Origin of the sequence: Komagataeibacter sp. SM21, assembly GCF_041402665.1 — a bacterium.
Lineage (GTDB): Bacteria > Pseudomonadota > Alphaproteobacteria > Acetobacterales > Acetobacteraceae > Komagataeibacter > Komagataeibacter saccharivorans.
Genome location: NZ_JBGLOV010000016.1, coordinates 1 through 56568, shown reverse-complemented (window position 1 = coordinate 56568; position 56568 = coordinate 1). Strand labels below are relative to the sequence as shown.

General features: G+C 61.8%; 54 protein-coding genes and 1 pseudogene (1 of these 55 only partly in view). 25 read left to right on the top strand and 30 right to left on the bottom strand.

Annotated features, from left to right (window positions below; all coding sequences use genetic code 11):
* The 3 genes from ACBR42_RS13955 to ACBR42_RS13945 all read right to left on the bottom strand — a co-directional run.
* On the bottom strand, positions 1 to 2174 hold the 5' portion of the coding sequence (locus ACBR42_RS13955; protein ID WP_371208396.1) for a diguanylate cyclase domain-containing protein. The gene continues 1633 nt to the left of window position 1, outside the view; 2174 of the gene's 3807 nt are visible here — the first part of the coding sequence; the start codon lies at positions 2172 to 2174; its stop codon lies beyond the left edge, outside the window.
* Positions 2175 to 2728: 554 nt separating this feature from the next.
* On the bottom strand, positions 2729 to 2980 hold the full coding sequence (locus ACBR42_RS13950) for a hypothetical protein (RefSeq protein WP_162900464.1): 252 nt from the start codon (positions 2978 to 2980) through the stop codon (positions 2729 to 2731).
* Positions 2981 to 3116: 136 nt separating this feature from the next.
* Positions 3117 to 3818: a pirin family protein gene (locus ACBR42_RS13945; RefSeq protein ID WP_371208395.1), complete on the bottom strand. Its 702-nt coding sequence runs from the start codon at positions 3816 to 3818 to the stop codon at positions 3117 to 3119.
* Positions 3819 to 4057: 239 nt separating this feature from the next.
* Between ACBR42_RS13945 and ACBR42_RS13940 the strand changes: the two genes are divergently transcribed.
* The gene (locus ACBR42_RS13940; RefSeq protein ID WP_371208394.1) at positions 4058 to 5002 is read left to right on the top strand and encodes a LysR family transcriptional regulator; all 945 of its coding nucleotides are present in this window, start codon (positions 4058 to 4060) and stop codon (positions 5000 to 5002) included.
* Between the two features lie 45 nt (positions 5003 to 5047).
* Here the strand turns inward: ACBR42_RS13940 and wrbA are convergent, their stop codons facing one another.
* The 3 genes from wrbA to ACBR42_RS13925 all read right to left on the bottom strand — a co-directional run bounded on the left by wrbA (position 5048) and on the right by ACBR42_RS13925 (position 8049).
* Complete coding sequence (wrbA, locus tag ACBR42_RS13935) at positions 5048 to 5644, bottom strand: NAD(P)H:quinone oxidoreductase (RefSeq protein ID WP_102323509.1); 597 nt, start codon at positions 5642 to 5644, stop codon at positions 5048 to 5050.
* Positions 5645 to 6273: 629 nt separating this feature from the next.
* A complete protein-coding gene (locus ACBR42_RS13930; RefSeq protein WP_371208393.1) occupies positions 6274 to 7176 on the bottom strand; it encodes a sulfurtransferase in 903 nt (300 codons plus the stop codon).
* Positions 7177 to 7320: 144 nt separating this feature from the next.
* Positions 7321 to 8049, bottom strand: a complete 729-nt coding sequence (locus ACBR42_RS13925; protein ID WP_282759257.1) for an SDR family NAD(P)-dependent oxidoreductase — start codon at positions 8047 to 8049, stop codon at positions 7321 to 7323.
* A gap of 220 nt (positions 8050 to 8269) precedes the next feature.
* On the opposite strand from ACBR42_RS13925, the gene rpmI reads away from it, so the two are divergent.
* The 6 genes from rpmI (at position 8270) to lpxB (ending at position 15023) form a co-directional block, all read left to right on the top strand.
* Complete coding sequence (gene rpmI, locus ACBR42_RS13920; protein WP_007400447.1) at positions 8270 to 8473, top strand: 50S ribosomal protein L35; 204 nt, start codon at positions 8270 to 8272, stop codon at positions 8471 to 8473.
* Positions 8474 to 8487: 14 nt separating this feature from the next.
* Positions 8488 to 8844: a 50S ribosomal protein L20 gene (rplT, locus tag ACBR42_RS13915; protein ID WP_010513542.1), complete on the top strand. Its 357-nt coding sequence runs from the start codon at positions 8488 to 8490 to the stop codon at positions 8842 to 8844.
* A gap of 202 nt (positions 8845 to 9046) precedes the next feature.
* Entirely contained in the window at positions 9047 to 10117 is a 1071-nt protein-coding gene (gene pheS, locus ACBR42_RS13910) for a phenylalanine--tRNA ligase subunit alpha (protein ID WP_102323512.1), read from the top strand.
* Between the two features lie 3 nt (positions 10118 to 10120).
* A complete protein-coding gene (gene pheT, locus ACBR42_RS13905; protein ID WP_371208392.1) occupies positions 10121 to 12583 on the top strand; it encodes a phenylalanine--tRNA ligase subunit beta in 2463 nt (820 codons plus the stop codon).
* Positions 12564 to 13616, top strand: coding sequence for a phosphate ABC transporter substrate-binding protein PstS (pstS, locus tag ACBR42_RS13900; protein ID WP_371208391.1), 1053 nt, complete (start codon positions 12564 to 12566; stop codon positions 13614 to 13616). The genes pheT and pstS overlap by 20 nt, the downstream gene beginning before the upstream one ends.
* Before the next feature lie 177 nt (positions 13617 to 13793).
* Positions 13794 to 15023 (top strand): lipid-A-disaccharide synthase, encoded by a 1230-nt coding sequence (lpxB, locus tag ACBR42_RS13895; protein ID WP_371208390.1) that lies wholly within the window; start codon positions 13794 to 13796, stop codon positions 15021 to 15023.
* Here the strand turns inward: lpxB and ACBR42_RS13890 are convergent.
* From ACBR42_RS13890 to ACBR42_RS13880, 3 genes are read right to left on the bottom strand one after another with little or no spacing between them, the layout of a single operon-like run.
* Positions 14965 to 15171: a hypothetical protein gene (locus tag ACBR42_RS13890; protein WP_110547945.1), complete on the bottom strand. Its 207-nt coding sequence runs from the start codon at positions 15169 to 15171 to the stop codon at positions 14965 to 14967. The genes lpxB and ACBR42_RS13890 overlap by 59 nt on opposite strands.
* Positions 15172 to 15177: 6 nt before the next feature.
* A complete protein-coding gene (hisI, locus tag ACBR42_RS13885; RefSeq protein WP_102323516.1) occupies positions 15178 to 15597 on the bottom strand; it encodes a phosphoribosyl-AMP cyclohydrolase in 420 nt (139 codons plus the stop codon).
* Between the two features lie 58 nt (positions 15598 to 15655).
* Positions 15656 to 16486 (bottom strand): folate-binding protein YgfZ, encoded by an 831-nt coding sequence (locus ACBR42_RS13880; RefSeq protein WP_371208389.1) that lies wholly within the window; start codon positions 16484 to 16486, stop codon positions 15656 to 15658.
* A gap of 83 nt (positions 16487 to 16569) precedes the next feature.
* Between ACBR42_RS13880 and ACBR42_RS13875 the strand changes: the two genes are divergently transcribed.
* The 5 genes from ACBR42_RS13875 (at position 16570) to ACBR42_RS13855 (ending at position 21985) form a co-directional block, all read left to right on the top strand.
* A complete protein-coding gene (locus ACBR42_RS13875; RefSeq protein ID WP_371208388.1) occupies positions 16570 to 17484 on the top strand; it encodes a glycosyltransferase family 9 protein in 915 nt (304 codons plus the stop codon).
* Positions 17485 to 17695: 211 nt separating this feature from the next.
* Positions 17696 to 18394: a hypothetical protein gene (locus ACBR42_RS13870; RefSeq protein ID WP_371208387.1), complete on the top strand. Its 699-nt coding sequence runs from the start codon at positions 17696 to 17698 to the stop codon at positions 18392 to 18394.
* Between the two features lie 43 nt (positions 18395 to 18437).
* The gene (locus ACBR42_RS13865) at positions 18438 to 19811 is read left to right on the top strand and encodes a PQQ-like beta-propeller repeat protein (protein WP_102323519.1); all 1374 of its coding nucleotides are present in this window, start codon (positions 18438 to 18440) and stop codon (positions 19809 to 19811) included.
* Positions 19812 to 19827: 16 nt separating this feature from the next.
* Positions 19828 to 21255: a ribosome biogenesis GTPase Der gene (gene der, locus ACBR42_RS13860; RefSeq protein WP_371208386.1), complete on the top strand. Its 1428-nt coding sequence runs from the start codon at positions 19828 to 19830 to the stop codon at positions 21253 to 21255.
* A 142-nt stretch (positions 21256 to 21397) separates the two neighbouring features.
* The gene (locus tag ACBR42_RS13855; protein ID WP_371208385.1) at positions 21398 to 21985 is read left to right on the top strand and encodes an isochorismatase family protein; all 588 of its coding nucleotides are present in this window, start codon (positions 21398 to 21400) and stop codon (positions 21983 to 21985) included.
* A gap of 11 nt (positions 21986 to 21996) precedes the next feature.
* Here the strand turns inward: ACBR42_RS13855 and ACBR42_RS13850 are convergent, their stop codons facing one another.
* Positions 21997 to 23340, bottom strand: a complete 1344-nt coding sequence (locus tag ACBR42_RS13850) for a gluconate:H+ symporter (protein ID WP_371208384.1) — start codon at positions 23338 to 23340, stop codon at positions 21997 to 21999.
* A 206-nt stretch (positions 23341 to 23546) separates the two neighbouring features.
* On the opposite strand from ACBR42_RS13850, the gene ACBR42_RS13845 reads away from it, so the two are divergent.
* Positions 23547 to 24296: a dienelactone hydrolase family protein gene (locus tag ACBR42_RS13845; protein WP_371208383.1), complete on the top strand. Its 750-nt coding sequence runs from the start codon at positions 23547 to 23549 to the stop codon at positions 24294 to 24296.
* On the opposite strand, the gene ubiA is transcribed toward ACBR42_RS13845, so the two are convergent.
* A complete protein-coding gene (ubiA, locus tag ACBR42_RS13840) occupies positions 24286 to 25203 on the bottom strand; it encodes a 4-hydroxybenzoate octaprenyltransferase (protein WP_110547951.1) in 918 nt (305 codons plus the stop codon). The two genes, ACBR42_RS13845 and ubiA, sit on opposite strands and share 11 nt — an antisense overlap.
* Before the next feature lie 156 nt (positions 25204 to 25359).
* Here ubiA and ACBR42_RS13835 point away from each other — a divergent pair, with 156 nt between their 5' ends.
* From ACBR42_RS13835 to ACBR42_RS13820, 4 genes are all read left to right on the top strand, one after another.
* Positions 25360 to 26100 carry a 16S rRNA (uracil(1498)-N(3))-methyltransferase gene (locus ACBR42_RS13835; RefSeq protein ID WP_371208382.1) on the top strand — a complete coding sequence of 247 codons (741 nt, stop codon included), beginning with the start codon at positions 25360 to 25362 and terminating at the stop codon, positions 26098 to 26100.
* A 79-nt stretch (positions 26101 to 26179) separates the two neighbouring features.
* Positions 26180 to 27592 carry a glutamate--cysteine ligase gene (locus ACBR42_RS13830; protein ID WP_371208381.1) on the top strand — a complete coding sequence of 471 codons (1413 nt, stop codon included), beginning with the start codon at positions 26180 to 26182 and terminating at the stop codon, positions 27590 to 27592.
* Between the two features lie 191 nt (positions 27593 to 27783).
* Positions 27784 to 28740, top strand: a complete 957-nt coding sequence (gene mbfA, locus ACBR42_RS13825; RefSeq protein WP_118963142.1) for an iron exporter MbfA — start codon at positions 27784 to 27786, stop codon at positions 28738 to 28740.
* Between the two features lie 74 nt (positions 28741 to 28814).
* On the top strand, positions 28815 to 29456 hold the full coding sequence (locus ACBR42_RS13820; RefSeq protein WP_371208380.1) for an outer membrane lipoprotein carrier protein LolA: 642 nt from the start codon (positions 28815 to 28817) through the stop codon (positions 29454 to 29456).
* A gap of 18 nt (positions 29457 to 29474) precedes the next feature.
* On the opposite strand, the gene rsmI is transcribed toward ACBR42_RS13820, so the two are convergent.
* The gene (gene rsmI, locus ACBR42_RS13815; protein WP_371208379.1) at positions 29475 to 30467 is read right to left on the bottom strand and encodes a 16S rRNA (cytidine(1402)-2'-O)-methyltransferase; all 993 of its coding nucleotides are present in this window, start codon (positions 30465 to 30467) and stop codon (positions 29475 to 29477) included.
* An 11-nt stretch (positions 30468 to 30478) separates the two neighbouring features.
* On the opposite strand from rsmI, the gene ACBR42_RS13810 reads away from it, so the two are divergent.
* Positions 30479 to 31825 (top strand): penicillin-binding protein activator, encoded by a 1347-nt coding sequence (locus ACBR42_RS13810; protein ID WP_371208378.1) that lies wholly within the window; start codon positions 30479 to 30481, stop codon positions 31823 to 31825.
* 38 nt (positions 31826 to 31863) lie between these two features.
* Here ACBR42_RS13810 and ACBR42_RS13805 read toward each other — a convergent pair whose 3' ends face one another.
* The 12 genes from ACBR42_RS13805 to pdxH form a co-directional block, all read right to left on the bottom strand.
* On the bottom strand, positions 31864 to 32208 hold the full coding sequence (locus tag ACBR42_RS13805) for a hypothetical protein (protein WP_102323529.1): 345 nt from the start codon (positions 32206 to 32208) through the stop codon (positions 31864 to 31866).
* Between the two features lie 182 nt (positions 32209 to 32390).
* Positions 32391 to 33308, bottom strand: coding sequence for a lauroyl acyltransferase (locus tag ACBR42_RS13800; RefSeq protein ID WP_371208377.1), 918 nt, complete (start codon positions 33306 to 33308; stop codon positions 32391 to 32393).
* Positions 33305 to 34291, bottom strand: coding sequence for a tetraacyldisaccharide 4'-kinase (gene lpxK, locus ACBR42_RS13795; RefSeq protein WP_371208376.1), 987 nt, complete (start codon positions 34289 to 34291; stop codon positions 33305 to 33307). The genes ACBR42_RS13800 and lpxK overlap by 4 nt, the downstream gene beginning before the upstream one ends.
* Positions 34291 to 35556: a 3-deoxy-D-manno-octulosonic acid transferase gene (locus ACBR42_RS13790; protein ID WP_371208375.1), complete on the bottom strand. Its 1266-nt coding sequence runs from the start codon at positions 35554 to 35556 to the stop codon at positions 34291 to 34293. Before ACBR42_RS13790 ends, lpxK begins: the two co-directional genes overlap by 1 nt.
* Positions 35557 to 36379: 823 nt before the next feature.
* Positions 36380 to 36868, bottom strand: coding sequence for a DUF934 domain-containing protein (locus tag ACBR42_RS13785; protein ID WP_371208374.1), 489 nt, complete (start codon positions 36866 to 36868; stop codon positions 36380 to 36382).
* Positions 36855 to 38543: a nitrite/sulfite reductase gene (locus ACBR42_RS13780; protein ID WP_118963148.1), complete on the bottom strand. Its 1689-nt coding sequence runs from the start codon at positions 38541 to 38543 to the stop codon at positions 36855 to 36857. The genes ACBR42_RS13785 and ACBR42_RS13780 overlap by 14 nt, the downstream gene beginning before the upstream one ends.
* Complete coding sequence (locus ACBR42_RS13775; protein ID WP_102323535.1) at positions 38533 to 38862, bottom strand: DUF2849 domain-containing protein; 330 nt, start codon at positions 38860 to 38862, stop codon at positions 38533 to 38535. The genes ACBR42_RS13780 and ACBR42_RS13775 overlap by 11 nt, the downstream gene beginning before the upstream one ends.
* A gap of 144 nt (positions 38863 to 39006) precedes the next feature.
* Positions 39007 to 40893 (bottom strand): adenylyl-sulfate kinase, encoded by a 1887-nt coding sequence (gene cysC / locus ACBR42_RS13770; protein WP_371208373.1) that lies wholly within the window; start codon positions 40891 to 40893, stop codon positions 39007 to 39009.
* Positions 40894 to 40918: 25 nt separating this feature from the next.
* Positions 40919 to 41713 (bottom strand): sulfate adenylyltransferase subunit CysD, encoded by a 795-nt coding sequence (gene cysD / locus ACBR42_RS13765; protein ID WP_102323537.1) that lies wholly within the window; start codon positions 41711 to 41713, stop codon positions 40919 to 40921.
* An 85-nt stretch (positions 41714 to 41798) separates the two neighbouring features.
* On the bottom strand, positions 41799 to 42491 hold the full coding sequence (locus tag ACBR42_RS13760; protein ID WP_371208372.1) for a phosphoadenylyl-sulfate reductase: 693 nt from the start codon (positions 42489 to 42491) through the stop codon (positions 41799 to 41801).
* 166 nt (positions 42492 to 42657) lie between these two features.
* On the bottom strand, positions 42658 to 43491 hold the full coding sequence (locus tag ACBR42_RS13755; protein WP_102324192.1) for a universal stress protein: 834 nt from the start codon (positions 43489 to 43491) through the stop codon (positions 42658 to 42660).
* A gap of 124 nt (positions 43492 to 43615) precedes the next feature.
* Entirely contained in the window at positions 43616 to 44221 is a 606-nt protein-coding gene (gene pdxH, locus ACBR42_RS13750; protein WP_371208371.1) for a pyridoxamine 5'-phosphate oxidase, read from the bottom strand.
* A 199-nt stretch (positions 44222 to 44420) separates the two neighbouring features.
* Here pdxH and fabI point away from each other — a divergent pair, with 199 nt between their 5' ends.
* Positions 44421 to 45260 carry an enoyl-ACP reductase FabI gene (gene fabI, locus ACBR42_RS13745; protein WP_102323539.1) on the top strand — a complete coding sequence of 280 codons (840 nt, stop codon included), beginning with the start codon at positions 44421 to 44423 and terminating at the stop codon, positions 45258 to 45260.
* 19 nt (positions 45261 to 45279) lie between these two features.
* Positions 45280 to 46371, top strand: a complete 1092-nt coding sequence (gene aroC / locus ACBR42_RS13740; protein ID WP_371208370.1) for a chorismate synthase — start codon at positions 45280 to 45282, stop codon at positions 46369 to 46371.
* Between the two features lie 56 nt (positions 46372 to 46427).
* Here the strand turns inward: aroC and ACBR42_RS13735 are convergent, their stop codons facing one another.
* The 3 genes from ACBR42_RS13735 to ACBR42_RS13725 form a co-directional block, all read right to left on the bottom strand.
* Positions 46428 to 46724, bottom strand: coding sequence for a hypothetical protein (locus tag ACBR42_RS13735; protein ID WP_371208369.1), 297 nt, complete (start codon positions 46722 to 46724; stop codon positions 46428 to 46430).
* Between the two features lie 68 nt (positions 46725 to 46792).
* Positions 46793 to 47017: a hypothetical protein gene (locus ACBR42_RS13730; RefSeq protein ID WP_371208368.1), complete on the bottom strand. Its 225-nt coding sequence runs from the start codon at positions 47015 to 47017 to the stop codon at positions 46793 to 46795.
* Positions 47018 to 47083: 66 nt separating this feature from the next.
* A complete protein-coding gene (locus ACBR42_RS13725) occupies positions 47084 to 47515 on the bottom strand; it encodes an OsmC family protein (RefSeq protein WP_102323541.1) in 432 nt (143 codons plus the stop codon).
* Between the two features lie 280 nt (positions 47516 to 47795).
* On the opposite strand from ACBR42_RS13725, the gene rpsB reads away from it, so the two are divergent.
* The 4 genes from rpsB (at position 47796) to parC (ending at position 52717) form a co-directional block, all read left to right on the top strand.
* Positions 47796 to 48581 carry a 30S ribosomal protein S2 gene (rpsB, locus tag ACBR42_RS13720; protein WP_102323542.1) on the top strand — a complete coding sequence of 262 codons (786 nt, stop codon included), beginning with the start codon at positions 47796 to 47798 and terminating at the stop codon, positions 48579 to 48581.
* A 104-nt stretch (positions 48582 to 48685) separates the two neighbouring features.
* Positions 48686 to 49591 carry a translation elongation factor Ts gene (tsf, locus tag ACBR42_RS13715; protein ID WP_102323543.1) on the top strand — a complete coding sequence of 302 codons (906 nt, stop codon included), beginning with the start codon at positions 48686 to 48688 and terminating at the stop codon, positions 49589 to 49591.
* A 50-nt stretch (positions 49592 to 49641) separates the two neighbouring features.
* Positions 49642 to 50457, top strand: coding sequence for a DNA repair protein RecO (gene recO / locus ACBR42_RS13710; RefSeq protein ID WP_371208367.1), 816 nt, complete (start codon positions 49642 to 49644; stop codon positions 50455 to 50457).
* A 37-nt stretch (positions 50458 to 50494) separates the two neighbouring features.
* A complete protein-coding gene (gene parC / locus ACBR42_RS13705) occupies positions 50495 to 52717 on the top strand; it encodes a DNA topoisomerase IV subunit A (RefSeq protein WP_371208366.1) in 2223 nt (740 codons plus the stop codon).
* Positions 52718 to 52729: 12 nt separating this feature from the next.
* Here parC and ACBR42_RS13700 read toward each other — a convergent pair whose 3' ends face one another.
* From ACBR42_RS13700 to ACBR42_RS13690, 3 genes are all read right to left on the bottom strand, one after another.
* A complete protein-coding gene (locus ACBR42_RS13700; RefSeq protein WP_132304255.1) occupies positions 52730 to 53524 on the bottom strand; it encodes an arginyltransferase in 795 nt (264 codons plus the stop codon).
* Between the two features lie 135 nt (positions 53525 to 53659).
* Positions 53660 to 54652, bottom strand: a complete 993-nt coding sequence (gene hemB / locus ACBR42_RS13695) for a porphobilinogen synthase (RefSeq protein WP_110548435.1) — start codon at positions 54650 to 54652, stop codon at positions 53660 to 53662.
* An 85-nt stretch (positions 54653 to 54737) separates the two neighbouring features.
* Positions 54738 to 56219 (bottom strand): amino acid permease, encoded by a 1482-nt coding sequence (locus ACBR42_RS13690; protein ID WP_132304253.1) that lies wholly within the window; start codon positions 56217 to 56219, stop codon positions 54738 to 54740.
* 177 nt (positions 56220 to 56396) lie between these two features.
* Here ACBR42_RS13690 and glyA point away from each other — a divergent pair.
* Positions 56397 to 56568 (top strand): annotated as a pseudogene (glyA, locus tag ACBR42_RS13685) (serine hydroxymethyltransferase); the annotation flags it as partial.

Genomic DNA, 56568 nt, shown 5'->3' with positions numbered 1-56568 from the left:
AGCAGATGGGCGACGCGCTGGCACAGGGCTATGCTCTGCGCATCAAAGATATGGGGCTGCGGGGAAACGAAGGTGATGACCATCCACGTTGATCCACCGCGCCAGATCGGCGTGGACAGCACAGCGCGCCACTGGTTCCGCCTGACGAAATCGAACCACGGCGCCTGCGCCTGTTCGCCCAGTTCATCGTTGCTGTAGGCAAGGGCCTCCGTCTTCCACGCGCGCGCGGCGACCAGCGGCACGGGCACTTCGTCCATGGCGCGCAGGTCCAGGGCGTCCATACCATCCGTCCCTTCGCCTGCGCGGGCGATGACATTCAGCCGGTAGCCCGGTTCCATCCTGCCGATCCATACCGCATGGAACAGCGTGTCATGCACCAGATCCGAACAGGCGCGGGCGCACATCTCGGTGTCGCTGCTGGCCTGCAGCACGGCGTCAGCGGTATTGACCAGCGCATGATAGAGGCGTTGCGCCACATCGCGGCTGGTTACGTCCTCGATGGTCCAGACCGATACATTGCCGTTGATGTCACTGAGCTGCACGCCCGAGAAATCGGCGATCATGACGCGGCCGTCTGGGCGGGACAGGCGCACGCCCGCAACCCGCACCTCGGACCGGGTCCGCAACTGTTCATATATGGCGCCGACCCGTTCGAATTCCTCCCTGTCGGCATAGAGCATTTCAGCCGACTGGTTGACCAGTGAGTCCGGGGTCAGGCCAAGCATCTGCGCCACGCGGGTATTGGTCATCTGGATGATGCGATCTTTGACCAGCAGGATACCGACGACCGAGTTGTCCAGCAGGGCGGTCTGGAGGCGACGGTTATAAAGCTGCTCCAGCCCGCTCGATATGTCGGTTGCAATTTCCTTCAGCAGCACCTGAAGCTGGTCGTCAAATACATCGACCTGTTCGTGATAGACGCTCAGCACCGCCCAGATCTGCCCGTCGCGATGGATGGGCAGCACGGCGTTGGAACACACGCCCTGTCGTATGGCCCATTCCCGCCATGGGGCGGTATGTTCCCCGTTCTTGAAGGATGCGTTGAAAATGGGCTGCCCGCTGCGCCACACCCGGCCCACATTGCCACAACCTTCCGGCACGTCCGGGTGGACGGAAATGGATACGCCATCCATGCATCCGGCAGGCCCGGCCACGGCCAGCATGCGTATGGACCCGTTTTCATCCGGTCGCCCGATGAAGGCGATTTTCAGGTGCGCGTAGTGAATGGCCATGTCGCAGATTTCCTGCAACAGGGCTTCCTCGTTCTTTGCCTGGCTGATGCACTGGTTAAGCTGCGCCATGAAGCTGTTGAACTCGGTCAGCCGGGTCAGTTGCAGCATCTGTTCGCGCTCGCGCCGCCGGATCGTCACCGCGACCGCACTGAGCAGCAAGCCGAAGGCCAGCGCTTCTATCCCCCAGCGTGATGGCGCATGCCGCCAGTAGGTCTGCCGGACACGGCTTTCCGGCACGGCAAGGCGCACGCTGAAGGGGTAGTCGTCCACGGGCGACGCCACCACGATGGCGATGTCTGCCGCCGGGGTGGGAGTGGAGCGCCGCGAAGAATCGGGCCGGGCATGAAGGACCGCGCCGTCACGTGTATCGACGGGCGTGAATGACCAGCCCCTGCGATAGTTGGCAGGCAGTTCGCGGATATCGAGCAGGCGGTCGAGATGATAGTTGGAGGCAAAGAAATACCCCGTATGTTCATCCGTATCGCCATGGACAAGCAGGGGCAGCACGGCATCCCCCGTGTCGTCCCGATACTGTATCCGGCCCAGAAGGTGGTTGCCGGAATGGTCAAGGGGGGTGAAGTCCGCGGCGGAGGTCTGCGCGTTCTTTGCCTGCGTGGTTCCCGACGGTGCGGTAGACCACTGGATCGTTTCCCCGTCGGCCGCCAGAACATTGAACGTATAGGGCGTGGCGCGCGAAAGCAGGTAGCGACGCAGCGCTTCACCCATCTGGGGGGAAGGTGTTGCGGGGTTGGTATGTGGCAGTTGCAGCGCGGCGGAGGCGACGTCCAGTTCCGTAAAGCGCGTATTCAGCCGGTCGGCGATCAGGTTCGCATACGCCTGGGTATTGCGCAGGGCTTCCGCCCGCACCTCCATTTTCGCGTGCTGATAGTCATGCAGTTCAATAACCACGTCGCATGCGACAACAATCAGGAATGGCAGCATGTAAGGTAGCAGCGACCTGAAACGGCGGTTTCCAGACGGGGGAGTAGGGGGGCTGGAATGGAAAACGGTCACGCTGGGTACCTATCTTAAATCGTGCCCTGCAGTATTGGTCGGCTGCACATCGAATTATGATGGTGTTACCAGTGTTATTCTCGCCCGGATACTGCATTCCGTGAAAATATGATGAAGATGACGCCTGTTGGCTGGTCCGTTGTCCAGATGGATTGAATACGGTCAGTGCAAATGAAAACGGGTTGCGTTACGTGCAGCCCTGCTTTCGACTGTTGCGTTCCTTGGGGTTCGGCATGGTGACACATGTATGCGGAACAATACATAATGTAATATATTGTAATAAATAATAACGAAGCGTTACACGAAAAGAATATGACGTGCGATTCGATAATGGATTTAAAAAATACAAATCAATGAATCCGTCAATATAATTCGTTTTTCTGGATTCGTGGGGTCTGATTTATCCGTATATTGATCTTGACATGAAAAACCTTCCATCGTGAGATGGGGAAGCGCTTTTATTGGGCTTAATTATATCAAAATCATTTCACCGCAATTATGGAGTCCCAGATGTCTTCTTCCATCTCAAGCCTCAGCAGCAGCTCACTCAGCAGCCTGTTCGGCACGTCATCTTCCAGCGACAGTTCGTCGTCCTCTTCGTCATCCTCCTCCTCGGGGTCCAGCTCTTCCAGCAGCACGACGACAAGCGAAGTCTTCAACAGCGATGGCTCCATCACCACCATCGTGAAGGATTCGAGCGGTAACATCGTTTCCGAAACGACGTCCGGCTCCACCAACAGCTCCGCCCAGACCGCGCAGGGTGCGGACGAAGATCAGGGCGGTGTTGATCTTTACGCCTGATTGACTGCATCCCGTGACCTGTAGCCTTGTAAGTTACGGCTACAGGCTACGGGATATTATCCACGGCAGTCAGTCGTGGGTGTCCACCAGGACGATCTCGGCATCCTCAAGTGCGCGTATCCGCAGGATGTCCGTGCCTGAAATCGCGGCTCCATCGCGTTCGTTGACACTCGTCCCTTCGATCTCCACCCGCCCCCGCGCGGGCACCAGATAGCCGAACCGTTCGGCTCCAAGCCGGTATTCCACGACCTGTCCCTTGTGCAGCGTCGCTCCCAGAACGCGGGCATCCGCATTGATGGGCAGGGCATCGTCCTCCTCGGGGCGGCCTGATGCGAGTACGACAAACTGGCCCGCCCGTTCACCCCTGGGGAAGGTGCGTGTACCCCATGAGGGGGCATGCCCCGCCCGGTCGGGCATGATCCAGATCTGGAACAGGCGCGTGGTTTCGCTCTCCCGGTTATGTTCGCTGTGGCGGATGCCGGTTCCCGCTGACATGACCTGCACATCGCCCGCCTGCGTGCGCCCGCGATTGCCCAGACTGTCTTCGTGGGTAATTGCGCCTTCGCGCACGTAAGTAATGATTTCCATATCCCGGTGCGGATGGGTGCCAAAACCGGTGCCGGGTGCTATGGCATCGTCGTTCCATACCCGCAATGCCCCCCATTTGACGCGCGCCGGATCAAAATAACTGGCGAACGAGAAATGATGGCGTGCATCCAGCCATCCATGATCGGCATGACCGATGTGGTCAAAAGGTCGGATTTCAATCATCGGATCACCTTTCGGTTTCTGTACTTTCATCAACACCAGAATATTACGTCCGCCGCGATCGGAGCGTATATGGAAATAAAGGAAAGCCAACGTTTCTGATCTGTTGCGTCAGGAGTGGGCTTTTCCAGTATGGGGGCGGACTTGCCGGTCCGCTGCCTGTATGCCTGCGGCAGGCTGGAACAATCGTGTGGGTGGCCTATAGTGAAACCTTCACGAAGGATCGTTTCCAGGGATTTCAAATGCGCTTACCTGATTTCGAAGCATGGGCCATTTTTGCCAAGGTGGCGGAATGGGGGTCCTTTGCCCGTGCGGCGGAAGATATCCAGCTTTCCAAACCCACCGTATCCAAGGCCGTGGGGCGGCTTGAGCAGGCGCTTGGGGTTTCCCTGTTCAACCGCAACTCCCGACATATGTCCCTGACGGAAACAGGTCGGCTGCTTCAGGGGCATGCGAACCGCATCCTGGCCGAAGCCGAAGCGGCGGAAGTGGAGGCGCGGGGTGGTATCCTGAAGCCATCCGGCCAGATCCGGGTAACAGCGCCGGTGACATTCGGCATCCAGCATCTCGCCCCCCTTCTGCCCGAATTCATGCGCCAGTATCCGGAGGTCGATATCGCGATCGATTTCAGCGATGCGGTCGTCGATCTGGTGGCGGAGGGATATGATCTTGCGCTGCGCATCGCGTCCCTTGCGGATTCCTCATTGCGCGCGCGGCGTCTTTGCACCGTGCGGCTGCTGCTGGTTGCCGCTCCCGCCTATCTGGATGCAATAGGCAGGCCCGACCATCCGCGTGAACTGGAAGACCAGAAGGGCTTTGTTTACACGAATACATCCGCACCCGGTAAGATCAGGCTGCGGCACAGGAAAACGGCCAAGGAATTCGTGCTGTCACAGGCTTCCCGCCTGCGGGCCAATAATGCGGAAGGATTCCTGCCCGCGCTGGAAGCGGGTCTTGGTTTCGGCCTGTTTCCGGAATTCATGGTCTGGGATGGCCTGAAATCGGGTCGGCTGGTGCAGGCGTTGCCGCAATGGGAAGCCCCGGCTGTCGCCCTGTACATCGTGACATCACCCAGTCCGCTGCGTCCCGTCCGGGTGACGGCGCTGCTGGATTATCTGGTCAGGGCCTTCGCGCATTCGCCATGGGCAACGGAAGAAGAGTGCGAAAGCCTGAAATATCTGAAATAGCACGAAGGGGCACGATGTAGATCGTGCCCCTTCGCGCCGCAGTATTCAGGCAAGTTTTTTTGCAATGCCCGCCACATGGCTGCCCAGATAACGCGCTCCGTCCAGTTCGTTGGCATCGGGCTGGCGGGAGCCGTCGCCTGCGGCAATGGTGGTCGCGCCGTAGGGGGAGCCACCCGTGACTTCATCCAGCTTCAACTGCCCCTGAAAGCTGTAGGGCAGGCCGGTAATGACCATGCCATGATGCAGCAGGTTGGACATGAGGGAATACAGCGTGGTCTCCTGCCCGCCATGCTGGGATGCGGTGGAGGTAAATACCGCGCCAACCTTTCCGATCAGCGCGCCCTTGAGCCACAGCCCGCCGGTCTGGTCCCAGAAATTGGCCATCTGCGCGGGCAGTCGGCCAAAGCGGGTCGGTGCGCCGACGATAATGGCGTCGTATTCGGGCAGTTCCTGTGTTGTGGCGATGGGAGCGCCCTGTTCGGTCTTGAAGTGATGGGCCTTCGCAACGTCCTCGGGAACAAGTTCAGGGACGCGTTTGACAACGACTTCTGCATCGTTGGCCCGTACGCCTTCGGCTATGGCATGGGCCATCGTCTCGATATGGCCGTAGGACGAATAATAGAGAACGAGAACCTTGGGCATTGCAGTATGTCTTTCGTATGAAAATGGGTGCCATGGAAATGGCGGAACCCCTTAACCATACGGTTTGAGTGGCTATTTGATATTTCAAATACGGAAACCTTTGGTTTCTGTATTTTGCGCCTTCTTCACGGGTGCGTGAGGGGAGAGGGGCGGAGGGTATGTCTCTGTCTTCCATCGCGCTCGGTTGAGCGGGAAGGGGCGGGGGCCGTGGTGGTGCGCTGCTGCGATGGCGGAATGGGCAGCCTTAACGGACACGGGGGCAGATCCGCTGGCACGGAATCGCTTCCGCATGTCATCCGTGGCATTGCTGCGCCCCTCAATGGCCGGACCGCAAGGATGGCGTGACTTTCAGATGAATTGACGCAGCGTGGCTGGTTCTACGGGCGGCCTGTATAGATCGCCCGTAACGTACATAGAATGTCGTGACCTGAATGCCGGAAACACTCAGGCATACGGGCTGCGGTGGCGTCAGGCAGGATAACCAATGCCGTCGGTTTTTAGCCTGACCGCGCGGTATCGCTGATGTGCAGCATGCAGTCCGGCCAGCGCATGTTCCGATATTTCTCACGGCCAGTCAGGATGGAAAGGCAGGGGACCGACGCGGGGAGGCGTCGGCTGCGCTGTCAGTTTCAGTTCTGGTGATAAGGAGCCGCCGCCTTGGGTATCCCGCCTTCGATCGGCAGGGCGGGGTCGCGGGACCATTCGTTCCATGATCCCATATACAGCCGCAGGCGTGTAAACCCGGCGGAAGCAAGGGCGACATAGGTATTGGCCGCGCGCGCACCCTTGAAGCAGTAGATGATGATGTCCTCATCCGGGTTCAGGTTGCGCGATGCGGCAAGGGCGCGGATTTCGTCAGGACTGCGGAAGGCGGCGTGGTTATCCGTCACCTTCATGAAATCGTACCACTCAATCCATACGGCCCCCGGAATGCGGCCCTTGCGGGGCGCGAAATCCACACCGTAGGGGGAGGAGCTTTCCGCCAGCCATTCGACGCTGTCGCGGTTGTCGAGCAGCTTCGTGGTGGTGGAGCCAAGGGCTGCGTATACGTCGTCGCGCGTGGCCATGAGAGCGTGGTTGATGCACAGCGGAAACCGTGCCCGCACCGGCTGCGTGGTTTCGGTGCTCAGCGCGCCACCTTCACGGCACCATGCGCTCAGCCCGCCATCAAGTATGCCCACGCGCGGATAGCCGAGATAGCTCAGTATCCAGTAACCCCGGCAGGACGCACCGTAGCGGGTATGCAGCGCATCTTCATAGATGATGGCGGTTTTGTTCCCATCCAGCCCGTAATCGGCGAACAGGGTGGAAAATTTTTCCTGCAGGCTTTGCAGTCCGTCCTGCGTGGTTTCCGCCAGATAGGTGAAAATATCGGGCATGTTCACCGCGCCCGGAATGTGGCCGGCAGCAAAGTCTTTCCCGTCACGCACGTCGATCAGGATGATCGTGTCCTGCGCAGCCAGTTTGCGGACATCTTCGGGTGAATAAAGAACTGCCGACGGCATGGTGATTTCCTGCAAGGTTTCGGACATGCAGGTCTGGTATCACCTGTTGGTGAGGAAGGGCAGAGGGAGCGGAGCGCGCCCGGTATGATGTGACCGGGACGCAGGCCCCATTGCTGGTGTGCTGCCGTAGTGCGGGCGGCATGGGTCATCACCCCGCCCGCAGGCCACAGGTCAGGCCGCCAGGCCGCCATCCGTGGTCAGCGCGGTGCCCGTGATGAAACCGGCCGCCGGGCTGGCAAGGAACGAGACCAGAGCCGCGACATCGCTGATCCGGCCATATTCCTTATGACACATGAAGCTGCGCAGCAGGTCGGCAGCTTCCCCCGTGGCGGGGTTCATGTCGGTATCGATCGGGCCGGGCTGCACCACGTTGATGGTGATTCCGCGCGGGCCAAGATCGCGTGCCGCGCCACGGGCAAATCCGCTCAGTGCGGCCTTGGATGCGGAATAAAGCGAAATGCCGGGGAAAGGCGCGCGATCGGCAAAGGTCGATCCGATCAGGACAATGCGGCCCCCCGTGGTCATGTGGCGCGCGGCTTCGATGGTTTCGATCATCACGGCGCGGACATTCAGCCCCAGCACGGCGTCGACCTGTTCATCCGTGGTCTCGGCCACGTCGCCATAGGGGTAGATCCCGGCATTGCACACCAGTGCGTCAATCCGGCCCAGTTCTTTCACGACCTGACGTATGGCTGCACGGTTGCCATTGCCTTCGCCATCACAGCGGATGGCAATGCCACGGCGGCCCAGCGCGCGGACTGCCGCCACCGTTTCCTCGGCTGCATGTTCGTTGCGGACATAGGAAATGGCGATGTCGTACCCATCCTTCGCCAGCGCCGTGGCGATGCCCGCGCCGATGCCGCGGCTGCCACCTGTTATGTATGCGACGCGCTGTGTCATTGTGCTTTCCTCCCGATATGATCTTGCGTTTTCCTCCTACAGTACGGGGCGGATGGGGGAAAGCATGCCGTGGGGCGGGGAAGGGGCTTGATCCTGCCTGCGGTGTTGTCTATAGCCTGCCTGTTCGCGCGTCCGGGCCTGTAGGGCATGCCCGGCCGCAATGGAAGTGTTCCGACCCGAAAGGGGCAGGGACACGGGCACCAGACATCAGGAGAAGAAAATGCCCAAGATGAAGACCAAGTCATCGGTCAAGAAGCGGTTCAAGATCACCGCGACCGGTAAGGTGCTGGCAGGACCGGGCAACAAGCGCCATGGCCTGATCAACCGCTCGCAGAAGATGAAGCGCACGAACCGTGGTTCGCAGGTGCTGACGGAAATGGACGGCCGCACTGTGAAGCAGTGGGCTCCCTACGGTCTGGCATAAGGAGCACCTGAGATATGGCACGTGTGAAACGCGGCGTAACCACCCACGCCCGCCACAAGAAGGTCCTTGAACTCTCCAAGGGCTTCCGTGGTCGTTCCTCCACCAACTACCGCATTGCGCTGGAACGTCTGGAAAAGTCGCTTCAGTATGCTTACCGCGACCGCCGCAACAAGAAGCGCGAATTCCGCGCCCTGTGGATCCAGCGTATCAACGCTGCGGTGCGTGAGCATGGCCTGACCTACAGCCGTTTCATCAACGGTCTGGACAAGGCTGGCATCGAAATCGACCGTAAGGTCCTTGCTGCCATTGCCTATGACGATGCGGCAACCTTCGCCGAGATCGTGAAGAAGGCCCAGGCCGCTCTGGCCTGAACCCTGTCCCCGCCCGTGTGGCGACAGGTCCACGAAACGGGTCGTCCCAACGGGCGGCCCGTTTTGTTTTTATGCAATGCCCGTGCCGCTTTTCCGTCCGGCGGCGGGCACAGTTTCATGTGCCGGGTCTGGCCCGTGCGGGTAGAAGCCGCCGGTTGCTATCCACTGCCAGCCCGCCCGGTGAAAGCCTGCGCGAGGTGCTATGAGTGACGATCTCGAAACCCTGAGGGAACAGACAGTTCAGGCACTCGCTGCCGCGACCGACCTGCGTGAATGGGATGCGGTGCGTGTCGGCACGCTGGGCAAGTCGGGCAGGCTGACCGCGCTGCTCAAGGAACTGGGGCGCATGACGCCCGATGAACGGCGCACGCGTGGCGGCGCGCTGAACCGGCTGCGCGATGAACTCTCGCGTCTGATCGAAGCCCGCGGGCAGGAACTGGAAACGGCGGCGCTGAATGCCCGCCTTGCGGCCGAGCGCGTGGATGTGACGCTGCCATGTGCGCCGGATGCGCAGGGACTGCTGCACCCCATTACCCGCACGATCGAGGAAATGGCCGCCATTTTCGGCTCCATGGGCTTCCAGCTTGCTGAAGGCCCGGATATCGAGAGCGACTGGCACAATTTTTCGGCCCTCAACACGCCCGCCCATCACCCCGCCCGTACCGATCAGGATACGTTCTATCTGCCGGCGGAAGCCAGCGGCCAGCCCGAGCGCGTGCTGCGCACACAGACATCGGGCGTGCAGATCCGCACCATGCTGGGGCAGGAACCGCCCATCCGCATCATCGCGCCCGGCCGCACCTATCGCGCCGATCATGACGCCACCCATTCTCCCATGTTCCATCAGTGCGAGGGACTGGTGATTGAAAAGGGCATCACGCTGGGGCACCTCAAGGGCTGCCTGTCTGATTTCCTGCGCGCGTTTTTCCAGATGCCCGACCTGCCGGTGCGCTTTCGCGCCTCCTATTTCCCGTTTACCGAACCCTCGATGGAAATCGACATCGGCTGGTCGCGCAGGACGGGCCAGATCGGTACCGGCGGCGACTGGCTGGAAGTGCTGGGGGCGGGCATGGTCCATCCGCGCGTGCTGGCCAATTGCGGACTGGATGCACGTGAATGGCAGGGTTTTGCCTTCGGCATGGGGATCGAACGGCTGACCATGCTGCGCCACGGTATTCCGGACCTGCGTTCGTTTTATGAAAGCGACGTGCGCTGGCTGCGTCATTACGGCACGTCCCCCCTGTCTCCCGCCATGCTGCACGAAGGTCTGTGATCGATGAAGTTCTCCCTGTCATGGCTGCGCGAACATCTTGAGACCACGGCAACGCTGGAAGAAATCTGCGCCACGCTGAACACCATCGGGCTTGAGGTCGAAGGGGTGGAAGACCGGGGCGCGATCCTCGCTCCGTTCCGCACCGCCCGCATTATCGAAGCCACCCAGCACCCCAACGCCGACCGCCTGCGCGTCTGTCAGGTGGACGCGGGTGAGGGGTTTGAGCGCGTGCAGGTTGTCTGTGGCGCGCCGAATGCGCGTACGGGCCTGCATGTGATTTTCGCGCCACCCGGCACGTTCATCCCGGCCAGCGGCATCACCATCAAGGCAGGCAAGCTGCGGGGTGAGGAAAGCGGTGGCATGCTGTGCTCGCTGCGCGAACTCGGACTTGGGGAGGAAAGCGACGGGATCGCGGAACTGCCCGACGATACCGTGCCCGGCCAGTCCTACGCCCTGTTCGCCGATCTGGATGATCCCGTCATCGACATCGCCATCACCCCCAACCGCGGGGACGCGCTGGCGGTGCGCGGGATCGCGCGTGACCTTGCTGCTGCCGGTCTGGGCGAACTGAAGCCGTGGCTGACGGCGACGGTGGAAAGCCGGTTCGATACCCCCATCGACTGGCGCGTTACCTTCCCCGAAGCCTGTCCGTGGGTTCTGGGGCGCAGCCTGCGGGGCGTGAAGAATGGTCCCAGCCCCGAATGGCTGCGGCGCAGGCTGGAATCCATTGGCCTGCGTCCGGTGTCGGCGCTGGTGGACATCACCAATTTCTTCACATTCGACCTTGGCCGTCCGCTGCATGTATTTGACGCGGATAAACTGCTGGGCAGCGAACTGACCATCTGCCGGGGGGCAGGCGAAACCTTTACTGCCCTTGATGGCAGCGAACACGTCATGACGCCCGATGACTGCGTTATCGCCGACAGCCGGGGCGTGCAGTCGCTGGCCGGGATCATGGGGGGGGCTGAAAGCGGGGTCAGTGAAACGACCACGAATGTGTTTGTCGAATGCGCCCTGTTTGATCCCGTGGCCATCGCGCTGGCAGGGCGGCGGCACAACCTGCATTCCGATGCCCGACAGCGTTTTGAACGCGGCGTGGATCAGGCCCTGCCGCCCGCAGCCCTTGAGGCCGCGACCCGGATGATCCTTGACCTGTGTGGCGGGGAAGCGGGCAGTGTCGTGTCCGCCGGGGTCGAACCCGCGTGGCAGCGTCAGGCGCATCTGGAATTCGCACGGCTTGAGACGCTGGGCGGCCTGAGCGAAGCGCCGGATCATGCCGTGCACCTTCTGGAGCGGCTTGGCTTTGCAGTGCGGGAGCGGGATGCCCGCCATGTGGTGGTGGATGTACCCTCATGGCGCAATGACATCGCTACCCCCATGCTGCTGGACCAGCGCCCGGACCTTCCGCCCGCACGTGCGCAGGCCGCCGCACAGGGCGCGATCGAGATCGACCCGGAAGTGGACCTGGTGGAGGAAATCCTGCGCCTGCGTGGGCTGGACAGCGTGCCTGCCGTATCGCTGCCGCTGCGCAGTGCCGTGCCGCTGCCTGCCCTGAGCAGCCGCCAGACGCGCATCGCCGGCCTGCGCCGGCAGCTTGCGGCGTGCGGGTTGCTGGAAACCGTGGGCTTTTCCTTCGTGGCGATGGATCAGGCCGCGGCATTCGGTGAAACACCGGCTGACCTGCATCTGCTCAACCCCATCGCCGCCGATCTGGACCAGATGCGTCCGACCCCTCTGGTCAACCTGCTGGCAGCGGTCAGGGCGAATGCGGCGCGGGGCTATCCCGATCTGGGCCTGTTCGAAGTCGGCCCCGGTTTTGACGCCGATGGACAGAAACTGATCGCCGCCGGTATCCGTAGCGGCCATTCGCCGCGTCTGCCCGGCCAGCCCGCGCAGCCGGTCGATCTGTGGCAGGTCAAGGCCGACGCCCTGGCAGGGCTTGCCGTCGCCGGGGCTGCGATGGAAGGCTGCACCATCACTGCCGATGCCCCGTCCTACTACCATCCGGGCCGGTCGGGGGTGATCCGGCAGGGACCGAAGCTGGTTCTGGGTCATTTCGGGCAGTTGCATCCCGCCCTGCTGGCGGCGCGGGGGATTGATGTCCCGGTCTGTGCCTTCACGCTTTATACCGACGCCGTGCCCGAACCCAGGCGCAAGCGCAAGGCGCCGCCGGCCCTGTCCGCCTTCCAGCCGTTGAGGCGTGATTTCGCCTTTGTCGTCGCGGCGGACCTGCCTGCGGAAAAACTGCTCAGGGCCGTGAAAGGCGCTGAGCGGAACCTTATCGTCGCGGTTCATCTGTTCGATGTGTATGAAGGTGACAAGGTTCCGGCGGGGCATAAATCACTGGGTGTCGAGATAACCCTTCAGCCGATGGACAGGACACTGACCGATGCGGAAATCGAAGCTGTCTGTGACCGGGTGGTCGCTGCCGCGCAGAAAAGCTGCAATGCGGCCCTGCGGGGCTAGGCGTTCGGGCCTGCTGGCCAACAGGGCGCGCGCGGGGCGTATCGGTCTGGCACTGGCGGCCATGTTATGCACGGCCAGCCTGCCTGCCTATGCAACCGATATTACCGGGGCAGGCTCCAGCTTCGGCGCGCCGATTTACGGCGCGTGGGGGGCAGGGGCCGCCCGTGCGACGGATATCCGCCTGAACTACCAGACCATCGGGTCGGGTGCCGGGCAGAATCAGGTCAAGGCCCGCACGGTGGATTTCGGCGCGTCGGATGCGCCGATGAATGCGGCCCAACTGGCGCACAATGGCCTGATGCAGTTTCCCACGGTGCTGGGTGCGATCGTGCCGGTCGTAAACCTGCCCGGTCTGGATGGCAGTCATCTGCACCTGACGGGTGAACTGCTGGCCGGGCTGTACAGTGGCGATATCACCATGTGGAATGATCCACGTATCGCTGCGGAAAACCCCGGTGTCAGCCTGCCTGCCATGCCCGTGGCCCCGGTGCGGCGGGCCGATGGGTCGGGCACGACCTTTGTCTTCACGTCCTATCTCGCACGGGTTTCGCCGCGTTGGGCGGCGGAGGAAGGTAAGGGGACATCCATCGAATGGCCGGTGGGCGAAGGCGCGCGCGGCAATGACGGTGTTGCCGCGGCCGTGCGCAATACCGAAGGCAGCATCGGTTATCTGGAATACGCCTACGCCGCGGGCAATCACATGCCCATGGCCGAACTGCGCAATCACCATGGAGATGTGGTCGCGCCAGACCCCGAAAGCTTCCGTCTGGCCGTGACCTCCGCCCACTGGGCGGATGATGCGACCCATTCCGCTGATGTGCTGGATGGCGATGGCGCGGGAGCCTGGCCGATCATGGCCGCAACCTATGTGCTGATCCCGACGGACAGTGCCACGACAGCGCAGGGCAGGGCGGTACGGGCGTTTTTTGACTGGAGCATGCAGCACGGTGCGGAGTCAGCCCTGCTGCTGGGGTACGTGCCGTTGCCCGAGGATATCCGCGCCAGCATCCGCACCATCCTGAACGGGCGGTAGCGGCACCATCATCTGTAGCGGGGCGGGGAACGACGCCTCGCTGCCTGTTTTTCAGAAACCCGGAAATTTTCGGGTGATGTCATGAACAGGCGGCCTGCACCGGCTGCACGGGTATGTGGCAGATTTTTCACCATCGGTATTTGCGCTGGCCGATCCGACACGATAAGCCGGTCTGGCATGACTGGACCCCATTCTTCCATCCCTCCGCTACCAGAACCTACCGGGCATGGTCCGACCATCTGGATCATGGCGGGCGAAGCCAGCGGTGACGTGCTGGGCGCTCGTCTGATGGCGGCGCTGCGCACTGCGCGGCCGGATATCCGTTTTGCCGGGATCGGGGGCGAACATATGCGCGCGCAGGGGCTGCACTCGCTGTTTCCGCTGCGTGATCTTGCGGTCATGGGACTGCTGGAAGTACTGCCCAGACTGCGGCATCTCTCACGCAGGCTGGATCAGGCGGTGCAGGATATTACCGCACGCCGTCCGGATCTGGTCGTGACCATTGACAGTCCCGGTTTTGCCCTGCGGCTTCTGCGTCGGATCGCGCCGCTATCCATTCCCCGGCTGCATTATGTCGCCCCCCAGGTCTGGGCCTGGCGTGAGCATAGAGTGCGGGAATTTCCGGGCCTGTGGGAGCGGATGCTATGCCTTTTGCCGTTCGAGCCGGAATTTTTTGCCCGCCACGGGATCGAGGCGCGTTTTGTCGGCCACCCCGTTCTGCAATCCGGCGCAGATCAGGGTTCCGGGGCTGATTTTCGCAGGCGTTACGGCATAGCGGATTCTGCGCCGGTTCTGGTGCTCATGCCCGGTAGCCGCCGGTCGGAAGCGCCGCGTCTGTTGCCGGTATTCGGGCGCATGCTCCTCATTTTACAGCAGCGCATGCCGGGCATCGTGCCGGTTGTGCCGGTCTCCCCCGTTATCGGGGATATCGTGCGCAGGGGGGTAGCGAACTGGCCGGTCCAGCCGCTGGTCATTACCGACGTTCAGGACAAGCACGATGCGTTTGCCGCAGCCAGTGCCGCACTGACCAAATCGGGGACTTCCACGCTGGAACTGGCGATGGCGGATGTTCCCATGGCCGTGACGTACCGGGTCAATCCATTGACGGCGGCGATGGCGCGACGCCTGATCCGCGTGCCCTATGTGGCCATGGTCAACCTGCTGTCCGGCCACAGGCTGGTGCCCGAACTGCTGCAGGAACGCTGCACGCCCGAACTTCTGGCCGACACCGTTGAGCGCCTGCTGACGGACCAAAACTGCCGGAGCCTGCAGCGCGCGGGATTCAACCATATCCGCGCGGCGTTACGCGGGCCGGGTCAGGACCCGGCCACTGCCGCCGCGCATGAAGTCATGGATTTGCTGGCTGCGCATTCTGCGGCGGTGCGTCCGGCGTCTGCGGAGCCGTAACGCCGGGCGGTAGGGGTTCATTTTCTGAAATCAGGGCATGCAGTTCGTTCCTGAGCATGAAAATACCCATGACGACCGTGGCCACCACCATGATCCCGATCCAGATCAGTTTGCCGATCTGTTCGCGTTTTTCCTCATCATAAGCCATGATTGCCTAGCCTTTGCTGCCGTAAAGCGTTTCCGCCGCAATTTCCGGCTGTGTGATCTCGACCATGCCTTCGGGGCGCAGGGCGTTGTAAAAGCAGCTCCGCCGTCCCGTATGACAGGCCACACCCTTCTGGTTCACCAGCAGCAGGACCGCATCGCGGTCGCAGTCCAGCCGGGCGTCGATCAGGGTCTGGACCTGCCCCGATGTCTCGCCCTTGCGCCACAGGCCCGACCGGCTGCGTGAATAATAGCATACGCGGCCCGTGCGCAGGGTTTCATCCAGTGCTTCGGCATTCATCCATGCCAGCATCAGTACCTCGCCACTGTCATGCTGCTGGGCAATGGCTGCGATCAGGCCATCGGCATTGAATTTGACCCGACCAATCATGGCGGAACGGACAGCCGAATCCGGCGGCGTGTAGGACATACGTTTTTTACCTTGAAGAAGGAGCCTGAACCGGCCCCGAAATGCGCGCTGGCAGGCTTTATTCCGCCTTGGCGGGAAGGGAGAACCATGGCGGCACCTGCACGCTTATCGCGTGGCCTGCGGCGGTCAGGCCCGTGTCATGGATATGTTCGTTGCGGATCATCGCCATGCCCGCCCCGTCGCGTGATGAGCGCATTTCCCCCACCGTAGCGGTGCCCGACAGGACCGGCGTGCCCGGTGGCGGCAGTTCCCTTTGCGCCGTAACCGGCAGCAGGTGGCGGCGCACCAGACCACGATAGCGCGTGCGGGCGGTCAGTTCCTGCCCCATGTAGCAGCCCTTGGTCCAGCTAATGCCATTGAGCTGGTCAAAATTGGCTTCCAGCAGCAGGGTCCGGTCACTTTCGCAGTCACGCGCGCCATCGGGCAGGCCCAGCGCCAGTCGGTGGCGGTCGTAATCCACATCGTCCGCATGGGCGGTGGGGGATGGGTGGCCAAGCAGGAAGCGCCATCCAGCCTGCGGCAGGCGGGGATCGGGGGCGGCGGGATACCCTTCGGGCATTGTGGCATCGCCACCCCATGCGGCGTGAACGGCGTAGCCGGTTTCCCCGATTTCAGCCTGCGCGCGCAGTCGGAAACGCGACAGGCGCTGGCGCAGCATGTCCGCCTGCCCCGCGTCGCAGTCCAGCAGCAGGCGCGTACCCTCCGGGTCGGCAAAGACGAAAAAGTCCGCCAGCCATTTGCCCTGCGGGGACAGGAACGCTGTCCATACGGCATGGCCGGGGGCGACTGCCGTCATGTCATTTGACACCAGCCCTTGAAGGAAGGAAACGCGGTCCGCCCCCGATACACTGAGTACGGCGCGGGCGGGAAGATGAGCGATTCTGGCCATGGGCATAATCTGGCCACAGCCGGCGTGACAGACAAGGGCAAAGACGGGTTGGCACATCCGCAAAACGTGACTAGCACCGTAAAATGCACATCCTGTTCATCACATCCACCCGGCTGGGGGACGCCATCCTGTCAACCGGCCTGCTGGATACCCTGCTGCGGCGTTATCCGCAGGCTGACTTCACCATAGCCTGCGGCCCGGTGGCGGCTGGCCTGTTCGCCCATATGCCACGTCGGGTCCGTACGATCGTGATGGTCAAGCGTACTTATGACAGGCACTGGTTCGACCTGTGGCGTCAGTGTCGGGGGCGCAGATGGGATATATGCATCGACCTGCGTGGTTCCATCACCAGCTACTTCCTGCGCGTGGGCAGGCGGTACGTGATGCGTGGTGGCCGCAGGCCGGGGCGGCGGATTGCCCATATTGGCGCATTGCTCAGCCTGACCCCCGCGCCGCTGCCGGTGACATGGACCAGTCAGGTCGAACGTGCGCAGGCGTCGCGCATGCTGGGGACGGGCGTGAACTGGGTCGCACTTGGCCCGACAGCCAACTGGGATGGCAAGATATGGCCGGCGGAACGGTTTGTGGCCCTGTTCAACCTGCTGCGCGCGGCTGATCCCGGCCTGCGCCCGGTGGTCCTCTATGGACCGGGGGAGGCGGAGCAGGCGCGCGCGCGGCCCGTTCTGGCGCAGTTGCCCGATGCGCTTGATACCGGTGGAACGCTATCGGTCACGCAGGTTGCTGCGCTGATGGGACAATGCACGCTGTTTATTGGTAATGATTCCGGTCTCATGCATCTGGCGGCGGCAAGCGGGATTCCGACGCTTGGCCTGTTCGGGCGAAGCCGTGCGTCGGAATACGCGCCCTGCGGTCCGTGGGCGCGGGCGGTCGTAGCTCCCGGCCCCGAGGGGGAAGCTCCGATGGAAGGGCTGCACGTGGAACAGGTGGCACAGGCCGCGCTGGCCCTGTTACGGCAGTGGCGGGATCGGAAACGGTGAAAAACCTGAACTTTGTGCATTTCGGGCACGCTTACGACTGGCGGCGGAAAACGGCCCGGTCTATGTGATCGGACAGGCATGATGGCGGAAATGGGGATGGCGACCGGACAGGGCGGTTTGCCGTGCCGTTTCAGGCTGGATATGCTGGGGCAGAGATTTACGACGCGCGACGCATCACGCACCGCGCCAGCAAGCAGGGAACGACAGGAACGTGGCTGACGACATCTTCAGGGAAGTCGATGAGGAAATCCGTGCCGAACGCATCCGGGCACTGGCGCGGCGCTATCTGGTGGTTGCGGGTGTCGTGGTCGCGGGTATCTGTATCGGCGCGGGCGGGTGGCAGTATTCGGTCTATCGCGCCCATCAGGCTGACGCCGCCGTATCGGCTTCCTATTTCACCGCAATGCATGATGCGGCCCGTGGCCCTGCGGATATGCCGGGCAGCACCGCGCCCCTGACAGCGGGACAGAAAAACGCCCTTCAGGAACTTGCGGCCCTTGATGGCAAGGCGCGGCCCCCGCTGCGCATCCTTGCCCGCATGGAACGCGCCGCCCTTCTGGCCGGTAGCGGTGACACTGCCGGTGCCCTGACATTGTGGGATGGTGTCGCGCAGGAACACGGTGTCGATCCGGTTGTAGCCTCCCTCGCCAGCCTGCTGTGGGTCCAGCATCAGATCGACAGCGGCGATCCCGCTACCCTGCGTTCACGGCTTGCCGTGCTGGACGGCGCGGGACAGCCATGGCGCGGACAGGCCATCGAAGCCGAAGCCCTGCTGGACCTGCGCGTAGGCAAGGAAGCTGACGCACGCGCCCGGTTCGAGCGGCTGAGCATGGACATGGGCATACCCGATGGCGTGCGCAACCGTGCGGAAGCCATGCTCCAGACGCTGGGGGGCGACGCGGGTGGCTAGTTCAAGGCGTGGTCCGCTCATGATGCCGACAGACGGAAAAAACATGAAATCAGTCCTAAGCCGACGCCATGCGCTCCTTGGCGTGGGGGCAGCCCTGCTGCCAGCCCTTGCGGCCTGCAAGGCAGGCAAGAAGAAAACGCCGCTGCTGATCGGCCATCGCTCGGATGTGCTGCATACGGTTGCGGGGCTGACGGTTGACGCCGATGAAACGCAGGCCGTGACCGTGCCTGCGCCCATCGCGGTCAATGCGTGGCCCCAGTCAGGCATCCGGCCTGATCATGACGGTGTGAACATCGCCTGGGGCGGCGAGATGCGCCACCAGTGGACCCACGATATCGGGGCTGGCAATTCCGAGCCGCAGCTTCTGTCCTATGTCGCGCTGGGCGATAGCGGGCGTGGCATCATCCAGGCAACGCCGGTGGTGCAGAATGGCCGGATTTTCGTAGCCGATGCACAGGGCGTCATCCGTGCCTACCGCTGGCCCGGCATGCACAAGCTGTGGGAATACAACCCCAAGCCGCGCAAGATGCTGTCCAACAATCTGGGCGGTGGTCTGACTGTTGATGGCGATACGCTGTACATCGTCGATGGCGTGGGTCAGGCGCTGGCGGTCAGTGCGGAAACCGGCAAGCTGAAATGGCGTGTCAATATTCAGGCCCCCGGCCGTTCCGCCCCCACGCTGGTCAATGGCAGGCTGTTCTTCGGCACGATTGACGAACACCTGTACTGCGTGGACGCCGAAAACGGCAACATCCTGTGGAGCTACGCCGCGACGTCCGCCGATACCGTCATATACGGCCAGCCCGCCCCGGCCGTGGCCGATGGCGTTGTGCTGGCCGGTTTCGGTTCAGGCGATCTGGTCGCCCTGCGCGCCGAAGGCGGTGAGGTCGTGTGGGCCGATACGCTGGGCAGCACGAACGGACAGGAAGCCCTGATCGACTTTTCGTGCGTTCATGGCATGCCCGTCATTGTCGATGGTACGGCCTACGCCATAAGCACGGGTTCCGTTCTGGTCGCCATCGATATGCGCTCGGGACGCAGGCTGTGGGAGCGCGGAATTTCGGGCCAGAATACGCCGCTGGTGATCGGGGACTGGATCTTCCTTGTTTCCATGGACGAACAGGTCGCCTGTCTGGACCGCCTGTCGGGTCATGTGCGCTGGATCACGCAGTTGCGCCAGTACGAAAACGCCGACAAGCAGAAACGCGGCATCGTATGGAATGGCCCCATACTGGCGGGCGGCAAGCTGGTGATGATTTCCAGCCTGCCGGAAAATGGCGTCGCCATCATCGATCCCGCGCAGGGGCACATCGAATCCCTTCACGCCCTTCCGGGTCAGGTCACGACCGCGCCCATCATTGTCGATAATCTGCTGTTGCTGATGGACAATAAGGGCTACCTTATAGCCTACAGTTAAAAAGAAAGTTGCCGCAGTGAGTTCATCTTTTCCATCCGTTTCGGCGGATGCGCTGCCGGTTGTCGTGATCGCGGGCAGGCCGAATGTCGGCAAGTCGACCATATTCAACCGGCTTGTCGGGCGCAGGCAGGCCCTTGTGGCGGATACCCCCGGCGTTACCCGCGACCGTAAGGAAGGGCAGGCCACAGTGCGTGGTCGCGCCATCCGCATAATCGACACAGCCGGACTTGAGGAAGCCGCCCCCGATACGCTGTACGGGCGGATGCGGGCCTCATCCGAATCCGCCGTAGCCAATGCGGATCTGGTCCTGTTCTGCATTGATGCCCGCAGTGGTATTACGCCCGCGGACGAACATTTCGCCAACTGGCTGCGTCGGCAGGGCCGCCCGGTGCTGCTGATCGCCAACAAGGCGGAGGGACGGCAGGGCGCCGCCGCCGCGATGGAAGCATATTCGCTTGGGCTGGGCGCTCCGCTTGCCATCTCCGCCGAGCATGGGGAAGGCGTGGCCGATCTTATGTCCGAAATAGCGGACCGCCTGCCACCGACCGATCTGCCGCCCGTGCAGAAACAGAGCCGCCGCGACCGGCGTATCCAGCAGGAAGAAGCCGGGGAGATGGAGGACGTGCGTCCCCCCGGCCCCCTGCGGCTGGCCATTGTCGGGCGGCCCAATGCGGGCAAGTCCACGCTGCTCAACCGGCTTCTGGGCGAAGAGCGGATGATTACCGGCCCCGAGCCGGGGCTTACGCGCGATTCCATTGCCGTCACGCTCAGCGACGATGAAGGTCCGATCCAGCTTGTCGATACCGCGGGCCTGCGCCGCAAGGCCCGTATTGACGAGACGCTGGAGAAGATGTCCGTCTCCGCCTCCATCGAGGCCCTGAAAATGGCGGAGGTCGTCATTCTGGTTCTGGATGCGACGCTGGGCGTGCATGAGCAGGACCTGCAGATCGCCCGCCTGATTGAGCGCGAAGGGCGGTGCTGCGTGCTGGCGCTGAACAAGTGGGACGCGGTGGAAGACCGGGCCGAAACGCGGCAGGCCATCAAGGACCGGATCGAGATGTCACTGGCGCAGATGCGCGGTATTCCGGTGGTCTCGTTCTCTGCGCTGACGGGGGCTGGCATCAACAAGCTGCTGCCGACGGTGCGACGGGCGCATGAAATCTGGAACCGTCGCGTGCCGACCGGGGCACTCAACCGCTGGTTCGAGATGATGGTCTCCCGCCATCCGCCGCCGCTGGTTGATGGGCGCAGGCTGAAACTGCGCTACATTACGCAGGCGAAGGCGCGTCCGCCCACGTTCATCCTGTTCGGAACCCGTACGGACCAGTTGCCTGACGACTATCAGCGCTATCTGGTCAATGGCATGCGGGAGGAATTTGACCTGCCCGGCACGCCGATCCGGCTGCTGCTGCGCGCTTCCAGCAATCCCTACGCCAAGGGATAAGAAATATCAGGCCGGGTGCAATCGCCCGGCCTGATGTCTGTACGGGCAGGGACTGACGGCATCCCACTGCTACCCATGGGGTATGGCGGAATGGAATGGATCAGGCATGATGGTGCGGTAAGCAAAACCGTAGGGATCAGCCATGCCTGTCGTAACCGCAACCGATGCCCTGCTGATTATCGACATGCAGGTGGATTTTCTGCCCGGCGGCGCACTGGCCGTGACCGGGGCGGATGCGCTCGTGCCGGTTATCAACCAGCTTGGCCATCTGCCATTCGGGCTGGTCGTGGCCACTCAGGACTGGCATCCGGCGGATCATGTATCCTTCAGGAAGCGGGGCGGCCCGTGGCCGGTGCATTGCGTGGCGGGCAGTAAAGGGGCCGCGCTATCTCCCGCGTTGGATCAGGCCCGTATTGGCGTGCTGCTGCGTAAGGGACTGGACCGCGATATCGACAGCTATTCAGCCTTCGGGGACAATGACCGTATCGGCCGGACAGGGTTGGACGGACTGCTGAGGGACAGGGGCATTACCCGTGTGTTCCTGACGGGAGTTGCGCTGGACTATTGTGTAGCCGCCAGCGCACGCGATTCCTGTCGGGCCGGTTTTGATACCGTCGTGCTGCATGATGCCTGCCGCAGCGTGAAAGCCATGTCAGGCAGGATTCTGGAAACCCTGAGGGCAGAGGGGATCGGAGCGGCATCCTGCGCGGACCTGCTGCCCGCCCCCTAATCCGTCATTCCCTACGATACAACCAGCGAGAGCAGCAGGGCAAAAACCAGTCCGAGTACTGCAATCAGCGTTTCGATCACAGACCATGTCTTGATTGTCTGGCCAACGGACAGGCCAAGATATTCCTTGATCTGCCAGAACCCGGCATCATTCAGCGGGCCGAGCGCCACTGAACCCGCACCCGTCACGATCACCATCAGTTCGGGCGATGCCGAATGCGTGCGCAGCAGGATCGGCCCCACAATGCCTGCAGCCGTGCTCATGGCCACGGTGGCCGATCCGGTCGCGACCCGCACCACCACCGCCAGCAGCCATGCCAGCACCAGAAGGGGCACATGCGCCCCCACGGCCATATTGGTAATCGCGGATGAGACACCGCTATCCACCAGTTCCTGCCCAAAGCCGCCGCCAGCACCCACCAGCAGCATGATGAGTGCGGTGGGGGCAAGGCAGTCATTGGTGAATTTCAGGATTGTTTCACGGCTGAAGCCGCGCGCGGAACCAAAAACCTGAAAGGACAGCAGGGTGGCCAGCGCCAGCGCGATGTCGGTGTTGCCAATGAAGTGCAGCGCATTGTTCAGCGCCCGGTTGTCCGGTGCCGCGAAATCCGCCACCGACCCGATCAGCATCAGTATGACGGGCGACATGATGGTCAGCACCGTAATGCCGAAACCGGGCATGCTTTCGGGCAGTTCATGATTGACGAACTGCGCTTCCAGCGAACTGGGCTGTAGTGGCCCGATACGACTTGCGATGAAGCGGGCATAGATCGGCCCCGCGATCGCCGCCGCCGGGGTGCCGATCACGATACCCCACAGGATCGTGCGCCCGATATCGGCATGATAGGCCGAAAGGGCAAGCAGGGTGGCCGGATGCGGCGGGATCATGGCGTGCGTGACCGACAGGGCCGCCCCCAGCGGCAGCGCGAGCAGCAGCAGGGGAATATTGTTGCGACGCGCCAGCGTGAATGCCAGCGGAATCAGCAGCACGAATCCGACTTCAAAAAACACCGGCAGACCGACCAGCAGGCCGATCACCATCATGGCCCAGCTTATGCGCTTTTTGCCAGCCAGATGGGTGATCGTAACCGCGATACGGTCAGCCCCCCCGGATTCGGCCAGCATCTTGCCCAGCATCGTACCCAGCGCGATGACGGTCGCCACATGCCCCAGTACATGACCCGCACCGGCTTCAAACGATCCAATGGCCTTCTGTGGCGGCATACCCGCACACAGCGCCAGACCAACCGATACCGTGAACAATACGATGAACGGATTTATCTTGAACCGGGCGATCAGGATCACGACAGATATGATCGCCAGCGAGGCCAGGGAGAATGCAAACAGCGATGACATTATGTTTTCTGTAACAAAATCATGCCCCATACAGGCCGTTGATGCCGTGGGATGTCAACGCATGAAGCTGTTTTTTTGCGCAATATCTGGATAGGAACGCCCTGTTTTTCAGACCTGATATTACGCTGGCGCCTTCTGCACCCCCTATCGGACGGGGGGATGCAGGGTGCTATCATGCAGTCCTGTGCAACGGAAAAGGCATTGAGATGATTATCCATTCCCATGAGACGGTCGATATTCCAACGTCGTCGGGCATGATGCGGATGCATGTCTTTCGCCCCGCTATTGAGGGGCGCTTCCCCGGCATCGTGCTTTTTTCCGAAATCTATCAGGTGACGGCACCGATCCGCAGGCTGGCGGCCATGATGGCGGGGCAGGGTCATGTCGTGTGCGTGCCGGAAGTTTATCATGAATATGAACCGTGCGGCACCGTTCTGGCCTATGACACTGCCGGGACCGATCGGGGCAATTTCCTGAAATATGAAAAGGCACTGACCGGTTATGATGCGGATGCCCGTGCCGCATTGGACTGGCTTTCATCTTATCCGCCCTGCACGGGGGCGCTGGCCACGATGGGCGTGTGCCTTGGCGGTCATCTGGCCTTCCGGGCCGCGTTCGATCCGCGTGTGCGCGCGGCTGTGTGTTTCTATGCCACCGATATCCATTCCGGCACGCTTGGTCATGGGCAGTGCGATGACACGCTGGAACGCGTGCATGAACTGGGCGGGGAGGTCATGCTGGTATGGGGCAGGCAGGACCCGCATGTGCCTTTTGAAGGACGGGAGAAAATCCGCGCGGCGCTGGAAAAGGCCGGAACCCGGTATTCATGGCATGAATTCAACGCGCAGCATGCTTTCCTGCGCGACGAAGGGCACCGTTTTGATCCTGCCCTTTTCCTTCAGTGCATGGGAATGGCCGGGCGTTTTCTGGCGCGGGCGCTGTCTGTCAGCGCGTAAGGGTGCCCGCCAGTATCGCCAGTGCTATGGCCAGCCCGGTTTCACGGTTGAAGCGGAACAGGCGCAGGCATGTGGCGGGATCATTTTCCTCCAGGCGTGTCACCTGCCAGCCCAGCAGAAGGGCAGGCAGGGGCAGCGCCAGCCAGAACCCGTATCCCGCATGGGCAAGGCCACCCGCCGCCATCAGGCCAAGCAGGGTCAGCGCGTAACAGGTTCCAACAAATAGCCGTGCATGACCGGCCATGAGGCGGGATGTGGAGCGTACGCCGATGCGGGCATCGTCCTCCATATCCTGAAAGCCATAGATCGTATCGAAGCCAAGCTGCCAGACGATTGTCGCGGCGTAGAGCGCGCACAACGCGGCATCAACCCGGTCGGCCGCCGCGGCATAGCCCAGCGGCGCGCCGAAACCGAACGTGAAGCCCATGACAAGCTGGGGCCACCATGTCACCCGCTTGGCCAGCGGATAAAGCCCGACCAGAATGAGGGAAGACGTGCCCAGTACCTGCGACAGGGTATTGAGGTTCATCAGGATGTTGAACCCGATCAGCAGCAGTGCGGCCAGAAACAGTGCCGCTTCACGCATGGACAGTGCGCCGGACGCCAGCGGACGGCCCGCCGTGCGGGCAACCTGCCGGTCGATGTCGCGGTCCCACATATCATTGACCACGCAGCCTGCGGCCCGCATCACCACGCTGCCGATACCAAACAGCACGATCAGGAAAATCCGCTGCGCGGGCGTCACACCGGCAGGCAGCATGATGCCCCACACACCGGGCAGGAACAGCAGCCATGTACCAATGGGCCGGTCCAGCCGCGCCAGTAGCGCATAGGGGCGCAGGCGCGCGGGCAGGCGACCGATCCAGCCATCCACCCGGATGTCCGTATGGGGTACTGGCTGGTCCAAGGCGCAACTCCTTCGTGATAAACGGCATCGGCGGCGACGGGTTTGCCGATGACGGAACGCCCCGTGGCTGCTAATGGCGAAACAGATGGGCCGGAAGACCCCGCCGGGTCAAGACTGGTTCCGGCCGTGTGAAACAGCGAAAGGTTACCGCCTGGTATGAGGGATTGCCCCCGACTGTTCATTTCCCCCACTGGCACGCCGCCCATGGCGGTGGATGGCATGCTCGACCTTGAGTCGGGGCAGGCCCATTATCTGGGCACGGTCATGCGCCAGCAGGCCGGTGCCGCGGTGGAGGTTTTCAACGCGCGTGACGGCGCGTGGCAGGGCGTGATCGATCACCTGCGCCGTGACCGCTGCCGTGTCCGGCTTGTGGAGCAGACTCGCGCGCCTGCTTCCACGCAGGGGCTGTGCCTGCTGTTTGCCCCCCTCAAGCGCGACGCGACCGAAACGGTCATCCGCATGGGTACCGAACTGGGGGTCGTGCGGTTCCGGCCGGTCGTGACCGAACGGACCAATACCCATCGTATCAATGCAGCGCGGCTGGAAAGCATTGCCACAGAGGCCGCCGAACAGTGCGAACGGCTGGACGTGCCTACCATCGATCCGCTTGAGGCGCTGCCCATGATGCTGTCCCAATGGCCTGATGATACAGCCCTGTTTGCTGCCCTTGAGCGCAGCCCGCAACACGCCATGCCTCCCGCGCCCCGTATCGGGGACAGCGTGCTGATCGGCCCCGAAGGCGGTTTTTCACCCCGGGAGCATGACATGCTGCGCGCGCGTCCCTTCGTGCGCCCGCTTTCACTGGGGCCACGGGTGCTGCGGGCCGATACGGCGGCGGCGGCGGCGCTGGCTCTTGTCGGGGCTGGTCTCGAAGCCGTATGTGGTACAGGTTTGTAACTACCCATTCCCTTTCCGGCATGCGCGTTCAGCCTGTCGCCGGTCCTGATCTGACTGTCATGAGGATATTACCCCCGCCATGTCGAACCCCGGCGCGCATAATTCAAACGTAATCGAATCATTCCAGCAGATGGTCGACGTACTGGCGGCAGGCGCCCGTCCGCGCCAGGAATGGCGGATCGGTACGGAACATGAAAAATTCGGTTTTGTCCTGCCTGATGCAGCCGGGCCGCAGCGCAGGGCGTGGTCATCCCCCCCTTACGCGCCGCAGGGGATCGAAGCGCTGCTGCGTGATCTTGCGGGTGAGAACGGTGGCGCGCGCTGGCAGGAAATCATTGATCGCGATGCGCTGATCGGGCTCAAGGGCGCGGCGGACGCAAAGGGCTGTTCCATCTCGCTGGAGCCGGGTGGCCAGTTTGAACTTTCCGGTGCGCCACTGGCCAGCCTGCATGAAACGGCGGCCGAAATGGATCGCCATTTCGCGTCCATCCGCAAGCCATGTAATGAACTTGGCATCGGTTTCGCGCCGATCGGCTTCCATCCGACCGCAACGCGCGCGGATATCCCGTGGATGCCCAAAAGCCGCTACGCCATCATGCGCAATTACATGCCGCGCGTCGGCACGCTGGGGCTGGACATGATGCTGCGGACCTGCACGGTGCAGGTGAACCTTGATTTCGGGTCCGAGGCCGATATGGCCCGCAAGATGCGTGTCTCGCTGGCGTTGCAGCCGGTTGCGACCGCGCTGTTCGCCAGTTCCCCCTTCTATGAGGGGAAGCCCAACGGCCTGCTGTCCAATCGTGCGCAGGTATGGACTGACACGGATAATGCCCGTTCGGGCATGCCACACCTGTTCCTGCGCGACGGGTTCAGCTTCGCAGCCTATGTGAACTGGCTGCTGGACGTGCCGATGTATTTCGTCACCCGCGATGACCGGATGATTGATGTGGCGGGCTGCTCCTTCCGTGCGTGGCTGGATGGGCGCGACCTGCCGGGGCTGGAAGGGGAGCGTCCCACCATCGGGGATTTTGAAGATCACCTGACCACTGTGTTTCCCGATGTCCGGCTAAAACAGTTTCTGGAAATGCGGGGCGCGGATGCGGGATCTCCGGCCATGATGCTGGCGCAGTCCGCATTGTGGACGGGTATATTATATGACGACGCCACCCTGCATGCGGCGGAAAAGCTGGTGCTGGAACACGGCTGGGATGATTACAGCGCCATCCGCGCCGCCGTGCCCCGCACCGGGCTGGATACGCCGTGGGGGCAGGGTGATCTGCGTGGTGTTGCGGCCCGCATGGTCGAACTGGCGACCGATGGCCTGCGCGCACGCGCCTGCCGTGATGCGCATGGACAGGACGAGACACGCTATCTCGACCCCTTGCGTGAAATCGTATCAGGTGGCCCCACTCAGGCCGAGGCATGGCTTGCTGCCTATCATGGCCGCTGGAAGGGAGATGTGACCCGTATCTTTGCCGAAGCGGCAGTCTGATCGGTCTATGGCGGCAAGTCGGGACCGGGTGGGGGGAGCGCCGTCCCGCCCGGTCAACGGTCTTTTCGCAAGAACTGTAATCGAGAAGCATAATCATTTCTGATGCTTTTACTTGGTCTATTACAACTGAGAATTATTTGTAATTTATAATATTGTTGAGGTTCAGGAAGAGTTTGTGCATAGATCGGTAAATGCGCAAATTCTCGTCCCTCTCCGATCAGGAAATCCTGGCGCTCGCTATCTCCAATGAGGAGGAAGACGGGCGCATCTATTCCGATTTTGCCTACGCCATCAGGGAAAACTACCCCGACACGTCCAAGATCTTCACCGACATGTCGCAGGAAGAGGACGAGCACCGTCGCGACCTGATTGACCTGTATGCCAGACGGTTCGGCCCGCATATTCCCCTGATCCGCAGGCAGGATATTGCGGATTTCATTGTGCGCAAACCGGCATGGCAGGTACAGACGCTGGGGATCGAGGCCGTGCGCAGCCATGCACGGCAGATGGAAATGGATGCGGCGCGTTTCTACCGGCAGGCCGCCCTGCGCACCACCGACGCGGTTACCCGCAAGCTGCTGGGCGACCTGGCCCATGCGGAAGACCGGCATGAACAGGCCGCCAATGCCATTGAAGTGGACCGCCTGCCCACCAGTAAGCGTGAAAGCGAGGACGAGGATGCGCGTCGCCGCTTTGTGCTCCAGATTGTCCAGCCCGGTCTTGTCGGTCTCATGGATGGTTCGGTGTCCACGCTGGCGCCGGTATTCGCAGCCGCGTTCGCCACGCATCTGCCGTGGAATGCCTTTCTGGTCGGTATGGCGGCGTCAGTGGGGGCGGGCATTTCCATGGGTTTTGCTGAAGCCCTGTCCGATGACGGCAAACTGTCGGGGCGGGGCGCGCCGCTGCTGCGCGGCCTGATCTGCGGGCTTATGACCACGGCGGGCGGGATCGGCCATACGCTGCCGTTCCTTATCAGCGATTTTTCGGTTGCGATGATCGCCGCCGTGATCGTGGTGGTGATCGAGCTGTTTGCCATTTCATGGATACGCTGGCGCTATCAGGAAACGCCGTTCAGTTCCGCCATTGTGCAGATCGTGATTGGCGGCCTGCTGGTGTTTGTGGCCGGTGTCCTGATTGGCAGTTCGTAATCCGGCTGCCTTGATCTTACCCCGATGTTGGGGCACCACTTGGGTTGCCACGCTATACTGGATTGCCCTGTATCATGAGATTTTTCCGCTCTGGCGCCGCCTGTGTCCTGACCTGTCTGCTGGTGGGAGGAGGTGCGGTGCTTCCCGCCCATGCTCAGGAACAGATGGCTGTTGGCGCATCCGATCAGGATCATGCCCTGCTGGAACGGGTGGAGCATCATCTGGATGGGATCAGCCTGCTCAAGGCCCGTTTCCGCCAGATCGCTCCCGATGGCAAGCAGACCACGGGCACGGCATGGATCGACCGCGCGAATCGCCGGATGCGCTTTCAGTATGATCCGCCCAGCCCGCTGCTGCTGGTCGCCAATCACGATCAGGTCGTGTTCAACGACAGCCAGCTTGACCAGACCACCACCATGCCGATGGACAAGACGCCGCTGGGCCTGCTGCTGCGTCCGCATCTCCAGCTTTCGGGCGATGTGACCGTGACGGGCCTGTCACGCGACAGCAACATGCTCAATGTTACGGTGGTGCGCACCGAATCGCCCGGCGATGGCAGTCTGACGCTGGTGTTCCGCAACAATCCGCTGCTGCTGCGCGGATGGATCATTCAGGATGCCCAGCAGCAGGTAACCCGCGTTGAACTGCTTGATATCACCACCGGTGGCGCATCCCCGGCGGATTCACTGTTCAATACCGACCTGCCCGAACACTAACTTGGGTCAGCGACTGTTTCACTGCGCCCCGCGCGCCAGTTCCAGCGCGCGGGCGTAAACCGTGCGGCGCGGCAGGCTGGTAATGCCCGCGACAAGTGCAGCCGCATCCTTGACCGAAAGCGTCTGCAGCGCCGCGCGAAGCTGGCTGTCTAGATCGGCGGCAGTGCTGTCATCCTGCGCCGGTGGTCCCAGAACAACGGTGATTTCACCCCGTGCCGGGTTCTGGGCGTAATGGGCGGCGAGTTCCGCCACAGTGCCACGCCGGACTTCTTCAAAGCGTTTCGTCAGTTCACGCGCCACGGCGGCGGGGCGGGTGCCGCCCATGACATCGGCAAGGCTTGCCAGCATTTCCGCCACCCTGTGCGGTGCTTCGTGCCAGATCAGCGTGGCGGACAGTCCCGCGCATTCCGCCGCGTGCAGGCGGGCCAGCACTTCGCGCCGTGCGGCGTCACGTGGTGGCAGGAATCCTGAAAACATGAAGGGATGGGGCGGCAGCCCCGACAGGGTCAGGGCCATTACGGCGGCATTAGGTCCCGGCACGGCGCTGACCCGGCCACCAGCCGCCACGACCGCGCGCACCAGGCGGTATCCGGGGTCGGACATAAGCGGCGTGCCCGCATCGGAAATGACGGCAATGCGCTCCCCCTTGCCCAGTGCGTCCAGCAGGGCGGGGATCTGCTGTTCCTCGTTATGGTCATGCAGGGGGCGGGTTCTGGTGCGGATACCGTATTCGCGCAGCAGGCGGGCACTGGTGCGGGTATCCTCGCACAGGATCAGATCGGCGGCTTCCAGCGTTTCAACCGCCCGGCGGCTGATATCGCCCAGATTGCCGATGGGGGTGGCGACAAGAACAAGTTCTCCGGGTTGAATCCGAACCGGAACGGTTTCCTCCGCGTTCCCTGCATGACGGGCGTCACATTCTCCGCTATGAACTTCGGGGCGGGGTGTGTCCCCCGGATGTTCCGCAGCAGGATAAGATTTTGAAGGCAGGGAAGATGAGGCGTCAGACATTCGGAACCCAGATGCAAGGACAGGATGTTGATTCTGCCTCTCCGCGCCGCGCATGCAAGCGCTTATTGCTGGCAAGCCTGGCGCTGTCGGCCCTGAGCGCGTGCGCAGGCGATGGCGGGCACGTCAGTCATGCCCCACAGGCGGGACGCAGCGTTGGCGTGCTTCTGCCATTGACCGGCACGAATGCCCGGCTGGGACAGGAAATGCTGACCGCCACCCGCATGGCCATGAATACGCCAACGTCCCCGCCGCTGGATGTGCGGGACACGGCAGCGCCCGGCAGTAATGCCGCCCTTGCGGCACAGGGCGCCATTGCGGCAGGGGACGGTCTGATACTGGGGCCGCTTACCACGGACGATACCGCGAAGGCGGCGGCTGTTACGGTCCCGGCAAAAATCCCCGTAATGGCCTTTACCAGTGACATGTCGGTGGCCCAGCCCGGTGTGTGGACACTGGGTATCGCGCCCGAACAGCAGGTACGGCGCATGGTGCTGGCGGCCCGCCAGCAGGGGCGGCAGCATTTCGCCGCCTTCCTGCCTGATAACCGTCTGGGCCATGCGCTGGGTCAGGCGCTTCAGCAGGTATGTGAGGAAAATGGCCTGCAGTCCCCGCAGATCATGTTCCATGACACGACGCAGGACGGGATTACGGCCAGCCTGAAAACCCTGTCGGCCTATGACAGCCGTGCCGCAGCCGTGCCGCAGCCCGATCCCGTGCAGCAGGCGGCGGCAAGTGTTGCCACCCAGCCTGCGGCGGAAGGTGTGGACCCGACCAACCCGGATGGGGCACCGCAGCAGGCCACGACCCAGACCGATGTGTCGGCGGTGCCTGCGGCACCTCCTGCCGCGCCCATGGCGTTCCCGGCTCCGCCTTTCGATGCGCTGCTGCTGGGCGATACCGGGCTGCAACTGGGGCAGGTTATCAATGCGCTGGCACAGGCCCATGTAGACAGGGCGCATGTACAGATCATGGGGCCGGGCCTATGGGGCGCGTTTGCCAGCAAGCTGTCCGCACTGCAGGGGGCGTGGTACGCAGCGCCCGATCCGGCAACCCGTCAGGCATTCATACAGCAGTTCATGGCGCGGTATCACCACATGCCCACGCCACTGGCGGATCTGAGCTATGATGCCGCAGCGCTGGTCAAGGCGCTGGACCAGACGCGACCGACCGGCAGTGCGAATGGTTATTCCGTGCAGGCGCTGACCCGGCCGGAGGGATTCGGTGGGGTGGATGGCGCGTTCGGTTTTCTGGAAAATGGGAAGACCCGGCGTGACCTGGCCGTATTTCAGATTCTTCCGACAGGCGGTAGCCAGATCGTTGTCCCGCCCGCTGGCAAGCTGCGCCGTGGCGCGAACTGATACAGGGCGGGTAAGGGTGTAATTACAGTCGCGGCCCGTCAGGCCGCGACAGTCGCCCCGCAGGACAGAACCGGACGGATCGCGTGCAGCGCAGCTTCAAAGCTGCGATAGGTGGCCAGGTGATGGTCACGGATCTGATCGATCAGCGCCCAGCCCATGCCTTCCGGCCGGACCATGTAGGCGGGGTTGGCATTTTCACGCACCCAGACCAGAACATGTTCAATATCAGGCTCATCGTGTTCGTTACGGTTGGCGACATCCGCATCGCACAGGCCCATACACGCGCCAGCCTGTAGCCAGCGCATCAGGTATTCGCGATGACGCGGAAGAAAACCCTGCCGCAGGGAAACAACTTTGGCATCAGAATATCGTTGATCCATCATGCTCATTCCATTGGCTGTGTGACCTGTCATGGCGTGACCGTGACACTGTATGGATGATGCTATGGGCGCATGGCTGCTTTGCCAAACTAAAAATGGCGAAGAAAGCCGAAGAAACAGGCAGAAAACTCCGTCTGTGACAAAAAAACAATAATTTAAGTTTAATATGGTTATTAATTGAGCAACTATCTAGGCATTTGCCTATTCCATCGGCGATGAAGCCATAACCAACTGCCCGGTTTCTGTCGTATCGTGCTTTCAATCCAGTCATTGACCATCTGGGTCAGGTCCATCTGGTCCTGACTCCGCTCGCCTGTATCGGGTAGATCAATGGGGGGATGGACATGAATGCGCAGGCGTGCCGGGCCAAGCCGTTCGACATATCCGGGAATGACCGGGCAGCGCAGTTTGATGGCCATGGCTGCCATTGCTCCTGCCGTCATGGCGGGCAGGCCAAAGAAACGGGCCGGCACGCCGTCATTCATTTTCTGGTCCACCAGCATGCCCAGATGCCCGCCCTTGAGGATATGGGCAAGCGCGCCCCGGGCACCCCGCGCGCCCTTGGCGAACAGTGGCACGGGCTGGCCCATGGCCTGATCGCGCAGGTCGCACAGGATGCTGTCCACCAGCGGATTGTTGGGTGCACGATAAAAGGATGAGAACGGCAGTCCATATCGCGCCACGGCAGGCGGCAGCATTTCCCAGTTGCCGATATGGCCGGATACGAAAATGGTCGGGCCACCGCGCGCGGCCTGTGCGTGAAGATATTCCTCTCCCACCACATCCCAGCCCGGTCCATCGACAGGATTATGGGGCAGGGTGGACAGATGCGGGAATTCACCGGCATTGCGACCGATATTGTCCCACATCTCGCGGATCACCGCGCGGCGCATACCGCCGTCAAGCTCGGGCATGGCCATGCGCAGATTTGCATCCGCAATACGGGATACGGGCAGTCTCGGTCCCACCGTGCGGCACAGCCATCCCCCCAGATTGGATGCCCGGACAGGACCAATGCGGCGGAAGATGGCCAGCAGGGCACGAACAAAAATGGCTTCCACATGCATCTGCCGCGTAGGAGGAGGAGCTTTTTTTTCGTTCATCGTTCGGTCTTGTCCAGCCATAGATCCAGTATCTGCTCAGGCATCCCAGTCGTGGCCCATGTAACGTGCAGCCCAACGGTGACGACGCGCTGGCGAAAAGGAGCGGGCAGGCGGACGGCGTCTTTTTCAGTTGTCACGAGACAGGCATTCCATTTTTCCGCCAGTGCCTGCAGGCGATGGCAGTCGCGGACGGTATAGGCATGATGGTCCGCAAAACCGAGACAGGCGCGGGGATGAATGCCATTTTTGGCCAGACCATCAAAAAACTTGGCAGGGCGCCCGATCCCGGCAAAGGCGACAACCGGCCTGTCGATGGGAATGCTGCCCGTATCCTGTCGCAGGGATGCATGAAAACAGGGCAGGCGATCCCTGACCCCGGATGTTACCTCCATCCGATCCGGCCCGATCACGACCACCCCGGCTGCCCGTGCCAGCCCGGTGCGAACGGGTTCCCGCAGTGGCCCCGCAGGCAGGACATGACCATTACCAAAACCGACCTGTCCATCCACCACAATCAGGGCCGCGTCCGGATGCAGGGTGGGGTTCTGGAAACCGTCATCCATCAATAGACAGTCCGCGCCGTCCGCCACCGCCCTGCGTGCCGATACTGCCCGGTCCGCGCCGACATAACATGGCGCGATACGTGACAGCAGAAGCGGCTCATCCCCGACATCGCGGGCGGTATGGATCTGCGCATCCACCCGTGTTCCTCCCCCCACGCGCCCGCCATATCCCCGTGAGAGGAAAGCGGGCCTGTGGCCACGGACAATGGCGCGTTGGGCCAGATCAAGTACGAGCGGTGTCTTGCCTGCCCCACCAACCCCGATATTGCCGCAACACAGAACAGGCACCGGCGCATGCCATCCTGTCCGGCGCATGCGACGTGACGTGACGAAAGCGTATAGGTGGGAGAACGGCATCAGGAATGAGGCGACACGTCCTGCCTGTGCAGGACTGCGCCACCAGAAGGCAGGGGCGCGCATTATCTCTTTTTCCCTAAAGCCAGAACGGCCTGTGCCACATCGCGGGCAAGGATTGGATCATGATGGGTATGGAGGGACGGCGGACCTGTCTCATGATGCAAGCAGGACAGAACCCACTCTGCAATGTCCTGCTCCGTGGTGACGTAACGCACATCTGTACCCAGTCCGGCATAAGCCTGACGGAAGTTATCGATTTTGGGGCCACTCGCAACGCAGCACCCCGCGCGGGCGGGTTCAAGGGGATTGTGGCCGCCGCCTTCGCATCCGGGCAGGCTGTTGCCAAGCAGGACGGGCGCACCAAGGGCGAAGAACAGCCCTGTTTCCCCCACCGTATCGCATATCCAGACCTTGTCCTGCCCGGTCGGAAACTGCCCCCGCGCCCGACGGGGTGTTTGCGTATGATTCAGTGCCGCGATTTCCGGCCCACGGGGAGGATGACGCGGGATGATGATGGTCAGTGCATCCGGTATTGCCTGCCGTATCAGATCGCCTGCCGCCAAAATCGTCGTTTCTTCCCCTTCATGGGTGGACGCCGCGATCCAGACCGGTCTGTTGCCGATGGCATGGTTGATGCGGGTCAGTGCCATGGGATCGCAGGGCAGGGGATCGGCAGCTTCCTTCAGGTCGGCAATCAGATCAATCCGGCCTGCGCCGCCGTGGTCAAGGCGGCTGGCATCTTCCACGCTGCGCGCCATGACCCAGTTGAAAGCAGACAGCATGTGGCGCAGCAGGCATCGCGCCTTGCGCCATCCGGCCAGTGAACGGTCTGACATGCGCCCATTAACCAGCGCCAGCGCGATGCGCCGTTTCCGGCAGGCCGCGATCAGATTGGGCCACAGTTCACTTTCCACCAGAACGACGACATCGGGTTGCCAGAAATCCAGAAACCGCGCGGTCCAGCGTGGCACGTCCAGCGGGGCGAACTGATGACTGACCCGTTCGTGTCCCGTCAGGGCAGGCAGGCGTGTATGCGCGATTTCAGCCGCCGTCAGCGTGCCGGTTGTAATCAGAACATGCCGTGACGGGTCCAGTAAAAGAATCTGCCCGATCACAGGCAGTACCGCCACCGTTTCCCCTACGCTTGCCGCATGAAGCCAGATCAGGCGGCCGGAGGGCCGAGAACATGCTGCAATGCCGCGCCGCTGCGGCAGACTGGCGGCGGATTCCTTGCCGCGTCGCATGCGGCAGTAAAGATTGAGGCGAAGCGCAGGTGTTAAAAGTGTCGCCAGCCCCGACCATGTTGCCCCCAGGACAGCGCTGCACATCCTTGCCCTTACAGACAGAAGGCGGGTCATGCCCGTATCACTTGGAAAACAGGGTTGCGCATTGGCTTGCGGTAACATGCCTTGGTGTCAGGGAAAAGGACGGGTGTGTGGCTTCCGTCAGAATAAGCCGCGCTATTAAAATCGCCTTCCATCTGGCAGCATACCCGGCCAAATCAAAGAGAGAAAAGCGGTATGGAAAAGATGGTGAGGCAAACAATCACTGTAATAGCCCAGCTCAGGTGTTACCAGACGGAATGAGAATTATCGGGTGAGAGGCGTATTCATTACACGTCTTCCTATAAAAATGCGATAATAGTGCGTTGGATCGCGATATGTATTATAATGAAAATATATTTGTATATGGTATAATACAGTATTTAATTTATAATTAATATTATTTTTGAATTGAGTGAAAGCACGTTTCTGTAAGAAATTGATCTACGGGCATGCACGGTACGAACCGAGAGTAATTTTCGTTCTATGGCATGAACCGATGCAGCAGTCAGTCGTTCAGATTGGCTTCTGCACTCAAGGATAACCGCGTAAATGCTACGAAGGGATAAATTTATTCATGAATTTATTGATATATTTTTGAAATATTATTGTTTTATGAGTATTAAAAATATATCCAAACAATTTTATTTTTAATCAGTTCTTTAATATATCAGGCTGTTGGGTTTTAACTTACGGACAGGAAATCAGGAATGGCTGTAAATTAGTGCCTAGGGGCACGGTTCCTGTCATCTACAAATAACGGAGACCACCAAAACATGTCCCTCCGGTATCATATGCGCGACATACCGGAGGGGGCACGTATAACGGTTCAGGACAGGAACCGGCGCAGGCCAAGTCCCTGTGGACGTTCATGCAGGGTGGAAGGCTGATAGGCGACAGAAAACATCTCGTGTGCCTGCTGCCATACCGTGACATCTTCGGGTCGTTCAGTCTTTACCGTGGTTATGCCACAGCGCAGCATGAACTCGTACTGGTCGGGCAGGGGCTTGCCCATGGCGCGGATTTCACCATTGAACGACAGATGTTCACGCAGCGCGCGGGCCTGCGTAAAGGCCCGCCCGTCACGGAATGAACCAAAGGTAACGGCTACCAGCCCAAGGCGTGGCAGGGCGACACGAAGCTGCTCCACCGCCATATCCGGTTCAATGGCGACACCAAGAGGGGCCGTACCCGTGCGGGCCAGACCTTCCTCCAGCCGTGCGAAGGGAACGATAACCGCATCGTCCGGCAGCGGCGCGCCTTCGACCGCTTCAACCCAGCGATCTTCCGCAATGCGGCCATTCTCAAGCAGGGGCATAGACGGCATCCTTGAAGCTGGCGGCACCGAGCCGCCGGTATGTGTCGATAAACTCTTCGCCTTCGTTGCGTAGCACCAGATAGGCATCGACCAGTCGGGCAATGGCATCGACCGTCTCATCTTCCGGCAGCGCCGGCCCGATGATCTGGCCAATGGCCACGTCGTTGCTGGCCGAACCGCCAAGCGTAAGCTGGAAGAACTCTTCCCCGCGCTTGTCCACGCCCAGAATACCGATATGCCCCGCATGGTGATGGCCGCAGGCATTGATGCAGCCGGAGATGTTGATATGCAGCTTACCGATATTTTCCTGCAGTTCAGGATCGGCAAAGCGTGCGCTCAGCTTCTGGGCAATGGGAATGGAACGCGCGTTGGCAAGCGAGCAGTAATCCAGACCGGGGCAGGCGATGATATCGCCGATCAGTCCGATATTGGGCGTGCCCAGACCGGCTGCGACCAGCTTCTGCCACAGTTCATGCAGCCGGTCCTTGCGCACATGGCCCAGCACCACGTTCTGCATGTGGGTGACGCGGATTTCCCCAAACGACCAGCCATCGGCCAGATCGGCGATCAGGTCCATCTGGTCCGCCGTCACATCGCCAGGAATGCCGCCATCGGGCTTGACCGAGATCACGACGCTGATGAAGCCTTCATGTCGATGGGGATGCGTGTTGGTACGCACCCAGCGGTCAAAGCGTGCATCGGTTCTGCGCGCGGCGGCAAGCGTGTCTGCCGCATCCGCGGGGGCATCAAGCGCGGGAATGCCGAAACGCGCGCGGATACCATCCACAATGGCGGGATCAAGACGGTAATCAGCCCGGTTCATCAGGGCGAATTCCGCATCCACCTTCTCGCGGAAAGTCTCGACACCTAACGCCTGCACAAGGATCTTGATGCGGGCCTTGTACATATTGTCGCGGCGGCCATAGGCGTTGTACACGCGCACAATCGCTTCCAGATACGCGACAAGATCCTCTTCGGGCAGGTTGTCACGCAGCAGCACGCCGATGACGGGTGTGCGCCCCAGTCCGCCGCCGACAAACACGTCAAATACCGGGCGACCCTGTGCGCCGGGGCGGGCGACCAGACCGATATCGTGGAAACGGGCGGCTACGCGGTCCTGCGGGCTGCCACTGATGGCAATCTTGAACTTGCGCGGCAGGAATGAAAATTCAGGATGCAGCGTGGACCACTGGCGCAGGATCTCGGCATGGATGCGCGGGTCAAGCAGTTCATCGGCCGCGGCCCCTGCAAACTCATCGCATGTCACGTTGCGGATGCAGTTGCCGCTGGTCTGGATGGCGTGCATGTCCACATCCGCCAGACGCTGCAGGATATCGGGCGTATCTTCCAGCCTGATCCAGTTGAACTGCATGTTCTGCCGGGTCGTGAAATGGCCGTAATCACGGTCATAGGTGCGCGCGATATGGGCCAGTTCGCGCATCTGGTCCGATCCCAGCATGCCGTAGGGGATGGCCACGCGCAGCATGTAGGCATGCAACTGCAGGTACAGACCGTTCATGAGGCGTAGCGGCTTGAATTCATCCTCGCTCAGGTCGCCCGCAATGCGGCGGCTCACCTGTGCGCGGAACTGCGCCACGCGCTGGGACAGGAAGGTGCGGTCCACCTGATCGTAGGCATACCGTCCGACCGGGAGGGTTGCGGTGTTAGTGGACATTGGATGTCTCCACAGGGGCGAAATCGGGGTGGACGCTCGGCCCGAACGCACGGATGCGCTCACGTACCGTAACGGGCGCGATGCCGGCGGCGGCAGGGTCAAGCTGCACGCCATAGATGCCCACAACCATACGCGCGTCAGGCGTGGCCTTGACCTGCTTTATCACGTCTTCCACATCCGCATTGTCGATGACGCGGGCGTGGCTGATCGCCTCCGACCATCCCTGTCCGGTCAGCCAGACAATACGGCCATCAAGCAGACGGTTGGCCGTAATGACGCTTGTTCCGGTCAAATCCCGGCGGTTGTTCCTGACATCCACTTCTGAACCGATCCTTTTCGGGCGACAGGACCGACCTGCCGCGACTGGTATAAAACGGCGCCAGCCTTGCCATGGCTGGCGCCCATCTTCAACCCGGCCCTGTATTGCCGTCTGGCCTGCCCCCGGAGGAGCAGGCCCGCGCAGTTACGAACGCTGGCGGTCCGCCGCACTGTCAATGCGGATCGCATCACCGATGAAGGTGGCAAGCTTTGCCGCCGTTTCATCGCTAGTGCGTTCTGCCGTCTCCAGCCGCAGGGTGGGGTTGGCAGGGGCTTCGTAAGGGGCGTCGATGCCGGTAAAGCCTTCGATCTTGCCCGCGCGTGCCGCAGCATACAGACCCTTGGGGTCACGCTGTTCGCAGGTGGCCTGCGGCGTGTCGATGAAGATTTCATGAAAACCTTCGCCAACGATCTGCCGGGCCAGTTCCCGGTCCGCGACGGTGGGGGAAATCAGCGCCACGATCACGACCTGACCGCTTTCAGCCAGAATCCGGGCCACTGCCGCTGCACGGCGCACGTTTTCACGCCGGTCCGCATCGGAGAAGCCAAGGTCCGAACACAGCCCCGCGCGCAGCGTATCGCCATCAAGCACCGATACATCGATCCCGCGGGCGAACAGCCGGTTTTCCGCTGCACGGGCCAGCGTGCTCTTGCCTGCGCCGGGCAGGCCGGTCATCCAGAACACACCGCCACGGTGCCCCTTGGCCTGCGCGCGATCCCACAGCGAAACGGCGCTGCCGGTGGGGTGAATGGCGTTGCGCCCCGCAACACTTTCGGCAACACCCATCAGCGGTGCGCCGCCCACGATCTGCTGGTTACGGTCGACCAGTACGCCACGACCGTCCGCCGTGCCCGGCAGGAAGGGGTCGAACAGCATGGTTTCGGACACGGCCAGCGTGATTTCGGCAAAGCCCTCGGGCGGGACTTCCTCAGCAGGCTGTTCGGTCAGGTCCTCAAGGCGGACAACGGAGTCAATGGCCGCGACCGTAACCTGATGTTCAGCCGTGGCCAGACGCAGCTTGAAGCTTTCGCCCACACGCAGCGGTTCCTGACGCAGCCAGAACAGGCGCGTGCGGATGCGGGCTGCGCGCAGCGGCGATTCCGATGCCGGAAACAGGAAATCGCCACGATCGGGGATCACGTCGGGTTCCAGCGTGACAGCCACGGACTGACCGGCAATGGCGGCAACCTGCGGTGCTGTGTGCCAGCTTTCGATCGTGGCGATACGCGCGCGGGCGCCATGCACGCCAACCACCACCTCATCACCCACGCGGATACGACCGCGTTCGATACGACCGACAACGACACGCTTGCTGTCAAAACGGTAGACATCCTGCACCGGCAGGCGCAGCGGCAGGTCGGCGCGGGAAGACGGTGCGGGCACCTGCGCCAGCGCTTCGGTCAGCGTCGGGCCCTTGTACCACGCCATCCGTTCGGACCGGTCGGCGATATTGTCGCCTTCACGGGCAGAAGCGGGAACGAATACGGTCGGCTCGATCTCAAGCTGGCGCAGCAGGTTGGTCACGTCCTGTTCAGCCGCTTCGATCTTCTGCTGGTCGTAGTCGAGGATATCGACCTTGTTCATCAGCACGATGACATGACGGATGCCGATCAGACGCAGCAGCATGGCGTGGCGGCGGGTCTGTTCCTGCGCGCCTTCGTTTGCGTCAACCACCAGCACGGCGGCTTCGGCATCGGCAGCGCCCGTAATCATGTTGCGCAGGAACTGGCGGTGGCCCGGCGCATCAACGATCACGAACTGCCGCGTTCCCAGCCGGAAGGGAATGCGGGTGGAATCAACGGTCACGCCCTGATCGCGCTCGATCTGGAGACTGTCGAGCAGGAAGCTCCATTCAACCGTCAGGCCGCGCTTCTTGCTGGATTCGATAATCTGTGCGACCCGCCCTTCGGGCAGGCTGTCGGTATCGTACAGCAGGCGACCGATCAGCGTGGATTTGCCGTGGTCAACATGGCCCACGATCACGATGGGGGTGGCTGCGTCCTGCGGGGCAGGGGTCGGGATTGTACTCATTGTGTTGTAACTCCGTCCTGTCCGCTCAGAGATAACCGGCCACGCGCAGGCGTTCGAACGCATCCTCGGATTCATGATCCATGGCACGTCCCGCGCGTTCGGATGTGCGGGACGTTTCCAGTTCCGCAATCACTTCCGCTACCGTCGAGGCATTGCTTTCGACCGGGCTGGTGATGTCCTGATCGCCAAGCGAGCGGTAACGCTTGCCGTCCCTGGCGAAATACAGATCGACCAGCGGAATGTTCTCGCGTTCGATATAACGCCAGATGTCAATCTCGCGCCATGACAGCAGGGGATGGACGCGCACATGCATGCCGGCTTCATGCGGGGTGGCGTACTGGTCCCAGAATTCCGGCGGCTGGTTGCGGACATCCCATTTGTGGCCGGAGCCGCGGGGGCTGAACACACGTTCCTTGGCGCGGGTGGCCTGCTCGTCACGCCGGATGCCGGCGATCACGCCCGCAAGCTTGTACCTGTCGATCATCGCGGCAAGTCCTGCGGTCTTGCGCGCGGCGGAACGCGCGGCAGGCGGCAGGGTGGGATCGATTTCCTCAACCGGCGGACAGTCGCCCAGCAGCAGTTCGAGGTTCCATTTCTTGGTATATTCATCACGGAATTTGTACATTTCCGGGAATTTCTTGCCGGTATCCACATGCATGACCGGGAACGGCACGCGCCCAAGAAAGGCCTTGCGCGCCAGCCAGACCATGACGTTGGAATCCTTGCCCAGCGACCACAGCATCGCCAGCGGCTTCAGCTTCCGGTACGCTTCACGCATGATGAAGATACTCTGGGCCTCTAGTTGGTCGAGATCGTCCATGGATTACAGACCTTCCGTAACAGGAAAGAAAACAGGAAAAGTAGATGGCCCCGAAACCGGGCCGATGAAAGGGGACAGGCTGGCCTCACCCCGCCGCACGGACGTGAATACCACATTCCGTCTTGGATTGCCCGGCCCAGCGACCCTTGCGCGGATCTTCACCTTCGCCAACCGGCCGGGTGCAGGGCGCGCAGCCGATGGAAGGATAGCCGCGCAGCGTAAGCGGATGGCGCGGCAGGTTGCGGCGCGTCATCTCGGCATCAAGTTCGCGTGGGGTCCAGCTTATCAGCGGATTGATCTTGATCTTGCCATCCCCGGTGGCTTCCACGACCGGCAGGCCCTGCCGGGTGGCGGCCTGTGAACGCTTGCGGCCCGTGATCCACGCATCGAAGGGGATCATCGCCTCATCAAGCGGTTCGACCTTGCGCAGCGCACAGCACGCATCCGGGTCGAAGGCCCATAGCTGGCCTTCGGGGTCACGGTTCATGATCTGCTTTTTGGCGGGATGCAGGTCGCGCACGTCGCGCAGGTTCAGGACGCGGGCCAGTTCCTGCCGGTATGCCAGCGTTTCGGGGAAATGCTGGCCGGTTTCAAGGAACAGGACCGGAACCGCAGGATCGATTTCGGCGGCCAGCGCCAGCATGACCGCTGATTCCGCCCCGAAAGAAGAAACAAGAGCAATGCGTCCGCGCAGTCGCGTCAGGGCAACGCGAAGCACTTCGGATGCGTTCTCACCCGCCTGCTTCAGTTCTGCCACAATGTCCGCATCAATGCGCATAATATCCCCCAGACCAGATTTTACACTAGGCTATGGCGTTCTTTTCACGCCACACCTAATCCCCGTGGGGCGTAAAATCAAGGCGTCTGGCTGTAGATATACGTTTTTGCCTGCTTGTTTCTTCTATATCCCCTCCGCTGCGCCGATGATGGACGACTCTGGCGGTTCAGCGGCTCATCAGGACGGCAATATCACTGTTTTCCAGCATATGCCGCGTTACACCCCCCAGTATCATCTGGCGCAGGCGGGAATGTGAATACGCCCCCATTACCAGCAGGTCGGCATCGAAGCTGTGGGCTGTCGCCAGCATGTCTTCCCCCACCGGGCGATAATCACTACCAAATTTGTGAATAGTGGCGGCGATGTCATGTCGTGCAAGGAAAGCGGCGACATGCCGGGCATCCGGGCCGGGGCGCTGGTAGGCCGGACTGTGCACGATATGCACTGCATCCGCGCGGCGCAGCAGGGGCAGGGCGTGATGGATGGCCGACGCGGCTTCAACCGTGCCATTCCAGCCAATACAGACGCGCCGGCCGACAGTTTCGGTCGCCACGGGCGGGACGATGATGACCCCGCGTCCGCTTTCGAACAGTACGGCATGCAGCGTATCGGAGGAGGAGACATCCCCTTCCGGGTTGGGCTGGCGCACGACCACCAGATCCGAAAGCCGGGCCTGAAAGGATACGATGCTGCGGGTATGGCCGGTATGGGTAATGAAACTGGCGCTGGGGCCGTGCGGGTGGTGGGTCTCGGCCTTTACAACGGGAATATGGGTGCGCTGGATGAAGTCATTGAAAAGCTGATGGACCCCCTTCAGCCGCGATGCGCTTTCCTTCAGCGCTGCCGCGATCATGTCTTCCACCATTGCGCCCGACATCCCTTCACCGACGAGGGGGCCGATTTCCTGCATGTCAGTACCCACATGCAGGACCGAAAGATGTGCATTGAACATGGAAGTAAGATAGCCGCCAACCTGAAGGGCGCTTTCCGCGTTGCTCATCCCCGCCAGTGGCAGAAGTATACTACGTATGCACATCAACGTACCTCATGCTCCGTTCATCCGGGGAGACGCGCAGGCAGGTCCCCCCGGATGAAAACGGATCACGCGGCGTTAAGTTCGGGCATCAGGGATAAAGCCGCTGTGTGTTCCATCCTTCGCCCTGCCGGTCCCATACGACGCGGTCATGCAGGCGGTAGGGGCGGTCCTGCCAGAATTCGAAATGCTGGGGCACCACGCGAAAGCCGGTCCAGTTGGGCGGGCGGGGAATGACGGCATCGTCGCCGGGGTAGCGGGCCTCAAGCTCGGCAATCGCTTTTTCAAAAACGGCGCGGTCCGTCAGCGGGTGCGACTGATTGGATGCAATTGCCCCCAGTCGTGATATGCGGCTGCGGCTGGCGAAATAGGCGTCCGCTTCGGCCGCACTGACCGGTTCCACCGGGCCTTCTATGCGGATCTGGCGACGAATGCTTTTCCAGTGGAACAGCAGGGCCGCATGGGGATTGGCCTTGAGATCGGCAGCCTTGCGGCTGTTGAGGTTGGTATAGAACACGAACCCGCGCCGGTCCGCCCCCTTGAGCAGGATCATACGGACCGAAGGCCGCCCGTCCGCCGTTGCGGTGGCCAGTGCCATGGCGTTCGGGTCATTGGGTTCGTGTTCGCTTGCATCGCGCATCCAGGCATCGAACAGGTCGAACGGGTCCGCATCCAGGGCGATAAGGGGAGGGGTCATGAATTTCAGGTTCCGCAATGCTGTCTGCCGCGCATCCGGCCCATCCGGGCTGGAATGCGAAACATATGGAAACATAAGGTAAGTTACCGCGTGAGGAATATTCGCTACAATTGCGACACTCGGCATCTTGTCCGAAACGGCTGCTTGTGCAACCACGAGGCCGAAAATTCATCCGCCATTTATCATTAAGGATAATAACATGTCAGACGGCGCGCCCAAAATCTCCGCCAAGGGAACACTGATGAAGGGGAAGCGGGGACTTGTTATGGGGGTGGCGAATGACCGCTCGATTGCGTGGGGCATTGCGCGCGCCGTGGCCGAACAGGGGGGCGAACTGGCCTTCACCTATCAGGGGGAAGCACTGGGCAAGCGCGTGCGTCCGCTGGCGGAATCGGTCGGGTCGTCGCTGGTCCTGCCCTGTGACGTATCGGACGACGCCGCGATTGACGAGACCTTTGCCGCAATCGAAAAGGAATGGGGCAAGATCGATTTTCTGGTCCATGCCATTGGCTGGGCGGACAAGCAGTTCCTGCGCGGGCGCTATGTCGATACCCCGCGTGATGCCTTCCTCAAGGCGCTGGACATTTCGTGCTATTCCTTCACCGCTGTCGCACGCCGCGCGGCCAGCATCATGAACCCCGGCGGGTCGATGCTGACGCTGACCTATCTGGGGGCCGAGCGTGTGATGCCCCATTATAATGTGATGGGCGTGGCCAAGGCGGCGCTTGAGGCTTCGGTGCGCTACATGGCGGTTGATCTGGGCAGCGATGGCATCCGTGTCAATGGCATCTCGGCTGGGCCGGTCATGACGCTGGCGGCCAACGGCATTGGCGATTTCCGCTATATCCTGAAATGGAACCAGTACAATTCCCCGCTGGAACGCAACGTCTCGCTGGAGGAAGTTGGCGGGGCCGGGCTGTACATGCTGTCCGATCTGTCCGGTGGCGTGACGGGTGAAATCCACCATGTTGATTCCGGCTACCATATTGTCGGCATGAAGAACCCGACCGCGCCGGACATCACGGTCGCCGGTAACTGATTGCGGGAAGTCTGCCCTTATGTCCCATAACACTTTCGGCCATCTGTTCCGTGTCACCACGTGGGGCGAAAGCCATGGCCCGGCCATTGGCGGCGTGATTGATGGCTGTCCGCCGCGCATCCCGCTGGATGTATCCGACATCCAGCCGTGGCTTGACCGCCGCCGTCCCGGGCAGTCGAAATTCACCACCCAGCGGCAGGAAGCCGATCAGGTCGAAATCCTGTCCGGTGTGTTCGAGGGGCAGACAACCGGCACCCCCATTTCCCTGCTGATCCGCAATACCGACCAGCGTTCGCGTGACTATGGCGATATCGCCACCCGTTACCGACCCGGTCATGCCGATGTCGCTTATGAAATGAAATACGGCATACGCGATTATCGTGGTGGTGGGCGGTCTTCTGCCCGGGAGACGGCCATGCGGGTGGCGGCGGGGGCCGTGGCGCGCAAGGTACTGGGGCAGGGCGTGCGTATCCGCGGTGCGCTGGTCCAGGTCGGTCCGCATGCGGTCGACCGCGCGCGGATGGACTGGGATATGGTGAATGCCAATCCGCTGTTCTGTCCCGATGCTTCGATCCTGCCGGTATGGGAAGATTACCTTGCCGATATCCGTAAGAAGGGTTCGTCCATCGGCGCCGTGATCGAGGTGGTGGCCGACGGGGTGCCGCCGGGACTGGGTGCGCCGATATATGGCAAGCTTGATTCCGACCTCGCCATGGCGCTGATGAGCATCAATGCCGTCAAGGGGGTCGAGATCGGGGAAGGGTTCGCTTCCGCCTGCCTGACGGGTGAGGAAAACGCGGACCCGATGCGGATGGAAAATGGCGCGCTCCGGTTCGCGTCCAACCATGCCGGTGGCGTGCTGGGGGGGATTTCCACCGGTCAGCCGGTCGTGGCCCGCTTTGCGGTCAAGCCAACCAGCTCGATCCTGACCCCCGTTCCCTCCGTCACGCGCGAAGGGGAGAACGTGGATGTCATGACCAAGGGCCGTCATGACCCCTGCGTAGGTATCCGTGCCGTGCCGGTGGGCGAGGCGATGATGGCCTGCGTTCTGGCCGATCACCTGCTGCGCCATCGGGGGCAGGTGGGCAATCAGGAACCTGTAATTTTGTGAAGTTGCCCGGATTGCCACCTGCCTGACCATGTCGATCAGGACGGGATGGGAAGAGGTCAGTCGGTCGAGACCTGACTGAATGCCATGCCCGTCATGATGTCCTTCTCGAAGCGCAAGATCATGACGCCATAAGTTGTGCCACCCGGTGAAACCGCAGCCGCATGACTGTAGGCATGGCTGATCGTGTCTTTTCCGGTGGTGGATGGCTGTCCGAATGTGTGGCGGACCTTTGTCCGGCTTGTGCCAAAATGGATTTTTCCGCCTGCGATGATGTTCGTGGTCCGGGCTGTATCAGCAAGAAGCGGACAGGCTGTGATGGTGGGTGATGATACGCCTGCGGTCGTGGTTACCAACGCGTCATCGATGGTATTTCCGCCGCCGCATCCCTGACGTGCCGGGGTGGGGATATTGAACGGGTGGCTTACAGGCTGCTCAGTTCCGTTTTTTCAAGCTGGATCAGCCTTTTGCCGATCATGACAGTGCCCGTAGGGGCATCATGTAATGTGGGAGGTACATTGTCAGGGGGCGATGAAGCGCCATGGCACTTCATCGCCCATCCCTGCGCCGCCCCGAAAGGCAGCATGGCCAGTGGCGCGAGCAAGTAGGCATGGCGTATGGCCCGTAATGTCTGGTGACTGCCCGTCATGACGCGGATGGTGTCTGAACGTGAGGGCGGGCGGGGAACGCCATCCGCTCCCCGCCATTTGCCGGTTCAGCCTTTCAGCTTGGCATCCAGCGTGATCGTTGCATTGAACAGCTTGGAGACCGGGCAGCCTGCTTTCGCCTTTTCCGCCAGTTCCCTGAACTGTTCTTCCGTCGCGTTGGGGATTTCGGCTTCCAGCGTCAGCTTCGCATGGGTGATGGCAAAGCCTTCGCCCTGCTTGTCCAGCACGATTTCGGATTTTGCATCGAGCGACGTGGCCGTAAGCCCCGCCCCGCCCAGAATGCCCGACAGCGCCATGGCGAAGCACGCGGCATGGGCTGCGCCCAGCAGTTCCTCGGGGTTGGTGCCGGGTTTGTCCTCGAAACGGGTATTGAAGCCGTAGGGCTGCTGCTTCAGTACCCCGCTCTGGGTCGAGATCTCGCCCTTGCCGTCCTTCAGTCCGCCTGACCAGTGTGCCGTCGCGTATTTGGTGATTGCCATGAGGGATCGGTCCTTATGTCCGTTATCGAAATATCTGGCCGCGCGCATATGGCGCGGTGGATGGTGTCGCATCCTTGCGCAGCCTAACCCGTGCTCGGGAAAAAAGTTGCATCATGGCCGGGATGCTGGCCCACGGCTCTTGCAATGCGCGCCGAAAACGGCCATATCCCGCCACGGTCCCGCGTTGGGGCCAATTCGCACGTGAAGCCAGTACCTCTGGTGTCCTGAAAAACAGGGCGCGCTTCACGGAGGATAAACCAGACACAAGGATCAAGCCGAAATGGCAATGCCTGAATTCACCATGCGCCAGCTTCTTGAAGCCGGCGTGCACTTCGGTCACCACACCCGCCGCTGGAACCCGCGCATGGCGCCGTACCTGTTCGGTGTGCGTAACCAGGTTCACATCATCGACCTGCAGCAGACCGTTCCCATGCTGGACCGTGCGCTCAAGGCGATCCGTGACACCGTGGCCGGTGGCGGTCGCGTGCTGTTCGTCGGCACCAAGCGCGCTGCGGCAGACCAGGTCGCGGAAGCGGCGAAGCGTTGCGGCCAGTATTACGTCAACCACCGCTGGCTGGGCGGCATGCTGACGAACTGGAAGACCATTACCGGTTCGATCAAGCGCCTGCGTGGCATTGACGACATGCTGGAAAACGGCACCCAGGGCCTGACCAAGAAGGAAGTCCTGGACATCACCCGCGACCGTGAGAAGCTGGAGCGTTCGCTCGGCGGTATCAAGGAAATGGGCGGCCTGCCGGACATCCTGTTCGTGATCGACACGAACAAGGAAAAGCTGGCGGTTGAAGAAGCCAACAAGCTGGGTATCCCGGTTGTGGCGGTGCTGGACAGCAACTCCGACCCGCGTGGCGTGACCTTCCCGATCCCGGGTAACGATGACGCCATCCGCGCCATCGCGCTGTATTGCGAGCTGGTTTCGTCCGCAGTGCTCGATGGCATCTCCGCCGAGCTGGGCGCGTCGGGCGAAGACTTCGGCGCTGCCGAAGAACTGCCGGTTGACCCCGCCGTGGAAGCAGCCGTGACGGAAGCCGCCGCAAGCGCGGAATAACATCATTGCGTCGTGGTGGCATGACCCCGCGACGCTACTGACACAGCAAGGACACGCCCCGCAGGATTGCGGGGCGTGCGCCTGTCGTGAGGAGTATCAGGATAATGGCGGAAATCACCGCAGCACTCGTCAAGGATCTTCGTGAGCAGACCGGCGCGGGCATGATGGACTGCAAGAAGGCGCTCAAGGAAGCCGAAGGCGACATCGAAGGCGCGATCGACTGGCTGCGCAAGAAGGGCCTTTCGGCTGCTGCCAAGAAGTCCGGTCGTGTGACGGCTGAAGGTCTGGTTGGCGTGGCGCAGGCCGACAACAAGGCTGCCATGGTCGAGATCAATGCCGAAACCGACTTCGTGGCCCGTAACGAGCATTTCCAGAACTTCGTATCCGAAGTGGCGCATGCCGCCCTTACGGTTGGCGACGATCTGGAAAAGCTGAAGGCAGCCGTGCTCAAGAGCGGCCGCAACGTTGCCGATGAACTGACGCACCTGATCGCCACCATTGGCGAAAACATGTCCATCCGCCGTGCGCGCGTGCTGAGCGTGCCGTCGGGCGTGGTTGCGACCTACGTTCATTCCGCCGTCAGCCCCGGTCTGGGCAAGATTGGCGTTCTGGCTGCTGTTGAAGCACCGTCCGCCAGCGATGCGCTGGAAACGCTGGGCCGTCAGATCGGCATGCACGTCGCGGCGACCCGTCCGGCTGCGCTGGACGTGAACAGTGTTGACCCGCAGGCGCTTGAGCGTGAGCGCGCGGTTCTGGTGGAACAGGCCCGTGCATCGGGCAAGCCGGAAGCTATCATCGAAAAGATGGTCGATGGCCGTATCCGCAAGTTCTACGAGGAAGTGGTGCTGCTGGAGCAGGTCTGGGTGCATGATGGTGAAAGCCGCGTGCGCGAGATCGTCAAGAAGGCTGGTGCGAAGCTGATCGGTTTCGACCGCTTCCAGCTTGGCGAAGGCATCGAGAAGGAAGAAAACGACTTTGCCGCTGAAGTGGCAAAGGCTGCTGGCAACTGATCTGAGTTGCCGGTTTCCGGTTTTCTTTACGCAAGGGCGGGCGCTTCCTGATGGAATGGGAGGCACCCGCCCTTGTGCTATCTGCTACCCCGTATGGGGAAGGCAGCGCGATTGTCCATGTGCTGACGGGCGAATACGGCCTGTATCATGGGCTGGCCCGCGGCGGATCATCCAGTCGGGGGCGCGCGGTATGGCAGACCGGCAATCTGGTGCGCGCGCGCTGGGTTGCCCGCCTGTCCGAACAGCTTGGCACGATTACGGCTGAAACGGTGCATGCGTCTGCCGCGCGCATACTGGATTATCCGGTGCCGCTGGCCATGCTGGCTTCCCTGTGCGCACTGGCTGATGGCAGCCTGCCGGAACGCGAGCCCCATCTGGCCGTATTTCAGGGGCTGACCAGCCTGCTGGCGCGCATAAGCCTCGACCCTGAATGGGCGGAGCGTGAAGGCATGGCGGAAGTCGTTCGGTGGGAACTGCTGCTTCTGTCCGAACTGGGTTTTGGTCTGGATCTGGGGCACTGTGCGCTTGGTGGGGACAGTGGGGATCTGAAATGGGTCTCGCCGCGTACAGGACGGGCCGTGTCGGATGAGCGGGCTGGGGAATGGCGCGACCGCCTGCTGCCGCTTCCGGCTTTCGTTCTGGACCCCGCTCAGGTGGGTACGCCGCAGGACTGGTATGACGGGCTGCGCCTGTCCGGTCATTTCCTGCATCGTGACGCGTTTGGACAGCGCCACCGTCCCGTGCCTGAAGCACGGGGCAGACTGGCGGATATGATTGCCCGTAGGGCCGATATCGCGCCACCCGGTCAGGCGGGTGAGGACGCGCCTGCGGAACCCGACGGACACAACCCGGTGGACAAACCGTAAAGTTTCGCTATCTGTTCACCTGCGGGAGGAAGATTGCATGCCTGTGGACACAACAGCCGGTCATATCGAAGATACCAAGCTGGCCGATGCGCTGAGCGAACGCTATCTGGCCTATGCCATGTCAACCATCATGTCGCGCTCACTGCCCGATGTGCGCGACGGGCTGAAGCCTGTACATCGGCGCATGATCTATGCCATGCAGCAGCTCAGGCTGGACCCGTCCGCCGGGTTCAAGAAATGCGCCCGTGTGGTGGGCGATGTGATCGGTAAATACCATCCGCATGGCGATGCTTCGGTTTACGAGGCGCTGGTCCGGCTGGCGCAGGATTTTGCCGTGCGCTACCCGCTGGTCGAAGGGCAGGGCAATTTCGGCTCGATCGACGGGGATAACGCGGCGGCCATGCGGTACACCGAATCCCGCCTGACCACTGTCGCCAAGGCGCTGCTGGAAGGCATTGACGAAGACAGCGTCGATTTCCGCCCCACCTATGATGGTGAGGAGCAGGAACCTGTCGTCCTGCCCGCGGCCTTTCCCAACCTTCTGGCCAATGGCGCGGCCGGTATCGCCGTGGGCATGGCCACAAGCATCCCGCCGCATAATGTAGGGGAAATCTGTGCCGCCGCCCTTGCCCTGATCCGCAAGCCTGGTACGACGACGGCGGAACTGATGGCGCATATGCCCGGTCCCGACTTTCCCACGGGTGGCAGCATTGTCGAAGACGGCGAGGCCATGGTCCGGGCCTACGAGACGGGACGCGGCGCATTTCGCATCCGCTCGAAGTGGGAAGTGGAACAGGGCCGTTTCGGTACCTGGCAGATCGTGGTGACGGAAATCCCGTATCAGGTGCAGAAGTCGCGCCTGATTGAACAGGTCGCCGATCTTCTGGAACAGAAAAAACTGCCGCTTCTGGCGGATATCCGTGACGAGAGCGCGACCGACATAAGGCTGGTGCTGGAGCCGAAATCACGCGGGATCGAACCTGCGGTGCTGATGGAAACCCTGTTCCGCGCCACCCAGTTTGAAAGCCGTTTTAGCCTGAACATGAACGTGCTGGGTGCCGATCAGGTGCCCGGCGTGCGGAGCCTGAAGGATGTGCTGCAGGCGTGGCTGGATCATCGGCATGACGTGCTTCTGCGCCGTAGCGCCAACCGGCTTGTGGCCGTTAACCGGCGGCTTGAAATTCTCGACGGGTTCCTTGCGGTCTATCTCAACCTTGATGAGGTGATCCGCATTGTCCGCGAAGACGACGATGCGAAAGCCGCCCTTATGGCCACGTTCAGCCTGACGGAGCTACAGGCGGATTCCGTGCTGAACATGCGCTTGCGCAGCCTGCGTCGGCTGGAAGAAATGGAAATCCGCAAGGAGCACGCCGCCCTCAGCGCCGAAAGGCAGACCCTGAAGGATCTGCTGGATCAGGAAGGGCTGCGGTGGAAGCGCATCGCATCCGAGATAAAGGAAATCCAGAAAACCTTCGGAAGTGGCGCGCTGGGTAAACGACGCAGCACACTGGCCGCCCCGCCGCCCGAGATTGATGTTGAATCGGCCCTGCCGGTCGAACGTGACCCCCTTACGGTCGTCCTGTCGCAGCAGGGCTGGATACGGACCGTGCGCGGGCATGGACAGGATCTGCAGGCGCTCAGGTTCAAGGAAGGCGACGGGTTGGGCATGTCGGTGGAATGCTACAGCAATGACCGGCTGTGTGTATTCGCCACCGATGGCCGTGCGTTTACCCTGCGTGTGGGTGATCTGCCGCGTGGTCGCGGCGATGGCCAGCCCCTGCGGCTTATGATCGACCTTTCAAACGATCAGGACATCATCACGATGTTCCCCGTTGATGATACCCGCAAGCGGCTTCTGGCTTCCAGCAGCGGACGCGGCATGGTGGTGGCTGAAACGGCCATGACGGCGGAAAAGCGCACAGGCAAGCAGGTTCTGAACCTGAAAGACGAGGAAAGCGCGCTGATCTGCGTGCCAGCCGAAGGCGATCATGTGCTGGTGCTGGGGCAGAACCGGCGCATGCTTGTGTTCCCGCTGGACCAGTTGCCTGAAATGTCGCGTGGGCTGGGTGTGATCTTGCAGAAATACAAGGACGGCGGCCTGCGCGATGCGGTGGTCTTTACCGCGGAAACAGGGCTGGCATGGCCGGACCCGGCTGCGGCACGCAACCGTTCCTTTGCTGATCTGCGCGACTATCTGGGCAAGCGCGCCGAGATGGGCCGCCAGGCTCCTGCCTGGGCGACCCGCAAGCCGCGCGGTTAGGGATCTGCGGACTTATCCTGCCGGTGGATGAAACAGTCCATCCGGCAGGAAAGCACTCTGCCGTGCCTGATCCCTGCCATATTCCCCCAGATCCAGATCATGCCAGATGCCGCGCGTCATGATCTGCGCGGGACGGAAACGGGCCTTGTAGGCCATCTTGCGGCTTTCGTTGATCCAGTAGCCTAGGTACAGGTAGGGCAGGCCCATCATGCGGGCATGGCTGATCAGGTACATCACGGCGAATGTCCCCAGCGACCGATGCTGAAGCGCGGGATCATAGAAATCATAAACAGCGGAAAGCCCGTCATCGAGCTGATCCACCAGCGCGACGCAGGCCAGCCTGCCTTCGGGATCGCGGAATTCGATCATGAAAGTTTCGATCGGCGTATCTTCGATCATGGCCCGGTAATCGGGAAACGTCATGGATGCCATGTCGCCGCCTTCATGCCGGGCATGCTGGTAGGCGCTGAACAGGTTGAACTGTTCCGGTGTGGCGCGTGGCGGCACGGGAAAGCCGTGCAGCATGGCGTTGCGACGCAGGGCGCGCTGCTGCGTGCGGCTGGGGGTAAAGCGGTCCACCGGCACGCGGATGGGCGTGCAGGCCGTGCAGCTTGCGCAGACCGGGGCATAGGCAATGGTGTGGCTGCGACGGAAGCCCGCACGGGACAGGCGGTTATGGAAAGATATGGCTTCCGCGCCGCCAATTTCGGTCACGACCTTGCGTTCCATGCGTCCCGGCAGGTAGGGGCAGGGCATGGGCGCTGTGGTATAGAATAGCTGCGGATGCCGTGGCGATGTGTATGTCATGCGCTCTCACCAGCCGAAAACAGGAAGCAGCCCGGCGAACAGGAAAAACAGACTGCCCGTATCCTGTACGGTTATCATATTTTCCCTGTCGCAGGCATCAACTATCCTGTTGAATGCATGCCGCTTGTGGGCCGGTCAGGCCCGGAGCAGGCGCGCGGCCTCCAGCGCGAAATAGGTCAGTACCCCGTTGGCGCCCGCGCGGCGGAAGGACATCAGGCTTTCGATGATGACGCGGTCACGATCCAGCCAGCCATTCTGGATGGCGGCCATCAGCATCGCGTATTCACCCGACACCTGATAGGCGAAGGTCGGCACGGCAAATTCCTGCCGCACGCGCTGGATGATGTCCAGATACGGCATGCCCGGCTTGACCATGACCATATCCGCACCTTCCTGCAGGTCCAGCGCCACTTCACGCAGGGCCTCATCACTGTTGGCGGGGTCCATCTGGTAGGTTTTCTTGTCACCCGTCAGCAGGCCACCAGATCCCAGCGCATCGCGGAACGGTCCGTAGAAGGCGCTGGCGTATTTGGCGGCGTAGGACATGATGCGGGTATTGACCAGACCATCGCTGTCCAGTGCCTCGCGGATGGCGCGTACGCGGCCATCCATCATGTCGGACGGGGCGATGATGTCGATCCCGGCGGCGGCCTGATTGACCGCCTGCGTTACAAGGATGCGGACCGAGGGATCGTTGACCACGTAGCCGTTTTCGATCAGCCCGTCATGGCCGTGGCTGGTATAGGGATCAAGCGCGACATCGCCGATCAGGCCGATCTGCGGGAATTCCTTTTTCAGCAGGCGCGCGGCACGACACATGAGGTTGTCGGGATTGGTTGCTTCGGTCCCGTTTTCATCACGCAGGTCCGTGGGCGTTATGGGGAACAGGGCGATGGCGGGAATATCCAGTTTCGCCGCCGGTTCCACATGGGCTGCAAGTCGGTCCAGACTGACACGCTGCACGCCGGGCATGGAGGCTACATCGGTAACCGAAGCCGTGCCTTCGGTAACAAAAATCGGCCAGATGAGGTTATCGGTCGATAGCGTGTTTTCGGATACCAGTCGCCTGGTGAACCGGTCGTGCCGGTTGCGCCGCGGCCGTACATGGGGAAATTGACCGATACTCATCCAATCCAACTCCAGCTATGGGATGGGGCCGACTATGGTCCCGCCGCTACCCTATGCCAAATTATGATCCGGTAATGCACGCCCTTCAGTCCTTCGGGCGCATGGCAGGCATGACCTTGCCCAGTCGGCTATGGCGCACACCATAAATCCCGTAAACGACCAGCCCGATTGCCAGCCACCCGACCAGCCGCAGCCATGTCAGCGCGTCGAGCGAGACCATCATCACAAGGCAACTGAGAATACCGGCCACCGGTATCACCATCCCGCCGGGCACGCGGAAGACGCGCGGACGGTCCGGTTCACGCACGCGCAGCACCATCACGCCCACACACACGATGACAAAGGCCAGCAGCGTGCCGATGGAAGTCATATGCGCCAGTTGTTCGATGGGCAGAAACGCCGCCAGCACGCCCGTCACGGCCATGAAGAACAGATGGCACGCAACCGGTGTGCCCCAGTTATGGTGTGTGCGGCCAAACATGGGCGGCAGCAGGCCGTCGCGCGCCATGGCGAAGAAGATCCGGCTCTGCCCCAGCAGCAGCACCAGAATGACCGACAGGAAACCACATATGATGCCAAGCTTAACCGCAGCCTTCAGCCAGCCAAAGGGTGTCTGGTCAATGGCCGTGGCCACGGGGGCGGCATCGCCGATCATATCGTGATAGTTGACCAGTCCCGTCAGCACGAATGAAAAGGTGATGTAGACCACCGTGCAGATCGCAAGGCTGCCCATAAGGCCGATGGGCATGTCGCGGCCCGGATTGCGTGTCTCCTGCGCCACGGTCGAAACCGCATCGAACCCCAGATAGGCAAAGAAAACCGTCCCCGCCGCGCGCAGGATGCCCGATATGCCGTAATGCCCGAACTCCCCGGTATTGGGCGGGATGAAGGGGGTATAGTTTTCGACCCTGATATACGGCAGTCCGCATGCGATCACGGCGACGATGACCGTAAGCTTGATCGCCACCACAATGGCGTTCATCCGCGCTGATTCAGAAATCCCGCGCATGAGCAGCAGGGACAGCGCCATGATGACGAACACGGCAGGCAGGTTGGCCAGTCCGTGTACCGGCTGGCCGTCCGCCATGCCCACCACCTCGAACGGGGAAGCCATGAGGCGGGGCGAAAGGTGAATACCCCATTCATCAAGCAGGGATCGCATGTAGCGCGCCCAGCTTACGGATACGGCTGATGCCCCCACGGTGTATTCCAGCACGAGATCCCAGCCGATGATCCAGCCCATCAACTCACCCAGCGAGGCATAGGCATAGACATACGCGCTGCCCGCCGCCGGAAGCATGCCCGCCAGTTCACCGTAACACAGCCCGGCAAAGGCGCAGGCTATGGCGGCCAAAGCGAAGGAAATGATGACCGCAGGCCCGGCATTGCTGCCTGCCGCGATCCCTGTCAGCGAGAACAGCCCCGCGCCGATCGTGGCCCCCACGCCAAGGGCCATGAGGCTGGCGGGGCCAAGCACGCGCTTCAGACCCGCATCATCCGTGGGCGCGCCCACCGGCAACCTGCGCAGCCATGCGCGCAGAAGGCCCGCTCTCCTGTTCGTGTTCATGCTGCCCTCTTTGGGGATGGGGGGAAAACAGCTTCGGTCAAATCGGGCGGTCTCCGTCATTTTGGCGTTGTCTAAACGCCCCTATATGGCGCACATAGCAGGCCTGTCCCCATACGTGTCATATCCGCGTCATTACCCGGAAAAGACAGTTGATCCAAGGAATGGAGAATCATAACGGTGCCGGACCCTATCAGCCAGACTGACCTGAAACAGTTTTTCCGCGCCCCGCTGACGGAAGCGGACCCGGATGTTGCTGCGATCATTGGCGCGGAACTGGAACGCCAGCGCGACGGTATTGAACTGATTGCGAGCGAGAACATGGTGTCGGCCGCGGTGATGGCGGCGCAGG

Bases quoted from the DNA above. Each gene is read 5' to 3' on its own strand.
- parC (WP_371208366.1), top strand. From the start codon at position 50,495: ATGCCTGTGGACACAACAGCCGGTCATATCGAAGATACCAAGCTGGCC.
- tsf (WP_102323543.1), top strand. From the start codon at position 48,686: ATGGCGGAAATCACCGCAGCACTCGTCAAGGATCTTCGTGAGCAGACC.
- ACBR42_RS13875 (WP_371208388.1), top strand. From the start codon at position 16,570: ATGCACATCCTGTTCATCACATCCACCCGGCTGGGGGACGCCATCCTG.
- ACBR42_RS13730 (WP_371208368.1), bottom strand. From the start codon at position 47,017: ATGACGGGCAGTCACCAGACATTACGGGCCATACGCCATGCCTACTTG.
- lpxK (WP_371208376.1), bottom strand. From the start codon at position 34,291: ATGCGCGCCCCTGCCTTCTGGTGGCGCAGTCCTGCACAGGCAGGACGT.
- ACBR42_RS13725 (WP_102323541.1), bottom strand. From the start codon at position 47,515: ATGGCAATCACCAAATACGCGACGGCACACTGGTCAGGCGGACTGAAG.
- rpmI (WP_007400447.1), top strand. From the start codon at position 8,270: ATGCCCAAGATGAAGACCAAGTCATCGGTCAAGAAGCGGTTCAAGATC.
- ACBR42_RS13830 (WP_371208381.1), top strand. From the start codon at position 26,180: ATGTCGAACCCCGGCGCGCATAATTCAAACGTAATCGAATCATTCCAG.
- pheS (WP_102323512.1), top strand. From the start codon at position 9,047: ATGAGTGACGATCTCGAAACCCTGAGGGAACAGACAGTTCAGGCACTC.
- ACBR42_RS13755 (WP_102324192.1), bottom strand. From the start codon at position 43,491: ATGAGCAACGCGGAAAGCGCCCTTCAGGTTGGCGGCTATCTTACTTCC.
- hisI (WP_102323516.1), bottom strand. From the start codon at position 15,597: ATGTCCTACACGCCGCCGGATTCGGCTGTCCGTTCCGCCATGATTGGT.
- mbfA (WP_118963142.1), top strand. From the start codon at position 27,784: ATGCGCAAATTCTCGTCCCTCTCCGATCAGGAAATCCTGGCGCTCGCT.
- ACBR42_RS13805 (WP_102323529.1), bottom strand. From the start codon at position 32,208: ATGATGGATCAACGATATTCTGATGCCAAAGTTGTTTCCCTGCGGCAG.
- aroC (WP_371208370.1), top strand. From the start codon at position 45,280: ATGTCCCATAACACTTTCGGCCATCTGTTCCGTGTCACCACGTGGGGC.
- ACBR42_RS13890 (WP_110547945.1), bottom strand. From the start codon at position 15,171: ATGGCTTATGATGAGGAAAAACGCGAACAGATCGGCAAACTGATCTGG.
- ACBR42_RS13785 (WP_371208374.1), bottom strand. From the start codon at position 36,868: ATGCCCCTGCTTGAGAATGGCCGCATTGCGGAAGATCGCTGGGTTGAA.
- fabI (WP_102323539.1), top strand. From the start codon at position 44,421: ATGTCAGACGGCGCGCCCAAAATCTCCGCCAAGGGAACACTGATGAAG.
- ACBR42_RS13945 (WP_371208395.1), bottom strand. From the start codon at position 3,818: ATGATTGAAATCCGACCTTTTGACCACATCGGTCATGCCGATCATGGA.
- ACBR42_RS13930 (WP_371208393.1), bottom strand. From the start codon at position 7,176: ATGTCCGAAACCTTGCAGGAAATCACCATGCCGTCGGCAGTTCTTTAT.
- pheT (WP_371208392.1), top strand. From the start codon at position 10,121: ATGAAGTTCTCCCTGTCATGGCTGCGCGAACATCTTGAGACCACGGCA.
- cysC (WP_371208373.1), bottom strand. From the start codon at position 40,893: ATGAGTACAATCCCGACCCCTGCCCCGCAGGACGCAGCCACCCCCATC.
- ACBR42_RS13865 (WP_102323519.1), top strand. From the start codon at position 18,438: ATGAAATCAGTCCTAAGCCGACGCCATGCGCTCCTTGGCGTGGGGGCA.
- ACBR42_RS13690 (WP_132304253.1), bottom strand. From the start codon at position 56,219: ATGAACACGAACAGGAGAGCGGGCCTTCTGCGCGCATGGCTGCGCAGG.
- ACBR42_RS13780 (WP_118963148.1), bottom strand. From the start codon at position 38,543: ATGTCCACTAACACCGCAACCCTCCCGGTCGGACGGTATGCCTACGAT.
- rsmI (WP_371208379.1), bottom strand. From the start codon at position 30,467: ATGTCTGACGCCTCATCTTCCCTGCCTTCAAAATCTTATCCTGCTGCG.
- ACBR42_RS13855 (WP_371208385.1), top strand. From the start codon at position 21,398: ATGCCTGTCGTAACCGCAACCGATGCCCTGCTGATTATCGACATGCAG.
- recO (WP_371208367.1), top strand. From the start codon at position 49,642: ATGGAATGGGAGGCACCCGCCCTTGTGCTATCTGCTACCCCGTATGGG.
- ACBR42_RS13820 (WP_371208380.1), top strand. From the start codon at position 28,815: ATGAGATTTTTCCGCTCTGGCGCCGCCTGTGTCCTGACCTGTCTGCTG.
- hemB (WP_110548435.1), bottom strand. From the start codon at position 54,652: ATGAGTATCGGTCAATTTCCCCATGTACGGCCGCGGCGCAACCGGCAC.
- ACBR42_RS13800 (WP_371208377.1), bottom strand. From the start codon at position 33,308: ATGAACGAAAAAAAAGCTCCTCCTCCTACGCGGCAGATGCATGTGGAA.
- pstS (WP_371208391.1), top strand. From the start codon at position 12,564: ATGCGGCCCTGCGGGGCTAGGCGTTCGGGCCTGCTGGCCAACAGGGCG.
- wrbA (WP_102323509.1), bottom strand. From the start codon at position 5,644: ATGCCCAAGGTTCTCGTTCTCTATTATTCGTCCTACGGCCATATCGAG.
- ACBR42_RS13760 (WP_371208372.1), bottom strand. From the start codon at position 42,491: ATGCGCATTGATGCGGACATTGTGGCAGAACTGAAGCAGGCGGGTGAG.
- rplT (WP_010513542.1), top strand. From the start codon at position 8,488: ATGGCACGTGTGAAACGCGGCGTAACCACCCACGCCCGCCACAAGAAG.
- ACBR42_RS13940 (WP_371208394.1), top strand. From the start codon at position 4,058: ATGCGCTTACCTGATTTCGAAGCATGGGCCATTTTTGCCAAGGTGGCG.
- ACBR42_RS13700 (WP_132304255.1), bottom strand. From the start codon at position 53,524: ATGACATACACATCGCCACGGCATCCGCAGCTATTCTATACCACAGCG.
- pdxH (WP_371208371.1), bottom strand. From the start codon at position 44,221: ATGACCCCTCCCCTTATCGCCCTGGATGCGGACCCGTTCGACCTGTTC.
- ACBR42_RS13810 (WP_371208378.1), top strand. From the start codon at position 30,479: ATGCAAGGACAGGATGTTGATTCTGCCTCTCCGCGCCGCGCATGCAAG.
- ACBR42_RS13835 (WP_371208382.1), top strand. From the start codon at position 25,360: ATGAGGGATTGCCCCCGACTGTTCATTTCCCCCACTGGCACGCCGCCC.
- cysD (WP_102323537.1), bottom strand. From the start codon at position 41,713: ATGGACGATCTCGACCAACTAGAGGCCCAGAGTATCTTCATCATGCGT.
- rpsB (WP_102323542.1), top strand. From the start codon at position 47,796: ATGGCAATGCCTGAATTCACCATGCGCCAGCTTCTTGAAGCCGGCGTG.
- ACBR42_RS13845 (WP_371208383.1), top strand. From the start codon at position 23,547: ATGATTATCCATTCCCATGAGACGGTCGATATTCCAACGTCGTCGGGC.
- ACBR42_RS13880 (WP_371208389.1), bottom strand. From the start codon at position 16,486: ATGGCCAGAATCGCTCATCTTCCCGCCCGCGCCGTACTCAGTGTATCG.
- ACBR42_RS13850 (WP_371208384.1), bottom strand. From the start codon at position 23,340: ATGTCATCGCTGTTTGCATTCTCCCTGGCCTCGCTGGCGATCATATCT.
- ACBR42_RS13790 (WP_371208375.1), bottom strand. From the start codon at position 35,556: ATGTGCAGCGCTGTCCTGGGGGCAACATGGTCGGGGCTGGCGACACTT.
- lpxB (WP_371208390.1), top strand. From the start codon at position 13,794: ATGACTGGACCCCATTCTTCCATCCCTCCGCTACCAGAACCTACCGGG.
- ACBR42_RS13925 (WP_282759257.1), bottom strand. From the start codon at position 8,049: ATGACACAGCGCGTCGCATACATAACAGGTGGCAGCCGCGGCATCGGC.